The following is a 55,794-nucleotide window of genomic DNA, read 5'->3' on the forward strand; positions in this document are numbered from 1 at the left end:
AGCACGGTGTGTACGTACGCCTCGTCGGAGCCGGAGCCGGAGCCGGAGCTGTCCAGCGGTCGCACCTCGGTGACGTCCATGCCGCCCTCGGTGAGCGTGCCCGTCTTGTCGAGGCAGACCACGTCGACCCGCGCGAGGCCTTCGATCGCGGGCAGCTCCTGCACGAGGCACTGCTTGCGGCCGAGCCGGATCACACCGACCGCGAAGGCGACCGAGGTGAGCAAAACCAGGCCCTCGGGGATCATCGGGACAATGCCGCCGACCGTGCGCGCGACGGAGTTCCTGAGCTCGTTCTCCTTGACGACCAGCTGGCTGATGATCAGGCCGATCGACGTCGGGACCATCAGCCAGGTCACGAACTTGAGGATCTGGTTGATGCCGCTGCGCAGCTCGGAGTGGACGAGCGTGAACCGGGACGCCTCCTCGGCGAGCTGGGTCGCGTACGCCTCGCGGCCGACCTTGGTGGCGGTGAACGCGCCGCCGCCCGCGACGACGAAGCTGCCGGACATCACCTGCTCGCCGCGCTGCTTGAGCACCGGGTCGGCTTCACCGGTGAGGAGTGACTCGTCGACCTCCAGGCTGTCGGTCTCGACGACCTCGCCGTCGACGACGACCTTGTCGCCGGGCCCGAGCTCCACCAGGTCGCCGAGGACGATCTCGGAGGTCGACACCTCGGCGGACACACCGTCGCGGCGGACCTTGGGCCTGGCCTCGCCGATGACGGCGAGGCTGTCGAGCGTCTTCTTGGCGCGCAGCTCCTGGACGATGCCGATCGCGGTGTTGGCGACGATGACGAAGCCGAAGAGGCTGTCCTGGATCGGCGCGACGAAGAGCATGATCACCCACAGCACGCCGATGATCGCGTTGAAGCGGGTGAAGACGTTGGACCGGATGATCTCGACGGCGGAGCGCGAGCTGCGCACCGGTACGTCGTTGACCTCGCCCCGGGCGACCCGCTCGGCGACCTCGGCAGTGGTGAGCCCGGTGGGCCGGGGCCCCACGACGGTCCCGTCGGTATTGATCTCTGCCCGCTGCGTCATGAATTCGACGGTACGACCGGATGTGCTGATTGACCCGTCGAGTGGCGGAAGATCGGACCGGAGTATGACGGGGATGGGCCTGTGGTTGTACGGGCCGTTCCCCTCGGGGGGTTTACGCGTCCGGGTCCGGGGCGGGGGTTCCGGTGCCGTCGCCAGAGGTCGTCCGTGTCGTCCGGTCCGCCGCCTTCGAGGCCTCCGCACGCTTGATCGCCCGGTCGCGCCCGCGCACGTACCAAATGCCGATGAGCCCGAGTCCGGCGCCGGCCAGGCAGGTCCACACCCACCACGTCGCGTCCCGGTCGTCGAACCAGCCGTAGAAGGGGAGCTGCACCAGGAAGAGGACGAACCAGAGGATCGTGCCGCCGACGATGGTGGCGACGACGGGCCCCTCAAGGGGCTCGGGTGCCTCGTGCTTGGGGGTCCACTTCGCCATGGGGACAGTGTAGGCGGCACATACATGGGTGCGGTCGGGCCAGGCGCCCCATGGCTCTACGCGCGGAGATACCGATCTTCCCCTTATGTATTCATACTGAAACGGCTCTGGTGTGACCGCTTTTGTTCATCTGAACATCCAAGAATGTCCAAGGTCGACCACTTCCCTTCTCTCGCATGAGGTCACGCATGTCTCCCTCGGCCACGGCTACGGTCGACGCCCAGCAGCCGCCGTCTCCCTCGGAGTCGCAGAACGGTCTCGACCGCTTCTTCAAGATCTCCGAGCGGGGCTCCACCGTCGCCCGCGAAATCCGGGGCGGTCTCGCGACCTTCTTCGCGATGGCCTACATCATCGTGCTGAACCCGATCATCCTCGGCAGCGCGAAGGACATGTACGGGCACCAGCTCGACGGTGGCCAGCTGGTCACCGCCACCGTGCTGACCGCCGCGTTCTCCACGCTGCTGATGGGCGTCATCGGCAACGTGCCGATCGCCCTCGCCGCCGGCCTCGGCGTCAACACCGTCGTCGCGCTCCAGCTCGCGCCCCGCATGAGCTGGGCCGACGCGATGGGCATGGTCGTACTCGCCGGATTCGTGGTGATGCTGCTCGTCGCGACCGGCCTGCGGGAGCGCGTGATGAGCGCGGTGCCGATCAGCCTGCGCAAGGGCATCGCCATCGGCATCGGCCTCTTCATCATGCTGATCGGCCTGGTCGACTCGGGCTTCGTCTCCCGCATCCCGGACGCCGCGCACACCACCGTCCCGCTCCAGCTCGGCGCCGACGGTCACCTCAACGGCTGGCCGGTGCTGGTCTTCATCGTCGGTGTGCTGCTGACGCTCGCGCTGATCGTCCGCAAGGTGCCGGGCGCGATCCTCATCTCGATCGTCGTAATGACCGTCGTCGCCGTCGTCATCAACGCCGTCGCGGACGTCCAGTCCTGGGGTCTGACGACCCCGGAGTGGCCCGGCAACCCCGTAGCCTCGCCGGACTTCGGCCTGGTCGGCCAGGTGAGCCTGTTCGGCGGCTTCGAGAAGGTCGGTCTGCTGACCGGCGTCCTCTTCGTCTTCACCGTGCTGCTGTCCTGCTTCTTCGACGCGATGGGCACGATCCTCGGCGTCAGCGACGAGGCCAAGCTGCTGGACGAGAAGGGCAACCTGCCCGGCGTCAACAAGGTGCTGCTCATCGACGGCATCGCCGTCGCCGCCGGTGGCGCCACCTCCAGCTCCGCCACCACCTGCTTCGTGGAGTCCACCGCGGGTGTCGGCGAGGGCGCGCGCACGGGCCTGGCGAACGTCGTCACCGGCGGCCTCTTCGCCGTAGGACTGTTCCTGACGCCGCTGGTCACCATGGTGCCGTCGCAGGCCGCCACGCCGGCCCTGCTGGCGGTCGGCTTCCTGATCCTGTCGGGTTCGGTCAAGGACATCGACTGGAGCGACTACACGCTCGCGATCCCGGCGTTCCTGACGATGGTGATGATGCCGTTCACGTACTCGATCACGAACGGCATCGGCATCGGCTTCGTCGCCTTCTGCGTGCTGCGGCTGGCGGCCGGGCGCGGGCGCGAGGTGCCGGTGGCGATGTACGCGGTGTCGGCGGTCTTCGCCTTCTACTACCTGATGCCGGCGCTGCAACTCACGTAAGCGGCCTCACGCAATGCCGTAGAACTTCTCTGTTTCGTCGACCGCCGTCTGGAAGCGCTCGTCGAAGTCGTCGCGAATGAGCGTCCGGATCACATAGTCCTGGACGCTCATTCCGCGTTTGGCGGCATGGTCCCGGAGACGGTCGTGAAGCTCACCGTCTATTCGCAGGCTGAGCACTGTCGATCCCATGGGGGACAGCGTCGCGGCCCGGCCCCTGGCGGCGCGTCACTTTCCGGAGCGATCTCACTCGTACGGGTGAGGGGCCGTTTCGGCTGGTCTTTAGTGTGGGTAATGAGTTACGCTAAATACATGCCTGACCTGTCGCACGCCGGCAACGCTGCCGCTGTGAACTCCCTGCGCTCGGCCGTCATGCGGCTGGGCCGGCGCCTGAAGCATCAGCGCGTCGACGAATCGCTGAGCCCGACCGAGATGTCGGTGCTCGGCACTCTCGCCCGCTGCGGCTCGGCCACCCCCGGTGAGCTGGCCCGCAAGGAGCATGTGCAGCCGCCCTCGATGACCCGCATCGTGGCGCTGCTCGAAGCCAAGGGACTGGTCAGGCTGGAGCCGCATCCCGGCGACCGCCGGCAGAAGGTGGTCAGCCAGACCGAGACCGCCGAGGCGATGCTCGAAGAGAGCCGCCGCAAGCGGAACGCCTGGCTGGCCGGGCTCGCCGAAGGTCTGGACGAGGACGAATGGGCGAAGCTGCGCGCTGCCGCCCCCGTTCTGGAGAAGCTCGCACACCTCTGACCCCGCGCGCCGCCAAGGAGGCGAACCCACTTTGAGTACGGGATCCGGAGCAGACTCCGCCCCCGCACCGAACACCCACCACAACAAGAACAACAAGAACAACAAGAACAACAAGAACAACAAGAACAACAAGCACAGCAAGAACGGGGCGGGCATGTTCTCGTCCCTGAAGATCCGCAATTACCGGCTCTTCGCCACCGGCGCCGTCGTGTCCAACACGGGCACGTGGATGTCGCGCATCACCCAGGACTGGCTGGTCCTCGACCTCACCGGGTCGGCGGCGGCCGTCGGCATCACGACGGCCCTCCAGTTCCTGCCGATGCTGCTCTTCGGCCTGTACGGCGGTGTCATCGCCGACCGGTACCCCAAGCGAACCCTGCTGCTCTTCAGTCAGGCCGCCCTGGGCCTCTGCGGCGTAGCCCTCGCGGCGCTCACTCTCTCCGGCCACATCCAGGTCTGGCACGTCTACCTGATCGCCTTCCTGCTCGGCATGGTCACGGTCGTGGACAACCCGGCCCGCCAGTCCTTCGTGTCCGAGATGGTCGGCCCCGACCAGCTGCGCAACGCGGTCAGCCTCAACTCGGCGAACTTCCAGTCCGCCCGCCTGATCGGCCCCGCCGTCGCGGGTGTACTGATCACGACGATCGGCAGCGGATGGGCGTTCATGCTCAACGGCCTGTCCTTCCTCGCCCCGCTCGCCGGCCTGCTGCTGATGCGCCAGAGCGAGATGCACAAGGTCGAGAGAGTCCCGCGCGGCAAGGGCCAGCTGCGGGAGGGCCTGCGGTACGTCAAGGGCTGCCCCGAGCTGATGTGGCCGATAGTCCTCGTCGGCTTCGTCGGCACGTTCGGCTTCAACTTCCCCATCTGGCTGAGTGCCTTCGCCGACGGCGTCTTCCACGGCGGAGCCGGGCTGTACTCCGTCTTCAACATCCTGATGGCGGCCGGCTCGCTGGTCGGAGCCCTGCTCTCCGCCCGCCGCCGCTCGTCGCGGCTGCGGATGCTGGTCGCCGCGGCGATGGCCTTCGGCCTGCTCCAGATCGCGGCGTCGTTCTCGCCCGCGCTGTGGCTGTTCGCGATCCTGCTGGTGCCGATCGGCATGCTCGGCCTGACGGTCAACATCACCGCCAATACGAGCGTTCAGATGGCGACCGACCCGGCGATGCGGGGCCGCGTGATGAGCCTCTACATGATGGTCTTCGCCGGCGGTACGCCGGTGGGTGCGCCCCTCCTCGGCTGGGTCACCGACACCTACGGCGCACGCGTCGGCTTCGCGACAGGCGGCGCGATCTCGCTGCTGGCGGGCGTGGGCGTGGCGGTCGTACTGGCGCGCCTGGGGGGCCTGCGCCTGAAGCTGGACCTGCGCCGGGGCCACCAGCACGTGGCGTTCGTCGCGAAGGTCCCGGTCCAGCGGGAGGACGACAACGCCGTACGCGCGAAGGAGCTCGCGACGGTGGCGTAGGCGGGTCTGACGCCCTGACGACGCGGCCCCGGACACAGACAGTGTCCGGGGCCGCGTCGTCTGTGCGGGCAGCTATTGCTGGGCCCAGCGGTGCAGGTGCTCACTCAGGGCGCGAACCCCGGCGGCGCCTGGCCGGATGGACGCCAGGACCTTCCGCAGTTCGTCCGGCGGCGGCTGGAGGCGCAAGCCGTTGGCACGCATGAACGCGCGGGCCGCAGCAAAGGCGAAGGTCTTGTTGCTGCGCTCCAAGGGGGCGAGCAAGGCAAGCGTCTGCATGAGCGCAGCTGCCTTCAGCGGCACTGAGCCGTACACCTCATGGTCAAAGGCCTTGGCCTGGGTTCGGGCCGACCCTGCGATCAGTACGCCGAGGTCGTCCGCCTGAGGGTCGCCGGGGACTTGCTCCGCAGTCCACAACAGCTGGCTCAGGTCGAGGTGATGAGTCATGCGGCCTTGGTCTCTGTGTGGGGCGGAGCGTCGTCTGCGAGATCGGCTTCGGCGAGCACGTCGCCGTACAGCTCGAACGTCTCAAGCACCGCTTCTTTGTACCGCTCAGTGAACTCGTCCCGCTGGAGCGTGGTGACGACGTACTCCTGGACGGTCATGTCGCGCGCTGCGGCTCGCTCCTTGATCGACTCAAGAGCTTTGCTGTCTATGCGCACGCTGAGCATCCTGGTAGCCATGCGGCCATGTTTGCATGCTGTCTGCGCAGGTGAAAGTGGAAGAGCACCTTCGGGTGGCCAGCGACCGCAGTCGATCAGCGCGTGCCGGAAAATGGTCGTATGAGACTCTTCGCCGCCGTACTGCCACCCGCAAAGGCCCTCGACGAGCTAGGCCTCGCCGTCGACCGACTGCACACTCTCCCCGGTACGGACGGACTCCGCTGGACGGGCCGTGACGGCTGGCACTTCACGCTCGCCTTCCTCGGGGAGGTGGACGAAGAGCTCCTCCCCGTCGTCGAGGAACGCTTCGGCCGCGCCGCCGCCCGCCAGGCCCCCTTCCCCCTCCGCGTCCACGGCGGCGGCCACTTCGGCCGGCGCGCCCTGTGGGCCGGCGCGGCGGGCGGCATCGACGAGATGCGGCTGCTCGCCGACCGCGCGGACGCGGCGGCGCGGCGGGCCGGGGTGGCGATGGAGGAGCACCGGGCGTACAAGGCGCACCTGACGATCGCCCGCGGCCGCACCGGCTTCGACACCGACCTGCGGCCGTACGTCGAGGTGCTGGCCACGTTCGAGGGCGAGCCGTGGACGGTGGGTGAGCTTGCTCTCATGCGCAGCAACCCGCCGGTCGCCGGCGTGCCGGGCGCGCAGCCGCGGTACGAGGCGGTGCGGATCTGGCCGCTGGGGGGCTGACGCGGGGCGGCGGAGGAGTGGGCGCGGTGTCCGGTTACGCTCGATGCGTGGACCCGAAAAGCAGAAACCAGATCATGGCCGGTGTACTCGTGCTGTTGCTCGTCGTCGTCGCCGTGGCGGCCGCGATCGGCGGCTAGCCGCGCCGGCTGAGGCGCCACGGCGACACGAATACCTCTGCCTGATACCTCCGGCTGGTACCGCTGCCGGACTGCTACCAGGCGAACGCCTCAGGAGACGGTCCCGGCCCCGGGAAGATCTCGTCCAGCGACGCCAGCACCTCCTCCGTCAGCTCCAGCTCGACGGCGCGCAGCGCCGACTCCAGCTGCTCCGCCGTACGCGGCCCGACGATCGGCCCCGTGATCCCCGGCCGGGTGAGCAGCCAGGCCAGGGCCGCCTCGCCGGGCTCCAGACCGTGCTTGGCCAGCAGGTCCTCGTACGCCTGCACCTGCGCGCGCACGGTCGTGTTCGCGAGCGCGTCCGCCGACCGCCCGGACGCGGAGCGGGCCGCCCCGCCCTCGCGCTCCTTGCGCAGTACGCCGCCGAGCAGCCCGCCGTGCAGCGGCGACCACGGGACGACCCCGAGGCCGTACTCCTGCGCGGCCGGAATGACCTCCATCTCGGCGCGCCGCTCGGCCAGGTTGTACAGACACTGCTCGCTGACCAGGCCGTACGACCCGAGCCGCCGCGCGGTCTCGTTGGCGCGGGCGATGTGCCAGCCGGCGAAGTTCGACGAACCGGCGTAAAGGATCTTGCCCTGCTGGATCAGTACGTCGACGGCCTGCCAGATCTCCTCGAACGGCGTGTGCCGGTCGACGTGGTGGAACTGGTAGATGTCGATGTAGTCGGTCTTCAGCCGCTTCAGGCTGGCGTCGACGGACCGGCGGATGTTGAGGGCGGAGAGGCGGTCGTGGTTGGGCCAGGGCGGCGTGTCGTCCAGTGACATGTTGGCGTAGCACTTGGTGGCGAGGACGGTCTTGTCCCGCCGCTCGCCGCCCTTCGCGAACCAGGAGCCGATGATCTCCTCGGTACGCCCCTTGTTGGCGCCCCAACCGTAGGCATTGGCGGTGTCGAAGTAGTTGACGCCTGCCGCGAGGGCGGCGTCCATGATGGCGTGGCTGTCGGCCTCGCTGGTCTGGGGCCCGAAGTTCATCGTGCCGAGGACGAGGCGGCTGACCTTGAGTCCTGTGCGTCCGAGCTGCGTGTACTTCATGGGTGACAAGCCAACGCCTTCGAGCACGCTCGAAGCAAGGGCACCCAGAGGGCGTGTACGGGTCGTGTACGGGTCGTATACGGGTCGTATACTTGGTCGGCCTCCAGCACGAGTGACGGTGAGAAACTCCGCTCGGGGCGGCTCGAATTGGCCCCGTGGCGCCGTTCGGTGGGGTGGTGGGCGGTCTGCGACGGACTGCGGGCAGAGGGAGGTCTTCCTTCGTTCGCGGGGCACTCAGACGGCTGGCTGCAGCATCCGGACATGCCGTCTGACCTGGGATTTTGTGTCGCGCAGGCCTACGATTTCCCCATCGGGAAAGGGGAGCCGGATGGACCGGAACATACGCACTGTGGACGACGTACTGACCCTCCTGGACGGCCTGTTCGCGCGGGATGCAGACCGCTGGACGGCCGATGCGGCCGAGTGGTGGGACGGCTTCTACGCGGACCGCGACAAGCCGGTTCCGTTCTTCGTGGCGAAGCCGGACGAGAATTTGGTTACGTACGCCGAGCGGGGCCTGATCACCCCGGGCCGCGCACTGGACCTGGGCTGCGGGCCGGGCCGCAACGCGCTTCACCTGGCCTCGCTGGGCTGGGAGGTGGACGCGATCGACCTGTCCCCGGCGGCCATCGCCTGGGCCGAGGACCGCGCCCGCGAGGCGGAGGCCAAGGTCCGGTTCCGGTGCGCTGACGCCTTCGCGCTCACGGACGGCGACCTGGCCGAACTGGGCGGCCCGTACGACCTCATCTACGATTCCGGCTGTTTCCACCACCTGTCGCCGCACCGCCGCATCAGCTATCTGGCCTTTCTCGACCGGGCGCTGGCGCCGGGCGGGCATTTCGCCCTCACCTGCTTCGCGGCGGGCGAGGCGGGCAAGGTGGGCATGGGCTCCGAAGTCCCCGATGCGGAGTTGTACCGCCAGTCCCGGCTGCATGGCGGCCTCGCGTACACGGCGGAGTCGTTGCGGTGGATCTTCTCCGACGACGGTCTGACGGAAATCGAACTGCGCCGCATGCGCGACGAACCGGCGGAGTCGTCGGCCTTCGGCGAGCCCTTCCTCTGGACGGCGCTGTTTCGCCGGGAGGCCCAGAGCTCGTGACCCGCGATGCCCCGTACGGAAATCCGTCCGGGGCATCGCAGTTATGAGGGCAGGGAGTGTCAGCGTGCGGCGGGCGGGGCCAGTCGCTGCAGGTAGTAGACGCCGCTGCCGAAGGTCACGTAACCGCTGTTGACGTACAGCGAACCGTCCGCCGTGGTGGTCAGTGCCCTGACGCCGGTGATGGGTGAGTTCAGGCCGCCGACCTGCTCCCAGGCGGAACCGGTCCAGCGGACCAGCTTCGGGTCGGTGTTGCCGAGCCCGCCGAGCCCGGCGTAGAGCTGTCCGCCGTAGTTGGCGAAGGAGCTGACTTCGGCCCACTTGGTGACCGGAATGTCCCGACGGGTCCAGCTCTTCCCATCCCAGTGGGTGACGTACGCGCCCGTCTTGGCGCCCGTAACCTGCCCGTCGTTGGTTGTCCCGGACACCCAGACATCGTTCGGCCCGTTGTTGATGACGCCGCCGAGTTCCGTACCCACCTTCGGTATCGAAGGCACCGGCACCTCGGTCCACTTGGTGCCGTCGTAATGCAGGGCGAGCGCCTGGTAACGCTCGTTGGCCGGCTTGCCGGAGTCGCGGGAACCCACGGCCCAGATATCGTTCGCCGACTTTACGTCGAGAGCCTCAAGACTCCCTTCGACCTCGGGGAACTTGATGCTGTTCCAGTTCGTGCCGTTCCAGTGGGTCACCGTCGGGTACTTCTTCCCGGGCGCGTCGCTGCGCTGGGTGCTGCCGACGGCCCAGAGGCTGGTGCGGCTCACGGCCTTGGCGTCCCGTATCGCTAAGTTCTCGGCGTCGGGGCTCAGATTGGGCGACCACTTGGTGCCGTCGTAGTGGTTGACCGAGAAGGTGTACGTGCGGCCGATGGCCCACAGATCGTCAGGGGCCGTACCGGTCAATGTGTCGAGGCCGACCCCGGTGGGTCGCGCCAACTGCTTCCAGGTCTCCCCGGTCTCTCCGGCCTCCCCGGTCTTCTGCCACAGCTTGTGCGTGGGAGTCGTGCAGTCGCTGCAGTACTCCGTGGTCGTGGCAAAGGCGTTTTTCGTGTCGAAGGGGAGGAAGGCCGAGGTTGCCTTGGCAATGGGCTGCGAGAGGGTCTCCCAGGCGGGGGTCGCCGCGGCGTTCGCAGGCGAGGCCGCAAAGGCCATACCTACAGCGGCCGTGGACAACAGGAGCGATACTGTGCGCAGCTTGCGGGAAGTGTTCTTGAACATGGGTTATGTGCTCTCCGTTTGAAGGCGTGAATGCCAACCGGAAGGCTATGCAGAGGGTGTGGATTTCGGGATGTTGATCGCTGTACGGAAAACCGGTCGCCTCGACGTCTTGTACGGAGTATCAAGGCCTTGAAAACCGGACTGCGGAATTCCCGAAAACACCGCTGCCCCGCCAGATCCCGGCGGGGCAGCAGTGGTGAATCAGGATGTCGGGATCAGGTGTCGGATCAGCCGCAGGAGCCGCTGATCCAGCGGTGTGACTTGAGCATGTACGTTCCGGTCAGGTTGCCTCGCTGGCCTTGAGGCGTACAGCCCATGCGGGTGTTGTAGTTGCGCCACTGGTAGTAGGCGACACCGCTGGCTGAGCTGGTGCCCCGGTTCCACACCGACTTCACGTTCGTGGTCTGTGACCAGGAGCAACGGATGGAGCCTTGCGTCCAGTCCTCGTCGGCGACACTCCAGGAACACTTGGAACCGGTGCCGCTGGCCCCCGTGTAGAAGCAGACGTTCCCGCTGGCGCAGGCCCCCCACGCCTGCTCGTCGGCCGGCGCGGCGGATGCCACGGGGACGGCTACGGTGGCGAGGAGGGCGGCTGTGCCGAGGCCGGCGAGCGCCGTACGGATTTTGGGCATGATGTAGTACTTCCTCTCCCTCAAGGGACTTCCCCCGTCGCCCGGGTCAATGAGCGACGCGCCCACGCTAAGGAGGCGGGCGCGGGAGGCCAAGAGCGCCAATCGGCCACAATGCCCCTGCAATTAACGGACGTCGCGGTACGTCGCCACGAAGGCCGACCAGCAACACCGCCGGTCCGTAGGCGAGGCCACGGCGGGGCAGTCCTTTAGAGCCGGAATGGCGGGGGAACCCCTTCGCGGTTCCGGGCGTCTGATCACGAGAAGGCGATCACTGGGCGTACACGGGGGTAGGGCTATGGCGATCACACTGGCCGAGGAAATCATGCTGCTGTCCCTGGACGATGAGTCCGGGTCGGCGAAGCAGCGGCAAGCCGCTGGGTGGGCAGTGTCAGGAGGGATCCTGCTCGAACTGGTCCTGGCCGGACGGGTGTCCGTTGCAGACAAGCACCTCGAACTGACGGACACGACGCCGACCGGGGACCAACTGCTCGACAGCCGGACGGCACTGATCGAGGCCTGGCTGCGCGGCCGCAAGAAGCGACGGGTGACGGAGTGGCTCACGAAGGACCAAACCAAGGCCGTCGGTGCGGCTCTGGAGAGCCTGTGCAAGCGCGGAGTGGTCGTGGAGGAGAAGCACAAGGCACTCGGTGTGTTCCCGATACGCCGCTATCCCGAGGCCGATGGCGCCGTCGAGGCTGAGTTGCGGGAACGGCTCCGCGCCGTCGTGCTGGGCGGCGCCGAGCCCGCCACACGGACGGCGGGCCTGATCGCGCTGATCCACTCCGCCAAGCTGCACCGCCTGGCCTTTCCCGACAGCCCGCGCAAGCAGGTCACCACGCGGATGGCGGAGGTCGCCGCCGGGCAATGGGCGGCCGAGAGCGTCCGCGCCGCCATCCGCGACATGCAGGCGGCGATGGTCGCGGTCACCGTGGTCACGGCCGCCACGGCCGGGAGTTAGACCACGGACCAGATGGTCAGTTGAGTACGAGCCCGCGTAGAGATGAGCATCCGTGCCCATGCGGTGGCGGTGACCGCGCTGTGAGGATCGTGCGTACCCTCACGGAAGGAACCGACGGTGAACCCCCACACATACGCGACCCTGTACGGGCCATGGCAGCCGGCGCGGCAACTTCGCAAGGGGCGAACCGCCGTCCGCGTGCTGGCAGGCATCCTGTGGGCGGTGACCTTTGCGTCGCTGGCCTGGCTGATGTGTCTCGTGAGCCTGACGGCGGTGTGGGGCCTGGCCGCCGGGGCACCTGTCGGGAGCTTCCTTCTGCGATGTGCCCTGACCGTCACCGGCTCTGCTGCCGCACTTGCAGCTCTGTATTTCGCACCCGGCATCCGCCGCCTGGCTACGGCGAGCCGTCTGCTTCTCGTGGGCGCGGTGGCATGCCCGGTCCCCACAGGGCTCGCGATCTGGACATGGTTCCAGACCGGCTGACCCCGTCAGCTCCGCATGCTGATGAGCGCGCACGATTGTGGAATCCGCCGGGACTGCCCAGCATCAGCGCGGAGAAGACGCGCTCCCAGGTGACGAAAGCCGTTTCAACTGGGCTCGCTTGCGGATCAACCAACGAACCCGGACACGCAAGGCCACCGCCTTACGCCCGGCTGGGGCTGAACAAACCACTCGGCGCGCAGGCGTACCGCGCTCCCAAGCCCCACTCCTCGTACATCGCGTCCGCGAAAGCCGCCGCCAGTTTGTGTTCGCCCGTCGGGCCCGGGTGCGTTCCGTCGTACGTGTCCACATGGATGTCGTACGTCGCATGAGGCGCCGCCAGCAGCAGCGGGGACGTGCCGGGCACGTCCAGGTTCGCTACCGCCTTCGTCAGAAGCTCGTTGAAGCGGTCGCACTCCGCCGCGAACGGGGCGTCGGACTCCGCCCGGACGTTGGGAATCACCGGGTGGATCACCATCCGCACCCCCGGATTCGCCGCCCGCGCCTCCGCTATGAAGCGTTCCGCGTTGTCGGCGGTCTGGGCCGCGTCCGTGTAGAAGCCGAGGTCTATCAAGCCCAGCGAGACCAGCAGGACGTCCGCCTTCGTCGACGCGACCGTCTCCCCTATCAGCGGCGCCATGTGCAGCCAGCCCTCCCCCCACCCCGACAGGTGGCGGCGGGCGTGCGCCGGAAAGGCCGGGTCGGCGTACTCGTACGACAGCGGTGCGTTCGCGAAAGTGTCGTACAGCTCGGTGCGGGGGCCGACGATCTGGAAGGGGCCGCCGTACGACGTCACCAGGTGCTGCCACATGCGATAGCGCCACGTGAAGTCGCCGGCGCGCCCGATGGTCATGGAGTCGCCGACGAACAGGAAGCGCATTGCGCCATCATCCCGGATCACCGCCGTGGCCTGCGACGTGATGATGAACACTTGGGCCATGCGCCTGCTCCTGCTCTCGTACGTCGTCGCCCCCAGTGCCGCCGCTGCCCTTCTCCTCCTCGCGGCGGCCGGTACCGCCACCGCCACCGCCACCACCGCCTCCGCCGACGACGGCTTCACGATCAAGGACCCACGGATCGCCGAGTCCAGTGGCCTGGCCGCCAGTCGCATCCACCCCGGCATCTACTGGACGCACAACGACAGCGACGACGGCGCGTTCATCTACGCCGTGGACTCCAAGAGCGGCGATACGGTCGCGACCCTCACCATGCGCGGGATCGGCGCGCCGCGCGACGTCGAAGCGATCTCCATCGGGCCCGACGGGAACGTGTACGTCGGTGACATCGGCGACAACCTCGACGGCAGTTGGACCCACGTGTGGATCTACCGCTTTCCCGAGCCCAAGCAACTCACCAACGCGACGGTCGACGCTACCCAGTTCACCGTCAAGTACGCCGACGGGCCCCGCAACGCCGAAGCGCTGATGGTGCATCCCAAGACCGGCCGCGTCTACATCGCCAGCAAGAACGAGGACGGCGGCGGGTTGTACGAGGGGCCCGCCCGGCTGTCGGCCGGCGGCACGAACGTCTTCCGGCGGGTGGGCAAGGTGCCGTGGGTGACGGACGGGGCGTTCTCGCCGGACGGGAAGGAGCTGGTGCTGCGCTCCTACTTCAGCGCCCGTGCGTACGACTGGAAGGACAGCGGGCGGCTCGGGGCCGACCGGGGGGTGGGCGCGCCGTTCCAGGGACAGGCCGAGTCGGTGACGTACACGGCCGACGGGACGGCCATGATGTTCGGCTCGGAGGGCGTCGGTAGTGACGTAGAGCGGGTGGAGGTCAAGGGGAAGCGGGACTCCGGAGCCGAGTCGCCGTCGGGAGAGGGGAGTTCCGGTGACGGCGAAAAGGGGTCTGGCGGTGGTGGCGGTGATGGGGGCGATGGCGCCGGCGGCAGTGGGGATGACGGTGGCGGCGACGTCACTCTTGGGGTCGTTGTGCTCGGGGGCGTGATCGCCGCGTTTGTCGGGCTGAGGCGGCTGCTGCGGCGGCGGTCATAGGTGGTGGCGTAACGCAGCGTGACCCTTCGACGTGCGACGGTGACTATGGCCTGGTTCGCTGAAGGGGACCCGCTCTTCCTACCGTCAAGGAGTGACGATGAGCGTTACAGGCGATTCCCGTGGTCGTGCGGAGCAGATGCGCCAGAAGGCCGACCAGCTGAGGGAGGCCGCGGACCGCGCAACCGATCCGCAGGAACGGCAGAAGCTGATGGAAAAGGCCGACCGGCTGCGGGAGCAGAGCCAGCAGGAGGGCAAGATGAGCGGCGGCGGCCAGCAGGGGTACCTGCCTGAGTAGTCGTACGGTCGTATGACCTCAGCATCATCACGAGCCGATGGCCTTCCGTCCCGCGAAAGCGGGCGGGGGGCCATCGGTTTTTTACGCTACCTACGGATCGTCTGACTTCCCGCCCTGGATTGTGCACAGTGGCGCAGGACCCGTCGCACCGTCGCCCCTAGCCTCACCGGAACAGCACCAGCACCTACGAGGGGCGGTATCGGTGAACTGGCTCATCCACGACTACCGCGAGAGCGATCTCGCGGCAGTGGTCCACCTGATCGACACCACGGCCGAGCTCGGGCAGGAGTCCGTCTTCTCGCTCGCCGAGTGCATCGGTGCGCTCACCTCACGGCAGCCCGCCGTCGTCGCCGTGCACCAGGGCGTTCCCATCGGCGCGGCGCTCGCGTGCGTGGCCGGCGAGCGTGCCTGGGTGATGCGTATCGCGATCTCCTCGGCGTGGCGCGGCCGGGGCCTGGCCAGCGCGCTCCTGGTGGAGCTTGAGCGGCGGCTCGTCGCCGCCCGGGTGGGGCGCATCGCGTACGTACTGCCCGAGGAGGATCTGCTCGGCGAGGGGCTGCTCAACGCGGGATACACGCGCCGGCCCGCCGTCGCGTACTTCGAGAAGGTCGAGCCGCTCCACGGGCCGTCCGCCAGCCTCCTGGAGGATCTCGGCGGGCGCTTCCTGCCCAGCGACCTCTGGGCCAAGGTGGCCGGCATGGAGGCGGAGAAGGACCTGATCGAGCGGCGCGTCGTACTGCCGCTCGCGCAGCCGGAGCTTGCCGCCCGGCACGGGGTCCGGCCGCCGCGCGCGGTGGCTCTTTTCGGGCCTCCCGGGACCGGCAAAACGACGTTCGCGAGAGGCATCGCTTCCAAGCTCGGGTGGCCGTTCGTCGAGCTGCTGCCGTCGAGGCTGGCCGACGAGGGCAACCTGGCTGCGGCGCTGCGCGACGCGTTCGCCCGTATCGCTGAGCTTGAACGCGTGCTCGTGTTCATCGACGAGGTCGAGGAGATCGCTCCCGTAAGGACCGAGCCCGCCCAGCCCGGCGGGATGCACGGAGTCACCAATGAGCTGCTCAAGCTCATACCGGGCTTCCGGGAGGGCGACGAGCGGCTGCTGGTGTGCGCCACCAACTCCATTCGGTCGCTGGACCCGGCGTTCCTGCGGCCCGGCAGGTTCGACTATCTGATCCCGATCGGTACGCCGGACGCGGCGGCGCGGGCCGCGATCTGGGCCCGTTACACAGACGGCCGGGCGGATGTGGACGTGGCACGGCTGGTGGAGGCGACTGAGCTCTTCACGCCCGCCGACATCGAGCACGCTGCCCGTATCGCCGCGCAGGCCGCGTTCGAGCGCGATCTGGAGGAGATCGGAGCCGGTACGGGCGATCCGCTCGCACTCGGCGCGAGTACGGACGACTATCTGGCGGCCATCGCGCAGTGCCGGCCGACTGTGACGCCCGCGATGATCGACCAGTTCGACGCGGACATCACGGCTCACGCACGGTTTTGACGGTGCGCGGGCCGGCGCTCGCGCGCGGGTGTGCGGTCCGCGCGCGTGTGCGGTCCCACGGGCATCTGTGGTCCCACGGGCATCTGCGGTCCCGCGTGCGTCAGTGGCCCGTGGTGACAAAATGGGACAGACGGCTCGGGGATGCTCACGTCACGTGGGAGGCCACGATCATGGCGTCGCAGAGCGTACAAAGCCCATCCCCTTTCGCTTCTCATCCGGAACCTGCCCCTCACCGAGACCTGTGGCCAGGGATCGCCGCGCTGGTCGCCGCAGGGCTGCTGATCGCCGGACACATCCTGTGGACGCGTACACCTGACACGACCAAGCGGGACGCGATCGAGGAAGTCGTGTCCTTCTACGGGAAGGACAGCAATCAGGCGCTGGCGCAAACGTCGGCCCCGATGCTGCTGGCCGCGGGCCTGCTGTTCATGGTCTTCCTGGTAGCCCTGTCACGCCTGGCAGGCAACCGCTCGCACCTTGTACTGGTGGGTGGCACCGTGTTCACCGTGTTCCTCCTTGTCGCGGCCATCGCCGGGAACATCTTTGCGATCACGGCGGACGCCTCCGATGTGTTCCCCGTCCGGCCCGAGACGGCGCTCATCGCGATCCTGCTCCTGGACGTGGCGTACGGCGCGACGATCGCGGCGATGGTCGGCGCGGCGGTGCTGCTGTTCGCCGTCTGGCGCGTGTCGCGCGAGTCGCGGGCCGTGCCGGGGTGGCTCGGGTGGTTCGGATTCGTGGTGGCGGTGCTGTCGCTGGGCGGGCCGTTCAGTGCCTGGGCGACGCCATTGCTGATGGCGCTGTGGATGCTGGCTGCGGGCGTGGTGCTGATCATGAACGCGCGGGTGGCGCAGCGGGACGAGGGGCAGGAGCCGGCCGTGGCGCCCGGCACGCCTTGACGGCGGGGGTCCGTCACTTCCCGTTCGCGCGTTCCGCGCGTTCCGCCCGTTCCGTAACCAAGGCTTCGAAGCCGGCGATCAGTCGGCGCAGGCCGAAGTCGAAGTGGTCGAAGTCGGTGGAGAACGAGTCCTCGGCGAGTGCGGCCATCAGCGGGTACTCGCCGCTCGCCATGGCCCTTTCGAGGTACGGCCGCTGGCCCTCCCAGAAGTCTTCGTGACTCAGGCCCGTCTCCTTGGCCGCCTCCGCGGACTGGGCCTCCATGCGGGCGATTCCGATGACGAAGCTCTGCACCGTGATGATCACCGAGATCAGTTCGGCGTCCCGTAGCCCCATGCCCTTGAGCGCGGCCAGCGACACTTCGAGGCCGCGCACGGCGCTCGGGCCGAGGATCGTACGCGCCTGGTTGATCTTGAGCAGCCATGGGTGGCGCCGCAGGAGATCGAGATGCGTGCGGGCCATGGACTCGACGGCCGTCTGCCAGTCCACCGGCTCTCGGGCGTCGATGGAGTCGAGCGGCTCGCCCTGTACGCGGTCGAGCATCAGGTCGAGCAGCTCGGCTTTCCCCGGTACGTAGCGGTACAGCGACATGGTGCCGGTCCCGAGGTCGGTGGACAGGCGGCGCATCGATACGGCGTCCATGCCCTCGGCGTCCGCGATCGCTACGGCAGCCGCGACGATGCGATCCAGCGTCAGGCCGGGCTTGGGGCCGCGGCTGGGGCGGTCGCCCGTACCCCAGAGGAGTTCGAGGCTGCGGCCGATGTCGCCGCTGCCGCTGCTCGTTTCGCCGGTCCCGGTCGTCTTCTTCATGGCACCCTAATCTCCTGGACAGAAACTGAGTACGGCATACTCTCATCAGAGTACGCCGTACTCAGTTACGTTGTGAACGGGAAGGGGAGCCCCTTGTGAGTGCCACCGAATACGCCGTTCGGGCGGAAGGAATCCGGAAGAGGTACGCCGAAAAGGGAGCGAGGGGAGCGAAGGGAGCGAGGGGAGCGAAGGGAGCCAAGAGCGGCGCCCACAAGCTCGCCCTCGACGGCTTCGATCTCGCCGTCCGCGCCGGCACCGTCCACGGCCTGCTCGGCCCCAACGGCGCGGGCAAGACGACCGCCGTGCGCGTTTTCGCCACCCTGCTCAAGTTCGACGGCGGCCGAGCGGAGGTCGCGGGCGTGGACGTGACCCGCGATCCCCGGCTCGTACGCCGCCGGATCGGCCTCACCGGCCAGTACGCCGCCGTCGACGAGGTGCTGACCGGGCGGCAGAATCTCGAAATGTTCGGCCGCCTCTTTCACCTGGGCGGGAAGCACGCGAGGGTGCGTGCCGGTGAACTGCTGGAGCAGTTCGACCTGGTCGAGGCGGCGGACAAGGGCGTGGGCGCGTACAGCGGCGGGATGCGGCGCCGGCTCGACCTCGCCGCGTCGATGATCCTCGCCCCGCAGGTGCTCTTCCTCGACGAGCCGACGACCGGGCTCGATCCGCGCGGGCGGGGCGAAGTGTGGGATGCGGTACGGGCCTTGGTGGCCGGCGGTACGACCGTACTGCTGACGACCCAGTACCTGGACGAGGCCGACAAGCTCGCCTCGCACATCACCGTCATCGACCGCGGGCGGGCCATCGCCGACGACACCCCGGACGGCCTGAAGAACCGGGTCGGCGGCGACCGTATCGAAGTCGTCGTCGCACAGGCGGCGGACCTCGCGGTCGCCGCGAAGGTGATCGCGCGGGTCTCGGAGACCGAACCGGAGACGGACGGCGCGGCGCTGCGGGTGCACGCTCAGGTCGGCGACCGGGTGGCGGCTCTGACGGAGGTGGCGCGGACCCTTCAGGACGAGGGGATCGCGGTGGAGGACATCGGACTGCGCAGGCCGAGCCTCGACGACGTGTTCATGCGCTTGACCGGACACCGTGCGGAACTGGAGGCAGCAGCGGCATGAGTGGCACTGCTGGAACTGCGATTACCGCAAGTACTGCGGATGTGTCCCTGACGGGACCCGAGCGACGGCTGTACTGGGCGCTGGCCGACTGCTGGAACGTAACCAGGCGCAGCCTCACCCACTATCAGCGCCAGCCCGTCGCCATCATCTGGCAGCTCGGCTTCCCCATCATCTCCGTGCTGCTGTACGGGTTCGTCTTCGGCGAGGCGATGGCGGTGCCCGGCGGCGGGGACTACCGGGAGTTCCTGATGCCCGGCATGTTCGCCTCCACCATGGCCTTCGGGTTCATGGGTACGACGATGGCCGTGGTCAACGATGCCTCGAAGGGCGTCATCGACCGGTTCCGCTCCATGCCGATGGCGCCGTCGGCGGTGGCGTCGGGGCGAGGCGTGTCCGATCTGCTCGTCGCCTGTGCCGAGTTGACGATCCTGGCGGTGACGGCGCTGCTCATCGGCTGGGAGGCGGAGGGCGGCGTACTCGCCGCCGTGGGGGCCTTCGCGCTGCTTCTGCTGCTGCGCCTCAGCCTGATCTGGGTGGGGGTCTGGCTGGGGCTGCTCCTCCCCAACGCGGAGGCGGCCGGCGGGCTCTACGCGGTGGCCTTCCCGCTGACGATGATCTCCAGCATCTTCGTGGCGCCGTCCCTGATGCCGAGCTGGCTGGGGCCGGTCGCGGCCTGGAATCCCGTCTCGTCGACGGTCACGGCGACGCGCGAGCTGTTCGGGCAGCCGGTGAGCGGTGGCACGTGGATCGAGGAGAACGCGGTGCTGATGGCGGTGGTCTGGCCGGTCGTGATCACGGCGGTGTTCCTGCCGCTGGCTGTGCGGCGGTTCCAGGCGTTGAGTCGCTGAGGCGCTGCTTCGCTTAGGCATGCGGGAAGTGGGGGTGGGCCCGGGAGGGGGGCGGGCCCACCCCGCCGTGGCTACGCCGGGCACTCCTTCCAGGCGAGCCGGTAGATGGTCTTGATCTCGCCGTCCGTCGAGTCCATGGCGATGAAGCTGTTCGTCTTCGTCGGGTCGGAGGTGCCCGCGCTGACGCGCAGCTCGGTGTTGATGTTGAAGTTTCGCTTCACCCCGCAGGGCGCCCAGACCAGCTGGCCCCAGTCGGTTTCGTCGGTCGCCTGCCAGTTGTTGTCGTACGGCCCGGTGTACGGGTGGGTCCTGGACGCCGTGTCGGGCGAGCCCTGGAAGTAGTACGACGCTTTCTGGACGGCGGTGGCGCCCGCCTGGAGGCGGGCGTAGCCGCGGTAGTCGGCGCTGGCGACGGCGTAGGTGAAGCCGTGCGGGACGTGCACGATGAGGTTGAGCTGGCAGTTCTTGCGGAAGTCGGTCGGCTTCGCGCCCACGCCCACTTGGGCGAGGTAGTCGCTGTACGTAACGGTGAAGGCCGTGTTGTCCGGGGAGACGGCGACGGCGGCCGTTCCCTGGCGGCAGCCCGATCCGTTGACGGTCGCGACCTCTATGACGATTTTGTCGGGCGGAGCGACGATCCCGCCGTCCGTGGCCGCGGAGGCGCTGTGTGCGAACAGGGTGGAGGCGAGCAGCGCGGCGGCCGCACCGCCGACGAGTAACGCTCGGTGTGAAGGTGTGTGTCTGGGCATGGTGCTCCGATCGGTCGTCGGGCGAACTTGGGGGGTCCAACCGAAGGAACTGTCGCGTGTGGCATGTGGCGTGCACATGTCAAACATTCAAGCGGTGCCGGCCGGTGTTCAAAGCGCCGGAACCCTTCGGACTGTAGGCAGCGGGGCGGAACCTGGATAGGGCGGTTATCGGCCGAGCGCGGAAACCGGAAAGCGAGGGTATGGAAGCGCACGTGTGAGGGGCCCGTCCGACGGTGTCGCGACGGTGTCGGACGGGCCCCTCACACGTGCCTGCGTGTCACACAGCGAACTGCTACAGCTTCTCGATCACGTAGTCGATGCAGGCCGTCAGGGCCTGGACGTCGGCGGGGTCGATCGCCGGGAACATCGCCACGCGCAGCTGGTTGCGGCCCAGCTTGCGGTACGGCTCGGTGTCGACGATGCCGTTCGCGCGCAGCGCCTTGGCGACCGCCGTGGCGTCGATCTCGTCGGAGAAGTCGATCGTGCCGATGACCTGCGAGCGCTTCGCCGGGTCCGTGACGAACGGCGTCGCGTACTTCGACTCGTCGGCCCAGCCGTACAGGTTGCCCGCGGAGGTCGCGGTGCGGCGGGTCGACCAGTCGAGGCCGCCCTGCGTGTTGATCCACTCAAGCTGGTTGTTCAGCAGGAAGAGGGTCGCGAGCGCCGGGGTGTTGTACGTCTGGTTCTTGAGGGAGTTGTCGATAGCCGTGGGCAGGCTGAAGAACTCCGGGATGTGGCGGCCGGACGCGTGGACGCGCGCGGCGCGCTCCAGGGCGGCGGGGGAGAAGACCGCGATCCACAGGCCGCCGTCGGAGGCGAAGGACTTCTGCGGGGCGAAGTAGTAGACGTCGGTCTCGGCGATGTCGACCGGGAGGCCGCCCGCGCCGGACGTGGCGTCGACCACGACGAGGGAGCCGGCGTCGGCGCCCTCGACTCGCTTGACCGGGGCCGCGACACCGGTCGAGGTCTCGTTGTGCGTGAACGCGTACACGTCGACGCCCGCCTCGGCCTGCGGGTCCGGGTGTGTGCCGGGGTCGGAGGCGATGACGGTCGGGTCGTCCAGCCAGGGCGCCAGTTTGGCGGCCTTCGCGAACTTCGACGAGAACTCGCCGAAGTTCAGGTGCTGGGACTTCTGCTCGATCAGGCCGTGGGTCGCGATGTCCCAGAAGGCGGTGGAACCGCCGTTGCCCAGGATCACCTCGTAGCCCTCGGGGAGCTGGAAGAGGTCGCGTACGCCGTCACGCACCGAGCCGACCAGGTTCTTGACCGGGGCCTGGCGGTGGGACGTACCGAGGAGGGAGGTGCCGGTCGCGGCCAGGGCGTCCAGCGCCTCCGTACGCACCTTGGAGGGGCCCGCGCCGAAACGGCCGTCGGCGGGCTTCATGTCAGCGGGAATCTGGATCTCAGCCACGCTCCGGAGCGTATCCGGTCCGTGGAGGTCCTGGAGGTGCGCGTCCGGCGAGTGAGACGCGCGCTCCGGCACGTGAGATGCGAAACCTCCCTGCCTGGGGCGCTGCACGTCATGCTGCACCTTCACGCCATGCCGCACCTTCGCACCATGCCGCACCTTTCAGCCCCTCCGGCGTTTGAGGAGCGGGGTCTGGGGCGGAGCCCCGGTTCGGGAAGGGGCGGGTAGGGGAAATGCGCCGCAGGCAACCCCCGGCCCTGTTGCTGCTGCGCCGAGCTTCACCCGTTCGGCGTACCGAGCCCGAGCGCGCGTCTGCGCCCTCGCCGGGAGTAGTGAGTCATCGGCATCCTTGAGCGCATGGCTGAGCAGCGGAACGGGCGGGACAGGCACGGCAAAGCGCGGCCCAGGAATGACACAGCGGCGCTGGCGCGCGGCCTGCGCGGTGCCGTGCGCGGGGAGGTCGCCTTCGACGCGGCGGCGCGCGCCCTGATGACGATGGACGCCTCCAATTACCGGCGCGTGCCGCTCGGCGTCGTCGCCCCCTACGACGCCGCCGACGTGGCCGCCGCGCTCGCCGTCTGCCGGGCACACGGCGTGCCCGTCGTGCCGCGCGGCGGCGGCACGTCGATCGCCGGCCAGGCGACCGGCACGGGCGTCGTCCTCGACTTCACCCGCCACATGCGCGCCATCACCGACCTGGATCCCGACGTCCGTACGGCCGTGGTTCAGCCGGGCGTCGTCCTCGACGACCTGCGGGCCGCGGCGGGGGCGTACGGGCTGACCTTCGGGCCCGACCCGTCCACGCACAGCCGCTGCACGCTCGGCGGCATGATCGGGAACAACTCGTGCGGCTCCCACTCGGTGGCGTGGGGAACGACGGCCGACAACATTTACGACCTGTCGGTCGTCCGTTACGGCGGCGACGTGCTGCGCCTCGGACAGGGCTGGCAGAGCGACGCACCCGAAGGACTGCGCGCACTCGTGAACGGCAACCTGGCGCTCCTGCGCACCGGATTCCCCGAACTGCCGCGCCGCATCTCGGGATACGCACTCGACGCGCTGCTTCCCGAGAACGGCGTGAATCTCGCCCGTGCTTTCTGCGGAAGCGAGGGCACGCTCGGGGTGGTGAGCGAGGCGACCGTACGCCTGGTGGAAGCGCCCCGTGCACGCGCACTCGCCGTTCTCGGGTACGCCGGTGAGAGCGCCGCTGCCGAGGCCGCTCCCGCACTCCTTCCTTACGGCCCTCTCACCGTGGAAGGGATGGCCGAAGACCTCGTTCCCGAGAAGGAACGGACGCTGCTCCCGCGCGGCTCCGGCTGGCTGTTCGTGGAGATGGGCGGGGATACGCCGGCCGAAGCCCTCTCCCGCGCGGAGCGCCTGTTGAAGGCCGCCCAGGCGCTCGACGGAACGGTCGTCACGGACGCGGCCGGACAGCGCGCCCTGTGGCGCATCCGCGAGGACGCCAGCGGTACGGCGACCCGGATGCCCGACGGGAGCGAGGCCTGGCCGGGCTGGGAGGACTGCGCCGTACCGCCCGCCCGGCTCGGCGCTTACCTGCGGGACTTCAGGTCCCTGCTCGCCGAGCACGGCCTGCGCGGCACGCCCTACGGCCACTTCGGCGACGGCTGCATTCATGTCCGTATCGACTTCGACCTGCTCAGCGAGACGGGCGTACGCCGCTTTCGTGCGTTCTCCGAGGAACAGGCGGAACTCGTCGTCGCGCACGGCGGCTCGCTGTCCGGCGAACACGGCGACGGACAGGCGCGCGCCGAACTGCTTCCGAAGATGTACGGGAACGAACTCGTCGCACTCTTCGGCCGCTTCAAGGACGTGTGGGACCCTGCCGGCGGAATGAACCCCGGCATGCTCGCCCGCCCCGCCCGGCTGGACGAGAACCTCCGCTTCGCGGTGCTCCCCAAGCAGCCTGTCGACGTCACCTTCGCCTACCCGCAGGACGGGGGCGATTTCTCGGCCGCGGTACGCCGCTGTGTGGGCGTCGCGAAGTGCCGCACCGAGGCGGCGTCGGGAGCCGGCGTCATGTGCCCCTCTTTCCGCGCCACCGGAGACGAACAGCACTCCACGCGCGGGCGCGCGCGTCTGCTGCACGAAATGCTCGCCGGAGAGGTCGTCACGGACGGCTGGCGTTCCGGGGAAGTGAGGGACGCCCTCGACCTGTGCCTGTCGTGCAAGGGATGCAGGAGCGACTGTCCGGTGGGCGTCGACATGGCGACGTACAAGGCGGAATTCCTGCACCACTACTACAAGGGCCGCGTGCGCCCCGCGGCGCACTACGCGATGGGCTGGCTTCCCGTGTGGCTGCGTGCGGCGGCTCCGTTCTCGCGTGTGCTCGGGCTCGCTTCCCGGGTACGCCCGTTGGCCGCTCTCGTGAAGCGCCTGGGCGGCATCGCACCGGAACGCGACCTGCCCACCCCCGCACCGAGCACCTTCAGGAGCTGGTGGCGAGCGCGGAACAGGGGAGGGCGTGAACGACCGCCGCGGTCCGGGGCCCCGACCGTCGTCCTGTGGCCCGACACGTTCACCAACCACCTCTGCCCGGACGTCGGCCGAGCGGCGGTGCGCGTACTGGAAGCGGCCGGTCTGCGGGTCGCGATGCCACCCGGGCAGCTGTGCTGCGGCCTGACGTACGTCTCGACAGGACAGCTCGACAGGGCCCGCGCGGTTATGCGCCACACCCTGGACGGCATGGAACGCGCCGCCGGACTGCCCGTCGTAGTCCTGGAACCGAGCTGCGCGGCCGCGCTCAAAGCGGACCTCCCCGAGCTCCTGCCGGACGACCCGAGAGCGGCCACTCTCGCTTCCTCGGTACGCACCTTCGCGCAGGTACTGGAGGAGTACGCCCCGCACTGGCAGCCACCCCGGATCGACCGTCAGGTCGTGGGCCAGACGCACTGCCACCAGCACGCCGTACTGGGCGACGCGGCGGAACGGCGGCTACGGGAGAAGGCCGGCCTCACCGGCGCACTGAGCGGCGGCTGCTGCGGCCTCGCCGGAAACTTCGGTTTCGAGCGCGGCCACTACGACGTATCGGTCGCCTGCGCGGAGGAACAGCTGCTCCCGTCGGTGCGCGACGCCACCCCGGGAACGGAGCTCCTGGCCGACGGCTTCTCCTGCCGTACGCAGCTGGAACAACTGGCGGGCCGCCGAGCGAGGCACCTGGCGGAGGTACTGGCGGACGGGCTGGCGCAGGAGCCGGCGCAGGAGCCGGCGGAGGGAGATCGGAAGGCTGTGTAATCCCCGCCACCTCCGTAAGGGGCGTGGGCAGGAAACGGTACTGGTCCACTTACCGTGGAGCGTATGGATCAGCCCACCTCCGCCGCCCCCGGCCACGCGCCCGCCCCTGACGCCGCTCCGTCGATATCCGGCGCCCTCCCCGCGCCCGCCCCCACTGAGGGCACCGGAGGGCGTCTGGGGGCCCGGCTCGGGCCGGTGGCGATGGTGGTGGCCGGTGGGCTGTCCGTGCAGTTCGGGTCCGCTGTCGCGGTCACGATCATGCCGAGCACGGGAGCGGCCGGTGTCGTCGCCCTGCGCCTCGCCGTCGCGGCCGTGATCCTGCTGGTCGTGTGCCGGCCGCGGGTGCGCGGGTACGCACGCGCCGACTGGGGGACCATCGCCGTCTTCGGTCTCGCCATGGCGGGCATGAACGGCCTTTTCTACCAGGCGCTGGAACGTATCCCGCTCGGCGTGGCGGTGACCCTTGAGGTGCTCGGCCCGCTCGCGCTCTCCGTGTTCGCGTCCCGCCGCGCCATGAGCGTCGTATGGGCCGCGCTCGCGCTCGGCGGGGTGGCGCTGCTCAGTGGGGGCGGTTTCGACCGGCTGGATCCGGTCGGCGCGGCGTACGCGGTCGCCGCCGGCGGCTGCTGGGCGGCGTACATCCTCTTCAGCGCGCGGACCGGGCGCAGGTTCCCGCAGGCTGATGGGCTGGCGCTCGCGATGGCGGTCGCGGCGCTGATCAGCATGCCGGTCGGGTTCGCGGAGGCGGGCAGCGGGCTGCTGGAGCCGCGCACGGTGGCGCTGGGTGTGGCGGTCGCGCTCATGTCGTCCGTACTGCCGTACACGCTGGAGCTGCTGGCGCTTCGCCGGCTGCCGGCCGCTACCTTCGCCGTACTGATGAGTCTGGAGCCGGCCATTGCGGCGGTGGCCGGGTTCCTGGTGCTGCACCAAGCGCTGTCCACGAGCGACGCGTTGGCGATCGCGCTGGTCATCGGGGCGAGCATGGGCGCGGTACGGAGTCAGTCGCGGCAGGGGCGTCGGGAGCGGTCGGAGTCGGTCGCTTGATTCCGAGGTAACTCCGTCCGGCAAATAATGCAAGCATGCTTGCTTGTTTCTGGAGGGGCTGCCATGCTCCGGGACACACCGCCCTACCCCGAGGGGAGCGCACCGTGTCCGATCAGGCAGCCGTGCTCGACGATCTCCGTGCCGAAGGGGACGAACTCGACCAGCTGGTCGGGGCCATGAGCGAGAAGCAATGGTCGCTCGCCACGCCCGCGCCACGCTGGACCGTCGCCCACCAGATCGCCCACCTCGCCTGGACGGACACGGCGGCGCTGCTGTCCGTCACCGACCCCGAGGGCTTCGCGGCGGAGGCGCGGGAGGCGCTGGCCGCCCCCGAGCGCTTCGTCGACGACGGCGCCGAGGCGGGGGCCGCGCTGCCCGTCGACGAGCTGCTGGCGTGGTGGCGGGACGGGCGCGAACAGCTTCAGCGCGCGCTGCGAGCGGCGCCGGACGGGGTGAAGTTCCCCTGGTACGGGCCGCCGATGAGCGCCGCTTCGATGGCGACCGGGCGGCTGATGGAGACCTGGGCGCACGGGCAGGACATCGCGGACGCGGTGGGCGTACGACGCGAACCGACGGCGCGGCTGCGGCACGTGGCGCGGATCGGAGTGCGGGCACGCGACTACGCCTTCGCGGTACGGGGGCTGACGCCGCCCGCCGAGGAGTTCCGGGTGGAGCTGACCCCGCCGGACGGGCCCGGGCACGGGTATGGCGGCGAGTCCGGACTGTGGGCGTACGGGCCCGAGGACGCCCGGCAGCGGGTGACCGGGCCGGCGCTCGACTTCTGCCTGCTGGTGACGCAGCGGGCCCACCGTGACGATCTCGCCGTACGCGCAGAGGGCGCCGACGCCGACCGCTGGCTGGACATCGCGCAGGCGTTCGCCGGGCCGGCGGGGGCGGGGCGCGAGCCGAAGCTCGACGGGGGAGAGAGGTGACTTCGCCGCACGGACGCCGGCCATTGCGCATTGGGAACGCTTCGGGCTTCTACGGCGACCGCTTCGACGCCATGAGGGAGATGCTCACCGGCGGCGAACTCGACGTACTCACCGGGGACTATCTCGCCGAACTGACCATGCTGATCCTCGGACGCGACCGCCTGAAGGACCCACGGCTCGGGTACGCGAAGACCTTCCTGCGGCAACTGGAGGAGAACCTCGGCCACGCGCAGGAGCGCGGGGTGCGGATCGTCGCGAACGCGGGCGGACTGAACCCCGGAGCGCTCGCCGACGCCGTACGGGAACTCGCCGGCCGGGTCGGCGTACCCGTGCGCGTCGCGCACGTGGAGGGCGACAGCCTGCCGCTGCCGCAGGGAGCGCTCACCGCGAACGCCTACCTGGGCGGCGGCGGGATCGCGCAGTGCCTGGGAGCGGGCGCGGACGTGGTGGTGACGGGGCGCGTCACGGACGCGGCACTCGTCACGGGACCGGCGGCGTGGTGGTTCGGGTGGGGTCCCGAGGAGTACGACCGGTTGGCGGGGGCGGTGGCGGCGGGGCATGTGCTGGAGTGCGGAACGCAGGCGACGGCCGGCAACTACGCGTTCCTCGACGAACGACGCGACGTAAGGCACCCCGGTTTCCCCCTCGCAGAGATCCATTCCGACGGCTCTTCGGTCATAACGAAGCACCAGGGAACGGGCGGTTACGTCGACACGGGAACGGTCACCGCGCAGCTCCTCTACGAAACGGGCGCGCCCCGGTACGCCGGTCCTGACGTCACAGCACGCCTGGACACCGTCCGCCTCACGCAGGAAGGCCCTGACAGGGTGCGGATCTCGGGCGTACGCGGAGAGGCCCCACCACCCACCCTCAAGGCGGGGCTGACCCGGGTCGGCGGGTGGCGCAACGAGATCGGGTTCGTACTGACCGGCCTGGACATCGAGGCGAAGGCCGCGCTGGTGCGCGCCCAGGTGGAGGAAGCGCTGTCGGCGGCCAAGCGCCGCCCGGCGGAGGTCCGCTGGGAACTCGTGCGCACGGACCGGCCGGACGCGGACACACAGGAACGCGCCAGCGCGCTGTTGCGGCTGGTCGTGCGGGACCCCGATCCGGCGAACGTCGGCCGCGTGATCAGCGGAGCGGCGATCGAGCTCGCGCTCGGCAGCTACCCGGGCTTCCACGTGACGGCGCCACCCGGGAAGGGCGCGCCGTACGGAGTCTTCGAGACGGTGTACGTCGACCCGGAGGACGTGGAGCACGTCGCTGTGCTGCCGGGGGGAGAGCGCGTGAAGGTGCGACATCCCGTACGCACGCGAGCACTTGAGCCGGTGAGTTCCGCTGAGCTGCCGCCCGCACTGACGGGTCCGACACGCAGGGCCCCGCTCGGCGCTGTCGCGGGCGCGCGCAGCGGGGACAAGGGCGGGGACGCGAACGTGGGCGTATGGGTGCGGTCGGACGAGGAGTGGCGGTGGCTCGCCCACGCACTCACGGTGGACCGCTTCCGAGCCCTCCTCCCGGAGACCGCACCGCTCCCGGTGACGCGCCACGTCCTGCCGAACCTGCGCGCGCTGAATTTCGTCGTCGAGGGCCTGCTGGGCGAGGGCGTCGCGTCCCAGTCCCGCTTCGACCCCCAGGCGAAGGCCTTGGGCGAGTGGCTGCGCTCCCGGCACATAGACATCCCGGAGGTACTCCTGTGAAGCCTGCCCACCACTTCCAGCCCGTCCGGCGTTTGAGGACCGGGGTCTGGGGCGGAGCCCCAGTTCGGGAAGGGGCGGGTAGGGGAAGAGCGCCGCAGGCACCCGCAGCCGCACCCGCACCCGCACCCGCACCCGCACCCGCACCGGCGACCGCAGCCGCACCCGCACCCGCCCCGGTGCCCGCACCCACAGCCACCACCCCGGCGGTGCCCCAGTGACTGTGCTCCCCACCGCACTGGACCCCCACGCCCCCGACTACGCCGCCAACCGCGCCGCCATGCTCGCCAAACTGGCCGACCTCGACGCCGAGCACGCCAAAGCCCTCGCCGGCGGCGGCGAAAAATACGTAGCCCGCCACCGCAAGCGCGGCAAGCTGCTCGCCCGCGAGCGCATCGAGCTGCTGCTCGACCCCGACACCCCGTTCCTGGAACTGTCACCCCTGGCCGCATGGGGCACCGACTACGCAGTAGGCGCATCCATGGTCACCGGCATCGGCGTCGTAGAGGGCATCGAATGCCTGATCACCGCCACCGACCCCACGGTCCGCGGCGGCGCCTCCAACCCCTGGACCCTCAAAAAGGCCCTGCGGGCGAATGAGATCGCGTACGCGAACCGGCTCCCCTGCATCAGCCTCGTCGAGTCCGGCGGCGCGGACCTCCCCTCCCAAAAAGAGATCTTCATCCCCGGCGGAGCCCTCTTCCGTGACATCACCCGCCTCTCAGCGGCGGGGATCCCCACCATCGCGGTCGTCTTCGGCAACTCCACCGCCGGCGGGGCGTACATCCCCGGAATGTCCGACCACACCATCATGATCAAAAAGCAGTCGAAGGTCTTCCTGGGTGGCCCACCCCTCGTCAAGATGGCCACCGGCGAGGAGTCGGACGACGAATCCCTGGGCGGCGCCGAAATGCACGCCCGTACCTCCGGCCTCGCCGACTACTTCGCCCTCGACGAGCACGACGCCCTGCGCCAGGCCCGCCGCGTCGTGGCCCGCCTCAACTGGCGCAAGGCGCAGGCCGACCCAGCCACTCCCGCCGAACCGCCCAAGTACGACGAGGACGAGCTCGCCGGCATAGTCCCCGGCGACCTCAAGGTCCCCTTCGACCCGCGCGAAGTGATCGCCCGCATAGTCGACGCCTCGGACTTCGACGAGTTCAAGCCGCTGTACGGCCCCAGCCTGGTCACCGGATGGGCCCGCCTCCACGGCCACCCCGTAGGCATCCTCGCCAACGCACAGGGCGTGCTGTTCAGCGCGGAGTCCCAGAAGGCCGCCCAGTTCATCCAGCTGGCGAACCAACGCGACATCCCGCTCCTCTTCCTCCACAACACCACCGGCTACATGGTCGGCAAGGAGTACGAGCAGGGCGGCATCATCAAGCACGGCGCGATGATGATCAACGCGGTCTCGAACTCCAAAGTCCCGCACCTCTCCATCCTCATGGGCGCGTCATACGGAGCCGGTCACTACGGCATGTGCGGCCGCGCCTACGACCCCCGCTTCCTCTTCGCCTGGCCGAGCTCCAAGTCCGCCGTAATGGGCCCGCAGCAACTGGCCGGCGTGCTCTCGATCGTCGCCCGCGCATCCGCTGCCGTGAAGGGACAGCCGTATGACGACGAGGCCGACGCCGCCCTGCGCGCCATGGTCGAGCAGCAGATCGAGTCGGAGTCCCTGCCGACGTTCCTGTCGGGGCGGCTGTACGACGACGGGGTCATCGACCCGCGCGACACCAGGACCGTGCTGGGTCTGTGCCTGTCCGCGATCCACACGGCACCGGTCGAGGGCGCGCGTGGCGGCTTCGGCGTCTTCCGGATGTGAAGGGCCTCCCGATGAGTTCGACGATTTCCTCAGTCCTCGTGGCCAACCGTGGCGAGATCGCCTGCCGCGTCTTCCGTACGTGCGCACACCTGGGCATCACCACGGTGGCCGTGTACTCCGACGCGGACGCGGGTGCGCTTCACGCGCGTTCCGCGGACGCTGCGGTACGCCTCCCGGGAACGGCCCCGGCCGACACGTACCTGCGCGGCGATCTCGTTGTGAAGGCCGCCCTGGCGGCCGGCGCCGACGCGGTGCATCCCGGGTACGGATTCCTCTCCGAGAACGCCGAGTTCGCCCGCGCCGTACTGGACGCCGGTCTGGTGTGGATCGGCCCGCCGCCGGCGGCGATCGACGCCATGGCCTCCAAGACGCGCGCCAAGGAACTCATGGCGGCCTCCGGCGTGCCCCTCCTGGCCCCCGTGGGCCCCGACAGGGCCACCGACGCAGACCTCCCCCTCCTGCTCAAGGCGGCGGCGGGCGGCGGCGGCAGGGGCATGCGTGTCGTACGCGATCTCGCGGCGCTCCCCGGTGAGCTGACAGCGGCCACCGCGGAAGCGCGGTCCGCCTTCGGCGACGGGGAGGTCTTCGCCGAGCCGTACGTCGAACGCGGCCGCCACGTCGAGGTCCAGGTGATGGCCGACGCACACGGCACGGTGTGGGCGCTCGGCACCCGTGACTGCTCGCTCCAGCGCCGGCACCAGAAGGTCATGGAAGAGGCCCCCGCACCCGGCTTGGACGACACCCTTCGTACGACGCTGCACGATGCCGCGGTGGCGGCGGCAAAGGCGGTGGACTACCGGGGCGCGGGAACGGTCGAGTTCCTGGTCTCGGCCGAGGGACGCCCGTACTTCCTGGAGATGAACACCCGCCTCCAGGTCGAGCATCCCGTGACGGAAGCGGTGTTCGGCATCGACCTGGTGGCGCTCCAGCTGCGCGTCGCCGAGGGCGAGGCCCTGCCGCCGGAACCACCAGCCCCTTCAGGCCACGCGGTGGAAGCCCGCCTCTACGCCGAGGACCCGTCCCGTGACTGGCAGCCCCAGACAGGCACCCTGCACGCCCTGAGCGTCGCGGAGAGCCCCGGTCTGCGGCTCGACAGCGGGTACGCCGCCGGGGACGCCGTAGGAGTGCACTACGACCCGATGCTGGCCAAAGTGATCGCCCACGCGCCCACCCGCGCCGAAGCCGTACGCAAGCTCGCCCACGCCCTTGAGCGGGCCCGTATCCACGGACCGGTGACCAACAGGGACCTGCTCGTACGCTCGCTGCGGCACCCGGACTTCGCGGCCGGGCGGCTCGACACAGGGTTCTACGACCGGCACCTGGACGCGCTCACAGCGGCTTTCGTGGACTCGTCGGAAGGGACGCTCGCCGCGCTCGCCGCGGCCCTCGCCGACGCCGCCGCGCGGCAGGACACGGGAACGACGACGACGGCCCGCCTCGGCGGCTGGCGCAACGTGGCGTCCCAGCCGCAGGTGAAGACCTACCGGGCCGAGCCCGACGGGACGGAGCACGAGATCCGCTACCGGGCCACCCGAAACGGCTTCACCCCGGAAGGCACTCCGGGCGTTCGCGTGCACGACGTACGGGCCGATCACGTGACCCTCGAAATCGACGGTGTACTACGGCACTTCCAGATCGCCGCGCACACCTCCGGCCGTACGTACGTCGACACGTTCACCGGCGGCTCGTACACCCTCACCGCCCTTCCCCGCTTCCGTGACCCCACAACCAGTGCCGTGCCGGGGTCCCTGCTCGCACCCATGCCCGGGACCGTTGTCCGCGTCGGCGAAGGGCTCGTGGAGGGTGCGCACGTCACCGCCGGGCAGCCCCTGCTCTGGCTGGAGGCCATGAAGATGGAGCACCGTATCTCCTCTCCCGCCTCCGGCACGCTCACCGCGCTCCACGCCGCCCCCGGCCGCCAGGTCGAGGTCGGCGCCCTGCTCGCCGTCGTACAGGCCGAAGGGTCTGGCGAAGAGTCTCAGGAGGAACAGCAGTCATGAGCACCGCCGTTGCAGAGACCGAAGAACACCAGGCGCTCCGAGCGGCCGTCGCCGCTCTCGGCAAGCGCTACGGACGCGACTACATGACCACCGTCGTACGCGAAGGACGGCACCCCGACACGCTCTGGGCGGAGGCTGCCAAGCTCGGCTACCTGGGTGTGAACCTGCCCAAGGAGTACGGCGGAGGGGGTGGCGGGATGGCGGAGCTGTCCATTGTGCTGGAGGAGCTGGGCGCGGCCGGCTGTCCGCTCCTCATGATGGTCGTCTCGCCCGCCATCTGCGGCACCGTCATCGCGCGCTTCGGTACGGACGGACAGAAGGCCGCCTGGCTGCCGGGCCTCGCCGACGGAAGCCTCACCATGGCCTTCGGCATCACCGAGCCCGACGCCGGATCGAACTCCCACCGGATCACCACCACAGCCCGCCGCGACGGCGCGGACTGGCTGCTCACAGGACGCAAGGTCTTCATCTCCGGCGTCGACATCGCCGACGCGACCCTCATCGTCGGCCGCACGGAGGACGCCAGGACGGGCAGCCTCAAGCCGTGCCTGTTCATCGTCCCCCGCGATGCCCCTGGCTTCCGGCGCTCACAGATCGACATGGAACTCCAGGCGCCGGAGAAGCAGTTCGAGCTGGTCCTGGACGACGTGCGGCTGCCCGCCGAAGCCCTCGTCGGCGACGAGGACGCGGGCCTCCTCCAGCTCTTCGCCGGCCTCAACCCCGAGCGCGTCATGACTGCCGCCTTCGCCCTCGGCATGGGTCGCTACGCCATCAACAGGGCCGTCGAGTACGCCAAGGACCGCACCGTCTGGAAGGCCCCCATCGGCGCCCACCAGGCCATCGCCCATCCCCTGGCCCAAGCCCACATCGAAATCGAACTGGCCCGCCTGATGATGCAGAAGGCGGCCAGCCTCTACGACGAGGGCGACGACCTCGGTGCGGGGGAGGCCGCCAACATGGCGAAGTACGCCGCCGCCGAGGCATGCGTGAAGGCCGTCGACCAGGCCGTCCACACCCTCGGCGGCAACGGACTCACCCGCGAATACGGCCTCGCGTCACTCATCACCGCCGCCCGGGTGGCCCGTATCGCGCCCGTCAGCCGCGAAATGATTCTGAACTTCGTCTCTCACCAGTCCCTGGGTCTCCCCAAGTCGTACTAGGACGCGCGATTCTGGCCACCACTCATACCGTGGAGGGGACCGTCATGGCGTTCCAGAGCGAGTACACACCCATAGAGCCCGTCGAACTGCCCATCCACGAGGCCGTGCTGGGGAGGGCCGCCGAGTACGGCGAGACGCCCGCCCTGATCGACGGGACGAACGGCGACACGATCACGTACAGCCAACTGGACGTCTTCCACCGGCGCATCGCCGCCGCACTCGCCGACGCGGGCCTGCGGCAGGGCGACGTACTCGCCCTGCACAGCCCCAACACCATCGCCTACCCGGTGGTCTTTTACGCCGCCACGCGCGCCGGAGCCTCCGTCACGACCATCCACCCGCTGTCCACGGCGGAGGAGTTCGCCAAGCAGCTCGCCGACTCCTCCGCCCGCTGGATCGTGACGATCTCGCCGCTCCTGGGCGTCGCGCGCAGGGCCGCCGAACTCGTCGGCGGAATCGAGGAAATCTTCGTCTGCGACAGCGCCGAGGGACACCGCTCCATCCTCGACATGCTCGCCTCGACCGCACCGGAACCGCAGCTCACCATCGACCCGTGCGAGGACATCGCGGCGCTCCCGTATTCGTCGGGCACCACAGGCGTTCCCAAGGGCGTGATGCTGACGCACCGCAGCATCGCCACCAACCTGGCGCAGCTGGACCCCTTCATCCCCATGGGCCCCGGCGACCGCATCTTGGCGGTCCTTCCGTTCTTTCACATCTACGGTTTGACCGCTCTCATGAACGCACCCCTGCGCAATGGTGCGACGGTCGTCGTACTTCCGCGCTTCGACCTCGACCAGTTCCTCGGCGCGATCGAGAAACACCGCATCAACGGCTTGTACGTCGCCCCGCCGATCGTCCTGGCCCTCGCCAAGCACCCCGCCGTCGCGAAGTACGACCTGTCCGGCCTGGAGTACATCGTCAGCGCCGCCGCCCCGCTCGACGCCGCTCTCGCGCAGGCCTGCTCGCACCGCCTCGGTCTGCCACCCGTCCTCCAGGCGTACGGCATGACGGAACTGTCGCCCGGCACACACGTCGTTCCCCGGAACGCACCGAACCCGCCCCCGGGAACGGTCGGAAAGCTGCTCCCGGGAACGGAAATGCGCATCCTCTGCCTCGACGACCCCAGCAGCGACGTCGGCGTCGGAGAGGAGGGCGAAATCGCGATCCGCGGCCCCCAGGTGATGAAGGGCTACCTCGGCCGTCCCGACGCCACCGCCGAGATGATCGACGCCGACGGATGGGTGCACACCGGTGACATCGGAAGGGCCGACGCGGACGGCTGGCTGTTCGTCGTGGACCGGGTGAAGGAACTCATCAAGTACAAGGGCTTCCAGGTCGCACCGGCCGAACTCGAAGCGCTCCTGCTCACCCACGAAGCCATCGCGGACGCGGCGGTCATCGGCGTGTACGACGAGGACCGCAACGAAGTACCCATGGCGTACGTCGTCCCGCAACCATCCGCGCGCCTCACCGAGGACGACGTGATGGCGTACGTCGCCGAACGCGTCGCCCCGTACAAGAAGGTCCGCAGCGTCGTCTTCATCGCAAGCGTCCCCAGGGCGGCCTCCGGAAAGATCCTCCGGCGCGAACTGCGCGCACTGCGCGAACGTGAAGGGGAGCGTGCATGACCCTGGTACCGGCCGCACACGAACGCGGGATCACCACCCTGACCCTCGACTCACCGGCGAACCGCAACGCGCTGTCCGCGCGGCTCGTCGGTGAGCTGGGCGACGCCCTGTCCGCGTGCGCGAAGGACCCCTCCGTACGGGCCGTACAACTCACCCACACAGGGACCACCTTCTGCGCGGGAGCCGACCTCAAGTCGCCGCCGGACCCGGCGGCCTTCGTCGCCCTCCTGCGATCCGTCGTCGAACTGCCCAAGCCGGTCGTGGCGCGGGTGCGGGGACACGTGCGGGCGGGCGGCCTCGGTCTGCTCGGCGCCTGCGACATCTCGGCGGCGGGGCCCGGCGCGAGCTTCGCGTTCACCGAGTCCCGCCTCGGGCTGGCCCCCGCCGTCATCTCGATGCCACTGCTGCCGCGCCTGGACCCGCGCGCCGCCGCCCGCTACTACCTCACCGGGGAACGGTTCGACGCGGCCGAGGCCGCCCGTATCGGGCTGATCACCGTCGCGTCCGGCCACCGTGACGTGGACGAGGCACTCGCGCCGGTGCTGGACGGGCTGCGCAGAGCCTCCCCGCAAGGCCTGGCCGAGTCCAAGCGCCTGGTCACGGCTACAGTGCTGGCAGCTTTCGACCGGGACACGGACACGCTCGTCGAGCGGTCCGCGCACCTCTTCGCCTCACGGGAGGCGGCCGAAGGCGTGACGGCATTCCTCGAACGACGGGACCCCGCATGGGTGCTGTGACCCCGACCCCGACACCAGCCGCAGGCTCGGCACCGGCCACCGGCAAAGCCCCCAAGCAGGACCGCTCCCGGGCCACCAGGCAGCGCCTGCTGGAGGCCGCCGTGTCCTGCCTGGCCGACCGCGGCTGGGCGGGCTCCACGGTGTCTGTCGTCGCGGAACGGGCCGGCGTCTCACGGGGCGCCGCCCAGCACCACTTCCCGACCCGGGAAGACCTCTTCACAGCGGCCGTCGAGTACGTCGCCGAGGAACGTTCCACGGCACTGCGCGCACTGTTCCCACACGGCGCCACCAACCGAGCGGCTGTCGTCAGCGCACTCGTCGACCTCTACACGGGACCGCTTTTCCGGGCCGCCCTGCACCTGTGGGTCGCCGCCTCCAACGAGGACCAGCTGGGCGCCCGCGTCACCGAACTCGAAGCCCGCGTCGGCCGTGAGACCCACCGCATCGCCGTGGAACTCCTCGGCGCCGACGAATCGGTACCCGGCGTACGCGAGACCGTCCAGGGCGTCCTCGACATGGCCCGTGGCCTCGGCCTCGCCAACCTCCTCACCGACGACGCGTCGCGCCGCGACCGCGTCGTCGCCCAGTGGGCAGCGCTGCTCGACGACGCACTGGACTGACGCACGGGACTGAGGGGCCGGCGGACTGAGGGGCCGGCGGACCCGGCCCCTCAACAGACCTCAGCGCGCGATGTCGTCGAAGCCGGTGACCTCGTGCGGATTGCGCGACGCGGGACCGACGTACCGCGCGGAAGGCCGCACCAGGCGCCCGGTGCGCTTCTGCTCCAGGATGTGGGCGCTCCAGCCCGCCGTACGCGCACACGTGAACATCGACGTGAACATGTGCGCCGGGACCTCCGCGAAGTCCAGCACGATCGCTGCCCAGAACTCGACGTTCGTCGCGAGCACCCGGTCGGGACGCCGCGCGTGCAGCTCCTCCAGCGCGGCCTTCTCCAGGGCCTCGGCGACCTCGAAGCGCGGCGCCGCGAGCTCCTTCGCCGTACGCCGCAGAACGCGCGCCCGCGGGTCCTCGGCGCGGTACACGCGGTGGCCGAAGCCCATCAGACGCTCGCCCTTGTCGAGAGCCTGCTTCACGTACGCGGTCGCGTCACCGGTGCGCTCGATTTCCTCGATCATGCCGAGGACGCGCGAGGGCGCGCCACCGTGGAGCGGTCCGGACATGGCACCGACCGCGCCCGACAGGGCGGCGGCCACATCCGCGCCGGTCGACGCGATCACGCGCGCCGTGAACGTGGAGGCGTTCATGCCGTGCTCGGCGGCCGACGTCCAGTACGCGTCGACGGCCTTGACGTGCTTGGGGTCGGGCTCGCCGCGCCAGCGCTTCATGAAGCGCTCGACAACGGTCTCCGCCTTGTCGATCTCCTTCTGCGGAACCATCGGCAGACCCTGCCCGCGCGCCGACTGGGCGACGTACGACAGTGCCATCACGGCGGCGCGCGCCAGGTCGTCGCGCGCGGTCTGCTCGTCGATGTCGAGCAGCGGTTTCAGGCCCCATACGGGGGCGAGCATCGCCAGCGCGGACTGCACGTCGACGCGGATGTCACCGGAGTGGACGGGGATCGGAAACGGTTCGGCGGCCGGCAGTCCGGGGTTGAACGCGCCGTCGACCAGCAGGCCCCACACGTTCCCGAAGGACACGTGCCCGACGAGGTCTTCGATGTCGACACCCCGGTAACGGAGCGCACCGCCCTCCTTGTCCGGTTCTGCGATCTCCGTTTCGAACGCGACGACTCCTTCGAGTCCGGGTACGAAGTCGGACATCAGGCGGCTCCTCATGACGTGTTCGAAAGGCGGAAAGCGGCTCGTGACCAGGGGGTATGCGGCCAGGTTTTAAGTGCCATGGGTCACCCCGGTGATTCCCCGCGCGGCCGGTGGTCACCCAACCGCTTCGGAAGCAGGCACGATAGCCCCTGCTGTATGGAGGCCACAGTGCCCGGCGCCCACATTTTGGCGGGTTCCGCCGATGCGGGGAAGCGTGATTACCGGCACACTGCCCCATTTCCCGCACAGAGGGTTGATGGCACCGGGTGCCGGGCACAATGGGCCGCTGCGGCAGGATGGCACCGTGCCGAACCGAGATTTCGATCCCGCCGCCATGCGTGAGCACTACCGCAGCGAAGCCTTCACCGAGGCCCAGCTCGCCGACGAGCCGATGGGTCAGTTCGACCGCTGGTTCAGGGAGATCGCCACAGGAGGCCTCCACGAGCCGAACGCCATGATCGTCTCCACGGCCACCCCCGACGGCCGGCCCTCGTCCCGCACGGTGCTGCTCAAGCAGTACGACAGCCGGGGCTTCGTCTTCTTCACGAACTACGCCTCCCGCAAGGGCCAGGAGATCGCTTCCAATCCGTACGTCTCGCTGCTCTTCCCGTGGCACCAGGTGGCGCGCCAGGTGACAGTCACCGGTACGGCTGAGCGGATCGGCCGCGACGAGACAGCGGCGTACTTCAGAACGCGCCCGCACGGCTCACAGCTGGGAGCCTGGGCGAGCGCGCAGTCGTCCGTCGTCGCGTCCCGCGAAGAGCTGCTCTCCCGCTACGACGACCTGGCGACGCGCTACCCGGAGACCGAGCGCGTACCGGTGCCGCCGGACTGGGGCGGCTATCGGGTCGTTCCCGAGACGGTCGAGTTCTGGCAGGGCCACGCGAACCGCCTGCACGACCGTCTGCGGTACGTCGCCGAGGGTGGCACCTGGCGCGTGGAACGCCTCTGCCCGTAAGGCGTGCCCCAAGGGCCTGCGGAACGCAGAAACCCGCGGGCTCTGGTCCCTCCGAAGAGGAGCCGGCCGGACTTACCGGCGAGCCCGCGGGTCAGTGACTGCTGGGATTTCGGCCGACGATCTGTCGGCCTGCACTAAGTGCGACGACGGGCCGTCAGCCCGCAGTCACCTCACGAGTCCGAAATGACATCACTTCCGAACCACCTCCCTTCACGTGTGCCGCAAGCCTAAGAACCGCTCCCGCTCGCCACAAGTGAATTAAGGAGGGTATCTATTTCGCCGAACCAGGTGTGTGCTGCGTCACGTTCCAGTTGAATGATCCCGAGTTCAGCAGTGCGGCAGACAGCAGTGCAGCAAAGGCGAACACCTGCAGGGGGTGCCAGGTGAGTGCTTCCCGGATCGGCGAGACCACCGACGCGTTCGGTCCCGACGAGCCAGGACCCGGTTCCGACGATCTTCTTGCCGCGCTTCTCGACGGCATGGACGCGGCGCTCTGTGCCTTCGACGCGGACGGGGTGATCACCCACTGGAACCGCGAGGCGGAGCGGATCCTCGGGTGGACGGCGGAGGAGGCCGTCGGGCGGGTCGGTTTCGCGGGCTGGGCGGCGAGAGCGGCGGACGCCGACGAGGTGCAGGGACGGCTGATGTCGGCGATGCACGCCCCCGGCCGTCAGGTGCACGAATTCGCGCTTCTGCGGAAGGACGGTGGGCGCGTTCTCGTACGTACACAGTCGGCGGGAGTGCGCGGTGCGGAGGGCAAGCCCGCCGGGGTGTACTGCGCGTTCAGTGAAGTGCACGCGCAGATCGACCTGGAACGGGCGATCGCGCTGAGCGAGGCGCTCTTCGACGACGCCTCCTGGGGCGTCGTCCTGGTGGACGTGGACCTGCGTCCCACCGTCGTCAACGCGCACGCGGCGCGCGCGCTCGGAGTGGGGCGTACGGCGCTCCTGGGCCGCCCCCTGGGGGAGCTCGTCGTCCAGGGCGTGGAAGAGCTGGAGGGCGCTCTCCAGCACGTACTGGCGGAGGGGGCGCCCCCGGCCCCCGCCGAGCTTTGGGTGACGCTGCGCAGGGCGGAGGCGGGCGGGAGGGGCGAGAGGCGGCGGTGCTGGCGCAGCGGCTTCCTGCGGCTGGCCTCGCCGCTCGCGGAGGAACCGGTCCCGCTGGGCGTCGGCTGGCTGTTCCAGGACATCACCGAGGCGAAGGCCGCGGAACAGGAAGCCGCGCAACTGCGGTTCCGCGGCAACCAGCTGCACCGCGCCGGGCGCGCGGCCGCCGAGTGCGAGGACCCGATGGAAGCGGCGCTGTCGTACCTGGACTTCGCCCTCGCCGGATTCGCCGACCACGCGCTGGTGGACCTGACGGTGGGGGATCACCCGGCCCGCCTGGTCCGGGCCGCGGCCACGCCTTCGGGCGCCCCGGGCCCGTGCCTGCCGGTGACCGGCGGAGCCGGGATCCCCGTCCCGTATCCGTCCGGTCATCCGGCGCTCCAGTGCCTCGACCGTCTCGGCTCGGTACGGGCCAGCGGGGGGGCGCAGGACTGGGCGGTGCAGCGCCAGTGGCCGAAGGACACCGTGCACGCCTTGTGCACGGTGCTGCGCAGCCGCGGCCGGACGCTCGGAGTGGCCACCTTCCTGCGCGGTCCGAGCCGCAGTGCCTTCGAGCGCCCGGACGCGACGTACGCGGAGAACATCGCCGTGCGGGTGGCGGCGGCGATCGACTTGGCGCAGGTGCTGAAACCGGCGTAAAAGACGAACCCGGGAACGGGCCGTTCTGGGGAACGGTCCTTCTTACGCCGCGTGCAGGGCCAGCGTCGGGGAGAGCCGTGCCGCCCGTACGGCCGGGTACAGGCCGGCGATCGTGCCGATCACCAGCGTCGCCCCGAACCCGCCGCCGACCGCCCATGGGGGCACGACCCACGGCAGGCCGCCGGAGTACGCGAACCGGGCACCCCCGTCGACCTCGGCCCGGGGGTGGCGGCGGAGTATGCGGCGACCCGGCGGATCAGCAACGCGGCCGAGGACGCCGCACTGGAAAGCCTGCTGACGGTGTCCGGCGTGGCGCTCGCCCTCTTCTCGGCCGCCTCCGTGGCACTGGCCTGGTGGATGGCGGGCAGGGTGCTGCGCCCGGTCGGGGTGATCACCGCGCGGGCGCGCAGGCTGTCGGGCGAGAACCTCCACGAACGGCTCGCCCTCAAGGCGCCGCCCGGCGAACTCAAGGAGCTCGCCGACACGTTCGACGGAATGCTCGACCGGATAGAACAACTCGTCTCCGCGCAGCAGCGCTTCGCCGCCAACGCCGCCCACGAACTGCGGATGTCCCTCGGCGTGCAGCGGGCAGCCGCAGAGATCGGACTGGCCGGCGAACCGTCGCCGGAGAAGGTCGCCCGTATCCGCGAGAAGCTGATCGAAACGGCGGGGGAGTGCGAGCAGCTCATCGAGGGCCTGCTGCTTCTCGCGGTCTCCGACCAGGGGCTCCAGCGCCGCGAACCCGCCGCGCTGGACGCGATCGCCCGCACGGTGGCGAACGGGCTGACCGAGGACGCCCGGCGCCTGGGCGTCACGGTGGAGGCTTCGGGGCAGCCGCTGACGGTACGGGGAGACGCGGTCCTGCTGGAACACCTCGTCCACAACCTCGCCGCCAACGCGATCCGCCACAACCACCCCGGGGGCCGGCTGCGGCTCCGTGTGTCCCCTGACGGCCTGGAGGTCTCCAACACGGGCCCCGTCGTCCTGCCCGCTACGGTGCCCCGCCTGTTCGAGCCGTTCCGCCGGGCGCGGGAGCGCCACCATGCGCCAGGTGAGGGGGCCGGACTGGGGCTGTCCATCGTGGCGTCCATAGCGCGCGCCCACGGCGCACTGGCGGCAGCCGTCGCCAACCAGGGTGGCGGGCTGACCGTACGGGTGACGTTCCCGGGAACGTAGGCCGTACGTTCCCGGGAGCGCACGGCGAGGACGTGATCAGTGCCGGTAGAAGATCCGGTCGCGGTACTCCGTCATCACGCGGCCGTTCCATTCGTGACCGCCATCGACGTTGCCCGAGCGCAGCAACGGCGGTTCGATTCCGCGCTCCGCCAGGTCGCCCGCAGCGGTCGCCATGACGGCCTGCACCAGAGCGCTCGTGACGACAGTCGACGCGGGCGCGAAGGGGGCCTCGATGCCCGGCGCCGTGAGTTCCGCGTCGCCGACCGCGATCTTGCTGTCGAGGACGATGTCGCAATGGTCCTTCAAATACGTTCCAGAGACGTGCCGGGACTTCGTCTCTCGCGTGTACGCCACCGAGGTCACGCCGATGACCTTCAGGCCGAGCGCCCGCGCGTTCATCGCCATCTCCACCGGCAGCGCGTTGCGCCCCGACAGCGAGATGATCACCAGTACGTCGCCCGGCTTGGCGGGGCTGCTGTCCAGCACGGCTGCCGCGAGCCCGTCGACGCGTTCCAGGGCGGAGCCCAGTGTGGCGGGCATGACGTCCACGCCGACGGTCCCGGGAACGACGAGCAGGTTCATCAGGGCGAGGCCGCCGGCCCGGTAGACGACGTCCTGGGCTGCCAGCGAGGAGTGGCCGGCGCCGAAGGCGAAGAGCCGCCCTCCCGCCGCCACCGTGTCGGCGATGGCGGCGCCGGCGGCTGTGATGTTCTGGGCCTCCTCGTCGCGGACGCGGTGCAGCAGCCCGATCGCGGCGTCGAAGAACTGACCGGCCAGTTTGCTTTCGCTCATCGCGCAGGGCCCTTTCCAGCGGTACATCGTGCGAGTGTCGTGCGACGGTGGCGCGGATCACGTTGCGGTCTGGACCAGTGCCGTGTCAATACGGCTTCCGGTCGGCGCGGCACGGTTGTCAGCGCTATGCGTCAGAATTGGGTCAGGGCCAGCGCACGAGTAATCGAGGGGCACGTATGTCCGGACTGATCGACACAACGGAGATGTATCTCCGCACCATCCTCGAGCTCGAGGAAGAAGGCGTGGTCCCCATGCGCGCCCGTATCGCCGAGCGGCTCGACCAGAGCGGACCGACGGTGAGCCAGACCGTGGCGCGTATGGAGCGCGACGGTCTGGTGACAGTGGCGGGCGACCGTCACCTGGAGCTGACCGACGAGGGCCGCAAGCTCGCCACCCGCGTGATGCGCAAGCACCGGCTCGCCGAGTGTCTGCTCGTCGACGTGATCGGCCTGGAGTGGGAGCAGGTCCACGCGGAGGCATGCCGCTGGGAGCACGTGATGAGTGAGGCGGTGGAGCGGCGCGTACTGGAGCTGCTGCGTCACCCGACGGAGTCTCCGTACGGCAACCCGATCCCCGGCCTGGAGGAGCTTGGCGAGAAGGCCGAGGCGGACCCGTTCCTGGACGACAACATGGTCAGCCTGAATGACCTGGCACCCGGCCCGGAGGGCAAGACCGTGGTCGTACGCCGGATCGGGGAGCCGATCCAGACGGATGCCCAGCTGATGTACACGCTGCGACGCGCGGGCGTTCAGCCCGGGTCGGTCGTGAGTGTGACGGAGTCGCCCGGCGGGGTACTTGTCGGAAGCAGTGGCGAGGCCGCGGAGCTCGATGCCGAGGTGGCCTCGCACGTTTTCGTCGCCAAGCGCTGACGCCGGCGCTCCGGCAGCAACGGCCCCCGGCCCCAAGGTCGTTGGGGCCGGTCCGGCGATCCTCCGGAATCCCAGCGACCGGACGGATCCCGTGCCAGGCTGTGACCGAAGCACTTGACGTGAGGGCCGCCGACCGGTCTGCCGGTTCGGTCGGGGAGGGGGCAGGGGATGCGCCCGTCGCACTGGTACGGCCTGGGGGGTCGTCCCGTTCGTCTTACTTGTTCCGTTCGTTCCGTACGTTCTGTTCGTTGTGAAGGGGATGGCTCCGGCGCCCTGAGGCGCCGGAGCCTGTCCTCCCCTGCACTGACCCGGAGCCCCGAGCTCCCAGGGTCAGCCCCCGCGGTCCGTCTTCCCCGAGCGGCCCGCCTCCCGCTGAAGATCTCCCCTCGGCGGCGGGAGTCAATCCTTGAGCGTGGTCACTCGAAAGGGGGGTGTTGCGCGCCGCAAGCGCATTTTCGAATACGGGTTCGATAGTCTGACTGGACTCGACCACTCATGGACGGACCGCCCGGGGGACGAAGGGGGTGCCAGGACATATGGTGCGGCGCATTGACGTGACCGGAGCCGGCGGCGTACGCCTCGCGGCCTGGGAGTTCGCCGACCCGCCCAAGGGGAGCGGGGAAACCGACCGCGCCCCCGGCGTCTTACTGCTCCACGGCCTGATGGGCCGGGCCTCGCACTGGGCCGGCACGGCGCGCTGGCTCTCCGAGCGCTACCACGCGGTCGCCCTCGATCAGCGCGGCCACGGCCGCAGCGACAAGCCGGCCGACGGGCCGTACACCCGCGAGGCGTACGTCGCCGACGCCGAAGCCGCGGTCGAGCAACTGGGGCTCGCGCCCGTCACGCTCATCGGCCACTCCATGGGCGCCCTCACCGCCTGGCAGCTCGCCGCCAAGCGCCCCGATCTCGTCCGTGCGGTCGTCATCTGCGACATGCGGGCGGGTGCTCTCGGCGTTGCGTCTCAGCGTGAGTGGGACGACTGGTTCAAGTCGTGGCCCGTCCCGTTCGCGACGCTCGCCGACGTGCGTAAGTGGTTCGGCGAGGACGACCCCTGGGTGGAGCGGCCGAGCCCGGCCCGCGGCGAGTTCTTCGCCGAGGTCATGGCCGAACGGGCCGACGGCTGGCGCCCGCTCTTCTCCCGCCGCCAGATGCTCACTTCGCGCGAGACGTGGGTGTTCGACGCCCACTGGGAGGAGCTGGCACTGGTCCAGTGCCCGGCCCTGGTGGTGCGCGGCCTCGACGGCGAACTGGGGCGGGCGGAGGCGCAGGAGATGGTCAGAGTGCTGCCGCGCGGGCGGTACGCGGAGGTCGTCGATGCGGGCCACCTTGTCCATTACGACCAGCCGGAGGGCTGGCGCACCGCGATCGAGTCGTTCCTGGAGGAGACGGCCGAGGAGCCGGTCGTTCCGCCCCTGGGCCACCCCTGACCCACCGAGGTGCCGGCGGGGCGGAACGCAAGCGGCGTGGCAGGGTCAGCCCTTGCTTACCGCGGTCAGGATCTCCGGGAGTCGCGCCGCCGCCTGCGGCGCCGACCAGCGCACGCCTGCCCAGGAGAGCAGCGCGCCGTACGCCGTGCCCAGTGGCAGCACCAGCCACAACCAGTCCTGTGCGTCGGCCACATGAAGCCAGATCGTCAGAGCGATCAGCGGCGCGCACAGCAGCGCCGCCGCGATCATGCCGCCGACGATCGAGATCCAGGCGAGACCCGCCTGGCCCGGCGCGACGTTCTTGTGTGTGCTGCCCTGCGGGATCGAGTACGGGAAGCGGACCGAAGCCACCGCCCCCGTCGCCAGCATCGCGCCGAGCAGCGCGAACGACAGGCCGAGCGCCTCCGGAAGGGCCCGCCAGTCGCCCACCAGCGCCGCCGTGACCCCGGTGACCAGCGCCGAGTACGGGAGCGTGACCACCAGCAGCGCCAGGGCCCGGGCCCGCAACTCCTCGTACGCGTCCCGCGGAGTGGAGATGGTCATGGCGACCATCCAGAAAGCCGAGGTGTCCTGGCCGAACTGGTTGTACATCTGGATGCCGAGCATCCCGGCCGCGAAACACGCGAAGTAGATCGTTCCCGTTCCCTGGAGCGCGTTGAACACCGGCACGATGAAGCCGATCACCAGCGAAGTCACCCAGGCGGCCTTGGTCTTGGGATCCCGCCACACGTACCGCAGACTGCGCTCGATCACCGTTCCCGTACGCCCGCCGGGGAGCCACCGCCCGCCGAGTCCCGGCGACGACTCCTTGCGGGCCGGCTCCGCGGCCTGGAGTGTCGAGCCGTCCGGTGACGTCATCAGCTTCACCAGACTGCGCTCCCAGGACCACAGCAGCGCGGCCAGCGCCACCCCGGCCAGCAGCAGCTGCGCCGCTCCACGGCCGTACGCCCCGTCGCTCACCGCGTCCACCGCGCCTATCGCCGACGCGGGTGGCACCCAGCTCAGTACGTCCGCGACCGGGTCGAGCCGCGAGAGGCCGCCGGCGGTGCTGAGCCGCTGGGCGCCGAAGTTGACCACCTGGAAGCCGACGGCGATCACCAGACCGCTCAGCACGGCCAGATCGCGGCCCTTACGGCTCGTCAGCAGCCGGATGTTCGCCGCCGCCACGGTCCGCGCCAGCGCAAGGCACAGCAGCAGCGTCAGTGCAACGGCGAGGACGCCGACCGCGGCGGCCGCCGCACCGTGCGCCACGGCGATCACCGACCCCAGCGCGAGGCAGAACGTGAACAGCGGCCCGATCCCGACGAGCGACGCCGTCAGCAGCGCCCGGACGAGCGGGCGCGGCCGCAACGGCAGCATGACCAGGCGAGTCGGGTCGAGCGTCTCGTCGCCGCTGGGGAAGAACAGCGGCATCACCGCCCAGCCGAGCCCGAGAATGGCCGTCAGCAGCACCACCACGGTCGTCGCGTGTTCGTTCCCGCGAAGCACGACGAGACCGATCAGCTGAAGCGCCGAGAAGAGCAGCGCGAGCACACCGGAGAGGATGTACACCGTCCTGCGGCCGGACGACTGCCGCAGCCCGTTGCGCAGCAGTGACAGCTTGAGCCGTACGAAGACGGACGTGATCCCGGGAACAGCGGACGCGTCGTTCCCGGGAACGGTCGTTACGCCCGCGCTCATCGGGCGCCGCCGCCGAGCCAGTCCAGACTCTCCCCGCTGTCCCGGCCGTTCGCGCCGACCAGTTCGAGGAAGGCGTTCTGGAGAGTGGGCGCGTCGCCGCGTACCTCCGCGAGCGTTCCCTGGGCGCGAATACGGCCCGCCGCCATCACCGCGACCCAGTCGCACAGCGACTCGACGAGCTCCATCACATGGCTGGAGAAGACGACAGTCGCGCCGGACAGTGTGTACCGCTCCAGCACGCCACGGATCGTCTGCGCGGACACGGGATCGACACCCTCGAAGGGCTCGTCCAGGAAGAGCACTTCCGGGTTGTGCAGCAGGGCGGCGGCGAGGCCGATCTTCTTGCGCATGCCGGTCGAGTAGTCGACGACCAGTTTGTGCTGAGCGCCCGCCAGATCGAGTACGTCGAGGAGCTGCGTCGCCCGCTTGTCGACCTCGGCGCCTGGCAGCCCCCGCAACCGCCCGGAGTACGCGAGGAGTTCACGCCCCGACAGCCGCTCGAAGAGCCGCAGTCCTTCCGGCAGTACGCCGATCCTGGCCTTGACCGCCACCGGGTCCTGCCACACGTCGTGCCCGCCGACCAGGACCGTTCCCGCGTCGGGGCGCAGCAGCCCCGTGACCATGGAAAGGGTGGTGGTCTTCCCGGCGCCGTTCGGCCCGACCAGGCCGATGAACTTGCCTGCGGGCAGCTCCAGATCGATGCCCCCGACGGCGATCTGTTCACCGAAGCGCTTCCACAGGCCCTCTACACGTACGGCGGCGGGCGGCGCCAGGTGCGCTCCGCCCGCCTCTTCTGATCCCAGTGCCTCGTCAGGCATGTCGCACAACCTCTCGGTGTCCCCGTGCCGCTACGGGGAACACACTACGGTCGGCGTGTGCGCGCTGCCGCTGCCTCTCGCCCGCAGGAATACGCCAGCGGACTGATGAGCTCCTCCACGTCGGGCAGCCACCGGTTCGCCGGCGTGGGGCGGCGCGCCCACTGCACCGCGCCCATCCCGCCGAGCCGGGTCGGCGGCGCCGCGACGTAGTCACCCTCGCCCCGGGTGACCAGGTCGATCGCAGTAGGCGTCCAGCCCAACTTCCGTACCAGATCGGGAACCTTGGCTCCGGCGCCGGGAAGTACGAAGAACAGCATCCGGCGGTCGGGCGTGCAGGTCACCGGCCCGAGCGTCAGGTCCATGCGCTCCATGCGCGCCAGCGCCAGGAAGCCGGCCGACTCGGGAACGTCCAGGGCGTCGAAGGAGCGGCCCGTCGGGAGCAGGATCGACGCTCTCGGCTGTTTCGACCACATGCGGCGCGCCGCGGTCGCGCTGCCCGTCGCCTGCGATGCCCAGTCGGCGGTGGCGGGGTGCGCGCCGGGAGAGGCGCAGGAGGGGACGCCGCACGAGCAGCGCTCGACACCCTCGTCCGCCTCCAGCCAGGTACCGGGGAACACGTCCCAGTGCCGTTCTTCCGCGTACCGCACGGCGCTATCCAGCAGTTGATCGCCGCGCTGCTTGGGGATCTGGGCGGCATCCGTGACTCCGATGGTCTCTTCCACGAACAACTCAACTCCCGCCGTCACCTTGGGTTACGGGCGTAGGGGTGCCTTGCCGAGGAGCATCGATCCTGCACGCGGGGCGCATCGGTGCACGGGCGGGGGCGCGCATGCGGCTGTGCGTCGGCGGGCGGGTAGCCAGTGGTGTGGAAGCCCGGGAATGACGGTCAAAAGACCGTCAATACCGTCTCTTCCGGCATGTTCCGCATTCTCTGCATATTTGCCGGGCAGTGATCAACGTGACCGGCGTGATCAGTTCACGACTCGCGACTCACGACCAACGGACCACGAATCACGGACCACTGCGGCACCAGGGGGTAGTCAATGGCAGCCAGGCCTCTCGTCGCCCGCCAGCCGAACGAACGGTTGCAGGCGCTCATTCAGGAAGCCGGGTGCTCCAATGCCGGGCTCGCCCGTCGCGTCAACATGTGCGGCGCCGAACACGGCCTCGACCTGCGGTACGACAAGACATCGGTGGCCCGCTGGCTGCGCGGACAGCAGCCGCGCGGGCGGGCTCCCGGCATCATCGCGGAAGCGATCGGGCGCAAACTCGGCCGTACGGTCACGATCGACGAGATCGGCATGGCCAACGGCAAGAACCTGGCCTCCGGGATCGGCCTGCAGTTCTCGCCGACCGTGCTCGGCGCGATCGAGCAGGTCTGCGAGCTGTGGCGCAGCGACGTGGGGCGCCGCGACTTCCTGTCGGGTTCGACGGTCGCCGCCTCGGCGCTCGTGGAGCCGAGCCGCGACTGGCTGATCACGGGAGCGGACACCCAGGTCGCCAGGACGTCGGGCGGCGGGCGGGTCGGCGCGTCGGACGTGGAGGCGGTACGGGCGACGACGGACGCCCTCGTGGAACTCGACCACCGCTTCGGCAGCGGGCACGTCAGGCCGATCGTCGTCCACTACCTCAACAGCGTCGTGTCCGGGCTGCTCTCCGGCTCGTACCGCGAATCGGTCGGTCGGGACCTCTTCGCCGCGGTGGCGCGGCTGACAGAACTGGGCGGCTACATGGCGGTCGACACGGGCCAGCCGGGGCTCGCCCAGCGCTACTACATCCAGGCGCTGCGGCTCGCCCAGGCGGCGGGCGACCGCGGCTACGGCGGGTACGTACTGGCCGCGTCCATGAGCCACCTGGCCGCCCAGCTCGGGAACCCGCGCGAGATCGCGCAGCTGGCGCGGGCCGCCCAGGAGGGAGCGCGGGGCCAGGTGACGCCCCGCGCGGAGGCGATGTTCTGCGCGGCGGAGGCGCGCGGGCACGCGCTCATGGGAGACGCGCGGGCGTGCAACCAGATGGCGGCGAAGGCGCTGGCCGCGCTGGAGCGTACCGGGGAAGACACGGGCGACGATCCCGTGTGGATCGCGCACTTCGATCACGCGTATCTGTCGGACGAGCTCGCACACTGCCACCGCGATCTGGGACAGGGGGAAGCGGCGGCCCGGCGGGCCCAGGACGCACTGGACGGCCATCCGGACACGCGGGCACGGCGGCGGGCGATCGGTCTTGTCCTGCTGGCGACGGCGCAGGTCCAGCAGTGCGAGGTCGAGCAGGCCTGCAACACGGGCACGCGCGCGGTGGAGCTGCTGAGTACCTTGCGGTCGAACCGGGGAGCGGAGTATCTGGAGGACTTCCAGCAGCGCCTGGCGCCGTACCTCGACGAACCAGCGGTACGGGAATTCGGCGCCCGGATGGAGATGCAGGCGGCGTAGGGGGCGGGGTGTACGGAGTGGCGTACGTGGGGTGGCCCTGAACAGCGTCTTAAGGGTGCTTCTTGTCACAGGGCTGCCCGCCGGGCCTCCGGCGGTATGTGTGGGGACCGTGGGCGCGTGGCAGAGGCGTGTAGTCACCCGGTAGCGTGAACCGACGGTTCCGTAGGTCCACACATACGTCCACACGTAGGAGTCCCGGTGACGCAGAGCGGACAGGGTGACGAGTCGCGGCTTCCCGCCGCGCGGCCGCCCGCGCACGAAGGTGTCGTGCTGCCCGCGGACGGCAGCGGTCCCTGGATACCCGGGGCGCCCGAGGAGTACGTGGCTCCGGCGGGTGGACAGCCGTGGGGCCAGCCGTGGGGGCCGCAGCAGTCCGCCGCTCCGCAGCCGCCTCAGCAGCAGTACGGCGCTCCGCAGCCGCCGCAGGCTCCGCAGTACGGCGCTCCGCAGCCGCCGCAGGCTCCGCAGTACGGGACGCAGCAGTACGGCGCCCCGCAGCCGCAGCCGCAGCCGCAGCCGCAGCCGCAGCCGCAGCAGCAGCCCGGCGCCCTGCCGCCGTCGCAGCCACAGCCGGGGGCGCAGCAGCAGTACGGCGCGCAGCAGCCGCCGCAGGCCCCGCAGTACGGCGCGCAGCCGCCCGTACAGCAGCCGCAGCAGCAGTACGGCTCTCAGCCCGCGCCTCAGCAGCCCGGCCAGCAGCAGTACGGCGCTCCCCAGCCCCAGCCCCAGCCGCAGCCGCAGGCACAGCCCCGGCCGCAGGCACAGCCCCTGCCCTTGCCCGCGGAGGCCCCTGCCGGAGCCCCGGCGGCCGACGCGGACGCCACTCAGTACATCCCGTACGTGCCGCCGACAGGCCCCGGGGCCCTCCCGCCCGAAAACCCGGCGGACTCCACGCAGTTCCTCGGCCGGCACCAGAACGCGCCCGCAGGAGCCCCGGCGGGCGACGCGGACGCCACGCAGTACCTCCCGCCCGTCCCGAACGCGCAGGGCGCGCCTGAGGCGCCCTCCGGTGCGCCCTACGGCATCCGCCCGGGCGCCCCGGAAGACCGGCAGCCGCCCGCGGAGTTCGACAACCTCTTCCGGGCCGACGCCGCGCCGCCGGCGGACCCCACGCAGCAGATGCCGCCCCTGAACGCGCAGCCCCCGCACCAGCAGTACCAGCAGCCCCAGTTCGCAGCCGCGCCGCAGGGCCGCGCCGCACGCCGTAACGCGTCCCAGGCCGGGCCCCCGGCGCCCACTGGTCCCGTGACGTCCGCGGCTCCCTCGGGGGCCGCCCCGCGGCGGCGCAATTCGCCGCTGGTCCTGATCGCGGCCGTCGTCGTCGGATGCTCCGTACTGGGCCTCGGCGCGGGCGCGCTGCTCAGCAGTGGCGTCGACGAGAAGACGGATGACAAGAAGCCGGTCGCAGCGGCGTCTTCGCCGGGAGGCGACGCATCGCCGCAGGCGGCCGCGGATCCAGCCAAGCCGCAGGCCGAGTCGCTCGACGCGCTGCTCGCGGACAGCAACGACAGCCGCGCTTCCGTGATCAGCGCGGTCCAGGCCATCGGGACCTGCAAGAACCTGCCGAAGGCGGCGAGCGATCTGCGAGCCGCCGCCAAGCAGCGCAACGAACTGGTGACCCGCCTCAAGGGCCTGACCGTCGACAAGCTGCCGAAGCACACGGAGCTGTCGGCGTCCCTCACCACCGCGTGGAAGGCGTCGGCAGCGGCCGACAACCACTACGCGGCCTGGGCCGACCAGGTCGCGGGCAAGAAGGGCTGCAAGAAGGGCCACGCACGGTCGACGCCCCAGCAGCAGGCGGGCAACCGCGAGAGCGGCAAGGCGTCACAGGCGAAGAAGGAAGCCGTCGGCATGTGGAACGACATCGCGAAGCGCTACGGCCTGACGGAGCGCGACGCGACGCAGCTCTGACAGCAGTGGACGGGAGAGGGGCGGGCACCGAATCGGAGCCCGCCCCTCTCCCGTCCCCGCGAGATCAGCCCGGTCAGCCGATCACTCCGATCAGCCCGCAGAAGGCGTCTGTACCAGCGTGTCGCCCACGTCCACGAAGCCCTTTTTCACGGACACCAGCCGTCCCCGGCGCACCACTTGGAACGTCACGTCCCTGTTGATGATCCGCGGGAAGTCCCGTGTAGCCAGCATGTGCTCCAGGCGCCAGCTGAGGGTGGGTGTGAGGCCGCCCGTGTCGATTCCCTCAACACGGTTGAGCGCCCCCACCACGTCGGACGCCGAAACGCTGTCCGTGTCGCCGTCCCCGCCGCCCTTCGCGAGCGACTCGATGATCGCCTTGAGCACCGTGTACGCGATCCACGTCGTCTGCACCCCGGGCTCGGCCGGGTCGATGCGGTTGTCCGCGAAGGCGTGTTCCTTGATGACCTCGCGCATCGGGTTCCAGCGCTCGTCGCTCGCCACCGGGTACCAGCCCGTGACGTACGCGCCCTCGAAGGGCCCGTCCTTGCCGCCCGTACGGTCGAGGAGCGGCTGTCCGACGCTTCCGAGGACCGACGCGACACCGACTTCCCTGGGGGCCTCGCTCTCCAGTCTCCGGAACGAGTCGAAGAAGGTCTCCGTATGGTCGCCGAGAACCGCCGTGACGCAGCCCATTCCGTCCCGGTACGCGTCGAACGCCCCTGCGCTGGTGAGTGCCTGCCGAGCCGACGCGGTGTAGTCGTTCGCGTCCTCCGCCGCCCGGATGTCGGTGGGCGCTTTACGGTCGCCCTCCGCGAGGCCGGAACCGAGGAGCATCGGCAGGTCGTCACCGGCGACCGTGTCGGGGCGTACCAGGGACACGCGGTCGCAGTCGCGGGCGAGCTGCCTGCCGTTGCCCGCGAGGAGAGCCGCCTGGCCGCCGTTGACGGGATACGACAGCGGGCTGGTGAACTCCTGGTCGGAAGCGCCGTAGCCGCCGAGGAACGGAATGCCGGCGACCTCCAGCGGCGCCATGAAGGCCCGGCCGTGCTGGCTGTACGAGCCGACGACCGCGATGGCGTTCTCCCGTACGGCCTGCTTCGCGCACTTGGCCGCGCCGACGGTGTTGTTCCGCTCGTTGCAGGTGAGGACCTTGAGTTCGTGGCCCGCGAGGCCGCCGTTGGCGTTGACCCAGCGGGCGTAGGCCTCCGCCATGGCGGGCATGCCCGGCATGTTCGTGGCCGAGGTGTCCACGGGGGCCCACGTCATGACGGTCACGGGCTCCCTGGAGCCCCCCGTGGCCCCAGGGAGGAGTCCGCATCCGGTCAGCAGCGACGCCCCGACCGCCGTTGCCGTGGCCGCGGCGATCAGCGTCGCGGCCTTTGAAAGGAATGGGCGGGTGGAGAAATGGCTTCGCCGTCCGGTCATGTGCATGCACGCTTCCGCCCTATGGGTAACGGCGGAGTGAGCATGTCTCAACGCGCGGTGACATCGAGGTGAATTACGGGGGGCCGTACGCCCGTGCTGTCAGGGAACGTACGATCTGCAACCGTGCAAGGTTCGGTGAACTCTTCCCGTCGCGGCCGTCGCTCCCCCACCATGGGCGGCATGCCGCTCAATGACATGCCATGGTGGCGCTGGCGCACGAACGTGCGATCGGCGCTGCACATGCTCTCCGACCCCGTCTTCCAGCAGGAGTGCTGGCTGGCAGGTCTCGAGGGCTACGGAGACGTGACAGACGCCGTGTACCGGCTGGTGGAGGACACCTGGCTGGACAACTGGTCGGCCGAGAAATACGTCGGCACGATATTCCGGGACCCGCAGGAGGCGTCGCTCGTCGACGTCGCTGTCCTGCGGGTGCTGAAGATCATGCATCAGGTGGGTGCGGACGCGCCCGTATCGGCGTATCTCGAACACCACGCCTGGCCGGAAGCGGTACGGGCGGCACGTGAGGCGCACGTACGGCTGGCGGCGAACGACGGCGAGGACCCGGACACGGCGCCGCGCACGCTCGAGGTCATCCGGATTCTGACCAGAGCGGCCTGACCCCCGCCGGATATGGAATCCTCGGGGGCATGAGCGACCCGCACCCCGCCCCTTCGTCCGACCGGTCCTCCCCGGACCAGTACGTCCTCACCCTCTCCTGCCCGGACAAAAAGGGCATCGTGCACGCCGTGTCGAGTTACCTCTTCATGACCGGCTGCAACATCGAGGACAGCCAGCAGTTCGGCGACCACGACACGGGTCTGTTCTTCATGCGGGTCCACTTCACGGCGGACGCCCCGGTGACCGTGGAGAAGCTGCGCGCCAGCTTCGCCGCGATCGGTGACTCCTTCCGGATGGACTGGCAGATCCACCGCCCGGAGCAGCGGATGCGGGTCGTGCTGATGGTCAGCAAGTTCGGGCACTGCCTGAACGACCTGCTCTTCAGGGCGCGCACCGGCGCCCTGCCGGTGGAGATCGCGGCGGTCGTCTCGAACCACACGGACTTCGCCGAGCTGGTCGGCTCGTATGACATTCCCTTCCACCACATTCCGGTGACGCGGGACAACAAGGCGGAGGCGGAGGCGCAGCTCCTTGAGCTCGTACGCTCCGAGAACGTCGAGCTGGTCGTCCTCGCCCGCTACATGCAGGTCCTCTCGGACGACCTGTGCAAGCAGCTGAGCGGCCGGATCATCAACATCCACCACTCCTTCCTGCCGAGCTTCAAGGGCGCGAAGCCGTACCACCAGGCGCACGCGCGCGGTGTGAAGCTCATCGGGGCGACGGCGCACTACGTGACGGCCGACCTCGACGAGGGGCCGATCATCGAGCAGGAGGTCGAGCGGGTTGGCCACGACGTGACGCCGGAGCAGCTGGTCGCGATCGGGCGGGACGTGGAGTGCCAGGCGCTGGCGCGGGCGGTGAAGTGGCACAGCGAGTACCGCGTGCTGCTCAACGGCCGCCGCACGGTGGTCTTCGCTTAGGTGTCGGGCGCCTGCGCGACGCGGGTCGGGTCGGGGCGCTTCTACAGGCGGCTCAGTGACGCCGCCGCGAAAAGTACGTCGCGGATGGCCTCCCGGTCGCCGTTCTGGCCCGCCGCCGCTTCCTCGGGCGGTACGTGGCCGGATGCCAGCTGGCAGAATTCGACGCCGTCCAGAGCGACGTGGGCCACCTGGTGGGCGGGGGAGCCGACCGCCGCCGGGGAGTCCAGCGCGATGTACCAGTCGCCGCCGCCCGCCCCCTCGATCTCCAGGTGGAGCGAGCGGCCGGGCGAGCCCGCGGTCACCAGACTCTGGGACGGGGCCGCGAGACCTGCCCTGCGGCGGGCCGCGAGGGTCGCCGGGATCAGCCGCGCGGCCAGGTCGATCATGCTGTTGAGGTGCGCGGCGGCCGGCGGCTCGTACGGATAGTCCACAGCGTCCGCGATGTCCCCCGCGTGCACCCAGCACTCGAACGCCCGGTCCAGCAGCGCGTCGCGCAGGGGCAGGGAGAAGTCGCCGTACGACACGGAGAGCTCCGCCACGCCGCGGCCCGCGAAGGACACCGTGCGGATCAGGTCGTGGCTCTGCCCGCGCCAGGGTTCGCGGACGGTGCGGGTCGGCGGGAAGTGTGAGCCGCGCCAGTACGACTCGGTGCGCTCCTCGGGCGATACGGGTCCTTCCGAGCCGAGCGGATCGTCGAGGCCCAGCGCCTTCGCGACCAGGCCGTCCACGCTCATCAGGTGGCCGATGACCCCGGCGACGGTTGCTTTCCGGTACGTCGCCTCCTCGCCCGTGAACCACTTGAGGCGGACCGGGGCGTGCCATTCCGCGTCGCCGATGTCCCGCAGCAGGGCGTCCAGGCGCGCGGTCTCGGCGTCGTACGGCGTGGCCCAGCCGGGGACGGGGATGCGGGCGGGCCTGCGGCCGAGGCAGCCGTCGAGCACGCGGTTGCGCAGCAGCGGGTCGAGGTCGAGGCTGCGCTCGGCGTGGAGCAGGCCGACCGCGTCCCGCAGCCGCAGCGCCTCGTCCGCGCAGGGGGCGCACTCGGTGAGGTGGTCCTCGACCGCCTTGGTCTCGTCGGACGAGCACGCGGCCAGGGCCCAGGCG

51 protein-coding genes and 1 pseudogene (2 of these 52 only partly in view) are annotated in these 55,794 nt (G+C 70.0%); 32 read left to right on the forward strand and 20 right to left on the reverse strand.

Annotation, left to right across the window (positions count from 1 at the left end):
- On the reverse strand, positions 1 to 1,040 hold the 5' end (the start) of the coding sequence (locus tag J7E89_RS21815; RefSeq protein ID WP_214976036.1) for an HAD-IC family P-type ATPase. Its footprint begins 1,375 nt before the window's first position; the window shows 1,040 of its 2,415 coding nt (coding positions 1–1,040); its start codon is at positions 1,038 to 1,040; its stop codon lies off the left edge, out of view.
- A 112-nt stretch (positions 1,041 to 1,152) separates the two neighbouring features.
- A complete protein-coding gene (locus tag J7E89_RS21820) occupies positions 1,153 to 1,473 on the reverse strand; it encodes a DUF2530 domain-containing protein (protein ID WP_214976037.1) in 321 nt (106 codons plus the stop codon).
- 188 nt (positions 1,474 to 1,661) lie between these two features.
- Here J7E89_RS21820 and J7E89_RS21825 point away from each other — a divergent pair, with 188 nt between their 5' ends.
- Positions 1,662 to 3,113, forward strand: a complete 1,452-nt coding sequence (locus J7E89_RS21825; RefSeq protein WP_214976038.1) for an NCS2 family permease — start codon at positions 1,662 to 1,664, stop codon at positions 3,111 to 3,113.
- Positions 3,114 to 3,119: 6 nt separating this feature from the next.
- Here J7E89_RS21825 and J7E89_RS21830 read toward each other — a convergent pair whose 3' ends face one another.
- Entirely contained in the window at positions 3,120 to 3,302 is a 183-nt protein-coding gene (locus J7E89_RS21830; RefSeq protein WP_214976039.1) for a toxin-antitoxin system HicB family antitoxin, read from the reverse strand.
- Positions 3,303 to 3,422: 120 nt separating this feature from the next.
- On the opposite strand from J7E89_RS21830, the gene J7E89_RS21835 reads away from it, so the two are divergent.
- Positions 3,423 to 3,860 (forward strand): MarR family winged helix-turn-helix transcriptional regulator, encoded by a 438-nt coding sequence (locus J7E89_RS21835; RefSeq protein WP_214976040.1) that lies wholly within the window; start codon positions 3,423 to 3,425, stop codon positions 3,858 to 3,860.
- A 31-nt stretch (positions 3,861 to 3,891) separates the two neighbouring features.
- A complete protein-coding gene (locus tag J7E89_RS21840; protein WP_214976041.1) occupies positions 3,892 to 5,319 on the forward strand; it encodes an MFS transporter in 1,428 nt (475 codons plus the stop codon).
- A gap of 72 nt (positions 5,320 to 5,391) precedes the next feature.
- Here J7E89_RS21840 and J7E89_RS21845 read toward each other — a convergent pair whose 3' ends face one another.
- Positions 5,392 to 5,763, reverse strand: coding sequence for a fic family toxin-antitoxin system, toxin component (locus tag J7E89_RS21845; protein ID WP_214976042.1), 372 nt, complete (start codon positions 5,761 to 5,763; stop codon positions 5,392 to 5,394).
- A complete protein-coding gene (locus J7E89_RS21850; protein ID WP_214976043.1) occupies positions 5,760 to 5,999 on the reverse strand; it encodes a BrnA antitoxin family protein in 240 nt (79 codons plus the stop codon). Before J7E89_RS21850 ends, J7E89_RS21845 begins: the two co-directional genes overlap by 4 nt.
- Positions 6,000 to 6,098: 99 nt before the next feature.
- Here J7E89_RS21850 and thpR point away from each other — a divergent pair, with 99 nt between their 5' ends.
- Entirely contained in the window at positions 6,099 to 6,668 is a 570-nt protein-coding gene (gene thpR / locus J7E89_RS21855) for an RNA 2',3'-cyclic phosphodiesterase (RefSeq protein WP_214976044.1), read from the forward strand.
- A gap of 211 nt (positions 6,669 to 6,879) precedes the next feature.
- Here thpR and J7E89_RS21860 read toward each other — a convergent pair whose 3' ends face one another.
- Positions 6,880 to 7,878 (reverse strand): aldo/keto reductase, encoded by a 999-nt coding sequence (locus J7E89_RS21860; RefSeq protein ID WP_214976045.1) that lies wholly within the window; start codon positions 7,876 to 7,878, stop codon positions 6,880 to 6,882.
- A 328-nt stretch (positions 7,879 to 8,206) separates the two neighbouring features.
- On the opposite strand from J7E89_RS21860, the gene J7E89_RS21865 reads away from it, so the two are divergent.
- Positions 8,207 to 8,977, forward strand: a complete 771-nt coding sequence (locus tag J7E89_RS21865; RefSeq protein ID WP_214976046.1) for a class I SAM-dependent methyltransferase — start codon at positions 8,207 to 8,209, stop codon at positions 8,975 to 8,977.
- Positions 8,978 to 9,036: 59 nt separating this feature from the next.
- Here J7E89_RS21865 and J7E89_RS21870 read toward each other — a convergent pair whose 3' ends face one another.
- Together J7E89_RS21870 and J7E89_RS21875 are read right to left on the reverse strand one after the other, a co-directional pair.
- A complete protein-coding gene (locus J7E89_RS21870; RefSeq protein WP_214976047.1) occupies positions 9,037 to 10,188 on the reverse strand; it encodes a hypothetical protein in 1,152 nt (383 codons plus the stop codon).
- A gap of 227 nt (positions 10,189 to 10,415) precedes the next feature.
- The gene (locus J7E89_RS21875) at positions 10,416 to 10,820 is read right to left on the reverse strand and encodes a peptidase inhibitor family I36 protein (protein ID WP_214976048.1); all 405 of its coding nucleotides are present in this window, start codon (positions 10,818 to 10,820) and stop codon (positions 10,416 to 10,418) included.
- A gap of 295 nt (positions 10,821 to 11,115) precedes the next feature.
- Here J7E89_RS21875 and J7E89_RS21880 point away from each other — a divergent pair, with 295 nt between their 5' ends.
- Together J7E89_RS21880 and J7E89_RS21885 are read left to right on the forward strand one after the other, a co-directional pair.
- A complete protein-coding gene (locus J7E89_RS21880; RefSeq protein WP_214976049.1) occupies positions 11,116 to 11,778 on the forward strand; it encodes a GPP34 family phosphoprotein in 663 nt (220 codons plus the stop codon).
- A gap of 117 nt (positions 11,779 to 11,895) precedes the next feature.
- Positions 11,896 to 12,261, forward strand: a complete 366-nt coding sequence (locus J7E89_RS21885) for a hypothetical protein (protein WP_214976050.1) — start codon at positions 11,896 to 11,898, stop codon at positions 12,259 to 12,261.
- Between the two features lie 160 nt (positions 12,262 to 12,421).
- Here J7E89_RS21885 and J7E89_RS21890 read toward each other — a convergent pair whose 3' ends face one another.
- A complete protein-coding gene (locus J7E89_RS21890) occupies positions 12,422 to 13,198 on the reverse strand; it encodes a GDSL-type esterase/lipase family protein (RefSeq protein WP_251060886.1) in 777 nt (258 codons plus the stop codon).
- Between J7E89_RS21890 and J7E89_RS21895 the strand changes: the two genes are divergently transcribed.
- The 4 genes from J7E89_RS21895 to J7E89_RS21910 all read left to right on the forward strand — a co-directional run bounded on the left by J7E89_RS21895 (position 13,197) and on the right by J7E89_RS21910 (position 16,938).
- Entirely contained in the window at positions 13,197 to 14,252 is a 1,056-nt protein-coding gene (locus tag J7E89_RS21895) for an esterase-like activity of phytase family protein (RefSeq protein ID WP_214976051.1), read from the forward strand. The genes J7E89_RS21890 and J7E89_RS21895 overlap by 2 nt on opposite strands.
- Before the next feature lie 97 nt (positions 14,253 to 14,349).
- Positions 14,350 to 14,547 (forward strand): DUF6381 family protein, encoded by a 198-nt coding sequence (locus tag J7E89_RS21900; RefSeq protein WP_214976052.1) that lies wholly within the window; start codon positions 14,350 to 14,352, stop codon positions 14,545 to 14,547.
- Between the two features lie 202 nt (positions 14,548 to 14,749).
- The gene (locus J7E89_RS21905; protein ID WP_214976053.1) at positions 14,750 to 16,039 is read left to right on the forward strand and encodes an ATP-binding protein; all 1,290 of its coding nucleotides are present in this window, start codon (positions 14,750 to 14,752) and stop codon (positions 16,037 to 16,039) included.
- A gap of 347 nt (positions 16,040 to 16,386) precedes the next feature.
- On the forward strand, positions 16,387 to 16,938 hold the full coding sequence (locus tag J7E89_RS21910; protein ID WP_214976054.1) for a hypothetical protein: 552 nt from the start codon (positions 16,387 to 16,389) through the stop codon (positions 16,936 to 16,938).
- 13 nt (positions 16,939 to 16,951) lie between these two features.
- Here the strand turns inward: J7E89_RS21910 and J7E89_RS21915 are convergent, their stop codons facing one another.
- Positions 16,952 to 17,746, reverse strand: a complete 795-nt coding sequence (locus J7E89_RS21915; protein ID WP_214976055.1) for a TetR/AcrR family transcriptional regulator C-terminal domain-containing protein — start codon at positions 17,744 to 17,746, stop codon at positions 16,952 to 16,954.
- Positions 17,747 to 17,841: 95 nt separating this feature from the next.
- Between J7E89_RS21915 and J7E89_RS21920 the strand changes: the two genes are divergently transcribed.
- Both J7E89_RS21920 and J7E89_RS21925 read left to right on the forward strand, forming a co-directional pair.
- On the forward strand, positions 17,842 to 18,870 hold the full coding sequence (locus J7E89_RS21920; protein WP_214976056.1) for an ATP-binding cassette domain-containing protein: 1,029 nt from the start codon (positions 17,842 to 17,844) through the stop codon (positions 18,868 to 18,870).
- Positions 18,867 to 19,718, forward strand: a complete 852-nt coding sequence (locus tag J7E89_RS21925) for an ABC transporter permease (RefSeq protein ID WP_214976057.1) — start codon at positions 18,867 to 18,869, stop codon at positions 19,716 to 19,718. Before J7E89_RS21920 ends, J7E89_RS21925 begins: the two co-directional genes overlap by 4 nt.
- 71 nt (positions 19,719 to 19,789) lie before the next feature.
- On the opposite strand, the gene J7E89_RS21930 is transcribed toward J7E89_RS21925, so the two are convergent.
- Positions 19,790 to 20,467, reverse strand: a complete 678-nt coding sequence (locus J7E89_RS21930) for a DUF4360 domain-containing protein (protein WP_214976058.1) — start codon at positions 20,465 to 20,467, stop codon at positions 19,790 to 19,792.
- 292 nt (positions 20,468 to 20,759) lie between these two features.
- Positions 20,760 to 21,878 carry a phosphoserine transaminase gene (gene serC, locus J7E89_RS21935; RefSeq protein WP_214976059.1) on the reverse strand — a complete coding sequence of 373 codons (1,119 nt, stop codon included), beginning with the start codon at positions 21,876 to 21,878 and terminating at the stop codon, positions 20,760 to 20,762.
- Positions 21,879 to 22,232: 354 nt separating this feature from the next.
- Between serC and J7E89_RS21940 the strand changes: the two genes are divergently transcribed.
- The 10 genes from J7E89_RS21940 to J7E89_RS21985 all read left to right on the forward strand — a co-directional run bounded on the left by J7E89_RS21940 (position 22,233) and on the right by J7E89_RS21985 (position 36,761).
- Complete coding sequence (locus J7E89_RS21940) at positions 22,233 to 25,127, forward strand: FAD-binding and (Fe-S)-binding domain-containing protein (protein WP_214976060.1); 2,895 nt, start codon at positions 22,233 to 22,235, stop codon at positions 25,125 to 25,127.
- Positions 25,128 to 25,190: 63 nt separating this feature from the next.
- On the forward strand, positions 25,191 to 26,171 hold the full coding sequence (locus J7E89_RS21945) for a DMT family transporter (RefSeq protein ID WP_214976061.1): 981 nt from the start codon (positions 25,191 to 25,193) through the stop codon (positions 26,169 to 26,171).
- A gap of 104 nt (positions 26,172 to 26,275) precedes the next feature.
- Positions 26,276 to 27,103: a TIGR03084 family metal-binding protein gene (locus J7E89_RS21950; protein ID WP_214976062.1), complete on the forward strand. Its 828-nt coding sequence runs from the start codon at positions 26,276 to 26,278 to the stop codon at positions 27,101 to 27,103.
- 71 nt (positions 27,104 to 27,174) lie between these two features.
- Positions 27,175 to 28,797 (forward strand): acyclic terpene utilization AtuA family protein, encoded by a 1,623-nt coding sequence (locus J7E89_RS21955; protein WP_214976113.1) that lies wholly within the window; start codon positions 27,175 to 27,177, stop codon positions 28,795 to 28,797.
- A 214-nt stretch (positions 28,798 to 29,011) separates the two neighbouring features.
- Entirely contained in the window at positions 29,012 to 30,613 is a 1,602-nt protein-coding gene (locus J7E89_RS21960; protein ID WP_214976063.1) for an acyl-CoA carboxylase subunit beta, read from the forward strand.
- An 11-nt stretch (positions 30,614 to 30,624) separates the two neighbouring features.
- On the forward strand, positions 30,625 to 32,613 hold the full coding sequence (locus J7E89_RS21965) for a biotin carboxylase N-terminal domain-containing protein (RefSeq protein WP_214976064.1): 1,989 nt from the start codon (positions 30,625 to 30,627) through the stop codon (positions 32,611 to 32,613).
- Entirely contained in the window at positions 32,610 to 33,773 is a 1,164-nt protein-coding gene (locus tag J7E89_RS21970) for an acyl-CoA dehydrogenase family protein (RefSeq protein WP_214976065.1), read from the forward strand. The genes J7E89_RS21965 and J7E89_RS21970 overlap by 4 nt, the downstream gene beginning before the upstream one ends.
- A gap of 44 nt (positions 33,774 to 33,817) precedes the next feature.
- Positions 33,818 to 35,404, forward strand: a complete 1,587-nt coding sequence (locus J7E89_RS21975) for a 4-coumarate--CoA ligase family protein (protein WP_214976066.1) — start codon at positions 33,818 to 33,820, stop codon at positions 35,402 to 35,404.
- Positions 35,401 to 36,141 carry an enoyl-CoA hydratase family protein gene (locus J7E89_RS21980; RefSeq protein WP_214976067.1) on the forward strand — a complete coding sequence of 247 codons (741 nt, stop codon included), beginning with the start codon at positions 35,401 to 35,403 and terminating at the stop codon, positions 36,139 to 36,141. Before J7E89_RS21975 ends, J7E89_RS21980 begins: the two co-directional genes overlap by 4 nt.
- The gene (locus J7E89_RS21985) at positions 36,129 to 36,761 is read left to right on the forward strand and encodes a TetR/AcrR family transcriptional regulator (protein WP_251060887.1); all 633 of its coding nucleotides are present in this window, start codon (positions 36,129 to 36,131) and stop codon (positions 36,759 to 36,761) included. Before J7E89_RS21980 ends, J7E89_RS21985 begins: the two co-directional genes overlap by 13 nt.
- A gap of 60 nt (positions 36,762 to 36,821) precedes the next feature.
- Here the strand turns inward: J7E89_RS21985 and J7E89_RS21990 are convergent, their stop codons facing one another.
- A complete protein-coding gene (locus J7E89_RS21990; protein ID WP_214976068.1) occupies positions 36,822 to 37,922 on the reverse strand; it encodes a citrate synthase 2 in 1,101 nt (366 codons plus the stop codon).
- 334 nt (positions 37,923 to 38,256) lie between these two features.
- On the opposite strand from J7E89_RS21990, the gene pdxH reads away from it, so the two are divergent.
- Together pdxH and J7E89_RS22000 are read left to right on the forward strand one after the other, a co-directional pair.
- Positions 38,257 to 38,880: a pyridoxamine 5'-phosphate oxidase gene (gene pdxH / locus J7E89_RS21995; protein ID WP_214976115.1), complete on the forward strand. Its 624-nt coding sequence runs from the start codon at positions 38,257 to 38,259 to the stop codon at positions 38,878 to 38,880.
- A 383-nt stretch (positions 38,881 to 39,263) separates the two neighbouring features.
- The gene (locus tag J7E89_RS22000) at positions 39,264 to 40,625 is read left to right on the forward strand and encodes a PAS domain-containing protein (protein WP_214976069.1); all 1,362 of its coding nucleotides are present in this window, start codon (positions 39,264 to 39,266) and stop codon (positions 40,623 to 40,625) included.
- Positions 40,626 to 40,667: 42 nt separating this feature from the next.
- On the opposite strand, the pseudogene J7E89_RS42425 reads toward J7E89_RS22000, so the two are convergent.
- Positions 40,668 to 40,820, reverse strand: a pseudogene (locus tag J7E89_RS42425) (ABC transporter permease); the annotation flags it as partial.
- Between the two features lie 162 nt (positions 40,821 to 40,982).
- Here J7E89_RS42425 and J7E89_RS22005 point away from each other — a divergent pair.
- Positions 40,983 to 41,801, forward strand: a complete 819-nt coding sequence (locus tag J7E89_RS22005; protein ID WP_374196852.1) for a sensor histidine kinase — start codon at positions 40,983 to 40,985, stop codon at positions 41,799 to 41,801.
- 36 nt (positions 41,802 to 41,837) lie between these two features.
- On the opposite strand, the gene J7E89_RS22010 is transcribed toward J7E89_RS22005, so the two are convergent.
- Positions 41,838 to 42,593: an SIS domain-containing protein gene (locus J7E89_RS22010; RefSeq protein WP_214976071.1), complete on the reverse strand. Its 756-nt coding sequence runs from the start codon at positions 42,591 to 42,593 to the stop codon at positions 41,838 to 41,840.
- A 176-nt stretch (positions 42,594 to 42,769) separates the two neighbouring features.
- Here J7E89_RS22010 and J7E89_RS22015 point away from each other — a divergent pair, with 176 nt between their 5' ends.
- Both J7E89_RS22015 and J7E89_RS22020 read left to right on the forward strand, forming a co-directional pair.
- Positions 42,770 to 43,462, forward strand: a complete 693-nt coding sequence (locus tag J7E89_RS22015) for a metal-dependent transcriptional regulator (protein ID WP_214900225.1) — start codon at positions 42,770 to 42,772, stop codon at positions 43,460 to 43,462.
- A gap of 536 nt (positions 43,463 to 43,998) precedes the next feature.
- Positions 43,999 to 44,889, forward strand: a complete 891-nt coding sequence (locus J7E89_RS22020; protein ID WP_214976072.1) for an alpha/beta fold hydrolase — start codon at positions 43,999 to 44,001, stop codon at positions 44,887 to 44,889.
- 45 nt (positions 44,890 to 44,934) lie between these two features.
- On the opposite strand, the gene J7E89_RS22025 is transcribed toward J7E89_RS22020, so the two are convergent.
- Genes J7E89_RS22025 through J7E89_RS22035 form a run of 3 tightly spaced genes read right to left on the reverse strand, consistent with a single transcriptional unit; the run spans position 44,935 to position 48,109 of the window.
- Positions 44,935 to 46,569, reverse strand: a complete 1,635-nt coding sequence (locus tag J7E89_RS22025) for a transporter (protein ID WP_214976073.1) — start codon at positions 46,567 to 46,569, stop codon at positions 44,935 to 44,937.
- Positions 46,566 to 47,387 carry an ABC transporter ATP-binding protein gene (locus tag J7E89_RS22030; RefSeq protein ID WP_214976074.1) on the reverse strand — a complete coding sequence of 274 codons (822 nt, stop codon included), beginning with the start codon at positions 47,385 to 47,387 and terminating at the stop codon, positions 46,566 to 46,568. The genes J7E89_RS22025 and J7E89_RS22030 overlap by 4 nt, the downstream gene beginning before the upstream one ends.
- A gap of 44 nt (positions 47,388 to 47,431) precedes the next feature.
- A complete protein-coding gene (locus J7E89_RS22035) occupies positions 47,432 to 48,109 on the reverse strand; it encodes a bifunctional DNA primase/polymerase (RefSeq protein ID WP_214976075.1) in 678 nt (225 codons plus the stop codon).
- 321 nt (positions 48,110 to 48,430) lie between these two features.
- Here J7E89_RS22035 and J7E89_RS22040 point away from each other — a divergent pair, with 321 nt between their 5' ends.
- Positions 48,431 to 49,816 carry a transcriptional regulator gene (locus J7E89_RS22040; protein ID WP_214976076.1) on the forward strand — a complete coding sequence of 462 codons (1,386 nt, stop codon included), beginning with the start codon at positions 48,431 to 48,433 and terminating at the stop codon, positions 49,814 to 49,816.
- 198 nt (positions 49,817 to 50,014) lie between these two features.
- The gene (locus tag J7E89_RS22045; protein ID WP_214976077.1) at positions 50,015 to 51,727 is read left to right on the forward strand and encodes a hypothetical protein; all 1,713 of its coding nucleotides are present in this window, start codon (positions 50,015 to 50,017) and stop codon (positions 51,725 to 51,727) included.
- Positions 51,728 to 51,817: 90 nt separating this feature from the next.
- On the opposite strand, the gene J7E89_RS22050 is transcribed toward J7E89_RS22045, so the two are convergent.
- Positions 51,818 to 53,152, reverse strand: coding sequence for an ABC transporter substrate-binding protein (locus tag J7E89_RS22050; protein ID WP_214976078.1), 1,335 nt, complete (start codon positions 53,150 to 53,152; stop codon positions 51,818 to 51,820).
- A 171-nt stretch (positions 53,153 to 53,323) separates the two neighbouring features.
- On the opposite strand from J7E89_RS22050, the gene J7E89_RS22055 reads away from it, so the two are divergent.
- Complete coding sequence (locus J7E89_RS22055; protein ID WP_214976116.1) at positions 53,324 to 53,770, forward strand: hypothetical protein; 447 nt, start codon at positions 53,324 to 53,326, stop codon at positions 53,768 to 53,770.
- Between the two features lie 29 nt (positions 53,771 to 53,799).
- The gene (gene purU / locus J7E89_RS22060) at positions 53,800 to 54,690 is read left to right on the forward strand and encodes a formyltetrahydrofolate deformylase (RefSeq protein WP_214976079.1); all 891 of its coding nucleotides are present in this window, start codon (positions 53,800 to 53,802) and stop codon (positions 54,688 to 54,690) included.
- 41 nt (positions 54,691 to 54,731) lie between these two features.
- Here the strand turns inward: purU and J7E89_RS22065 are convergent, their stop codons facing one another.
- Positions 54,732 to 55,794 carry the 3' portion of a maleylpyruvate isomerase N-terminal domain-containing protein gene (locus tag J7E89_RS22065; RefSeq protein ID WP_214976117.1) on the reverse strand. The gene runs 149 nt beyond the window's last position, so 1,063 of the gene's 1,212 nt are visible here — the last part of the coding sequence; the start codon falls outside the window, past its right edge — the gene reads right to left on this strand; the stop codon is at positions 54,732 to 54,734.

Origin of the sequence: Streptomyces sp. ISL-100 (assembly GCF_018614615.1) — a bacterium.
Taxonomy (GTDB): Bacteria; Actinomycetota; Actinomycetes; order Streptomycetales; family Streptomycetaceae; genus Streptomyces.

Excerpts from the sequence above, each read along its gene's own strand:
- J7E89_RS21820 (WP_214976037.1), bottom strand. The coding sequence starts at position 1,473 with ATGGCGAAGTGGACCCCCAAGCACGAGGCACCCGAGCCCCTTGAGGGG.
- J7E89_RS21825 (WP_214976038.1), top strand. The coding sequence starts at position 1,662 with ATGTCTCCCTCGGCCACGGCTACGGTCGACGCCCAGCAGCCGCCGTCT.
- J7E89_RS21830 (WP_214976039.1), bottom strand. The coding sequence starts at position 3,302 with ATGGGATCGACAGTGCTCAGCCTGCGAATAGACGGTGAGCTTCACGAC.
- J7E89_RS21835 (WP_214976040.1), top strand. The coding sequence starts at position 3,423 with ATGCCTGACCTGTCGCACGCCGGCAACGCTGCCGCTGTGAACTCCCTG.
- J7E89_RS21845 (WP_214976042.1), bottom strand. The coding sequence starts at position 5,763 with ATGACTCATCACCTCGACCTGAGCCAGCTGTTGTGGACTGCGGAGCAA.
- J7E89_RS21850 (WP_214976043.1), bottom strand. The coding sequence starts at position 5,999 with ATGGCTACCAGGATGCTCAGCGTGCGCATAGACAGCAAAGCTCTTGAG.
- thpR (WP_214976044.1), top strand. The coding sequence starts at position 6,099 with ATGAGACTCTTCGCCGCCGTACTGCCACCCGCAAAGGCCCTCGACGAG.
- J7E89_RS21860 (WP_214976045.1), bottom strand. The coding sequence starts at position 7,878 with ATGAAGTACACGCAGCTCGGACGCACAGGACTCAAGGTCAGCCGCCTC.
- J7E89_RS21865 (WP_214976046.1), top strand. The coding sequence starts at position 8,207 with ATGGACCGGAACATACGCACTGTGGACGACGTACTGACCCTCCTGGAC.
- J7E89_RS21870 (WP_214976047.1), bottom strand. The coding sequence starts at position 10,188 with ATGTTCAAGAACACTTCCCGCAAGCTGCGCACAGTATCGCTCCTGTTG.
- J7E89_RS21875 (WP_214976048.1), bottom strand. The coding sequence starts at position 10,820 with ATGCCCAAAATCCGTACGGCGCTCGCCGGCCTCGGCACAGCCGCCCTC.
- J7E89_RS21880 (WP_214976049.1), top strand. The coding sequence starts at position 11,116 with ATGGCGATCACACTGGCCGAGGAAATCATGCTGCTGTCCCTGGACGAT.
- J7E89_RS21895 (WP_214976051.1), top strand. The coding sequence starts at position 13,197 with ATGCGCCTGCTCCTGCTCTCGTACGTCGTCGCCCCCAGTGCCGCCGCT.
- J7E89_RS21890 (WP_251060886.1), bottom strand. The coding sequence starts at position 13,198 with ATGGCCCAAGTGTTCATCATCACGTCGCAGGCCACGGCGGTGATCCGG.
- J7E89_RS21900 (WP_214976052.1), top strand. The coding sequence starts at position 14,350 with ATGAGCGTTACAGGCGATTCCCGTGGTCGTGCGGAGCAGATGCGCCAG.
- J7E89_RS21915 (WP_214976055.1), bottom strand. The coding sequence starts at position 17,746 with ATGAAGAAGACGACCGGGACCGGCGAAACGAGCAGCGGCAGCGGCGAC.
- J7E89_RS21925 (WP_214976057.1), top strand. The coding sequence starts at position 18,867 with ATGAGTGGCACTGCTGGAACTGCGATTACCGCAAGTACTGCGGATGTG.
- J7E89_RS21930 (WP_214976058.1), bottom strand. The coding sequence starts at position 20,467 with ATGCCCAGACACACACCTTCACACCGAGCGTTACTCGTCGGCGGTGCG.
- J7E89_RS21940 (WP_214976060.1), top strand. The coding sequence starts at position 22,233 with ATGGCTGAGCAGCGGAACGGGCGGGACAGGCACGGCAAAGCGCGGCCC.
- J7E89_RS21945 (WP_214976061.1), top strand. The coding sequence starts at position 25,191 with ATGGATCAGCCCACCTCCGCCGCCCCCGGCCACGCGCCCGCCCCTGAC.
- J7E89_RS21955 (WP_214976113.1), top strand. The coding sequence starts at position 27,175 with ATGAGGGAGATGCTCACCGGCGGCGAACTCGACGTACTCACCGGGGAC.
- J7E89_RS21965 (WP_214976064.1), top strand. The coding sequence starts at position 30,625 with ATGAGTTCGACGATTTCCTCAGTCCTCGTGGCCAACCGTGGCGAGATC.
- J7E89_RS21970 (WP_214976065.1), top strand. The coding sequence starts at position 32,610 with ATGAGCACCGCCGTTGCAGAGACCGAAGAACACCAGGCGCTCCGAGCG.
- J7E89_RS21975 (WP_214976066.1), top strand. The coding sequence starts at position 33,818 with ATGGCGTTCCAGAGCGAGTACACACCCATAGAGCCCGTCGAACTGCCC.
- J7E89_RS21980 (WP_214976067.1), top strand. The coding sequence starts at position 35,401 with ATGACCCTGGTACCGGCCGCACACGAACGCGGGATCACCACCCTGACC.
- J7E89_RS21985 (WP_251060887.1), top strand. The coding sequence starts at position 36,129 with ATGGGTGCTGTGACCCCGACCCCGACACCAGCCGCAGGCTCGGCACCG.
- J7E89_RS21990 (WP_214976068.1), bottom strand. The coding sequence starts at position 37,922 with ATGTCCGACTTCGTACCCGGACTCGAAGGAGTCGTCGCGTTCGAAACG.
- pdxH (WP_214976115.1), top strand. The coding sequence starts at position 38,257 with ATGCGTGAGCACTACCGCAGCGAAGCCTTCACCGAGGCCCAGCTCGCC.
- J7E89_RS22005 (WP_374196852.1), top strand. The coding sequence starts at position 40,983 with ATGGCGGGCAGGGTGCTGCGCCCGGTCGGGGTGATCACCGCGCGGGCG.
- J7E89_RS22010 (WP_214976071.1), bottom strand. The coding sequence starts at position 42,593 with ATGAGCGAAAGCAAACTGGCCGGTCAGTTCTTCGACGCCGCGATCGGG.
- J7E89_RS22015 (WP_214900225.1), top strand. The coding sequence starts at position 42,770 with ATGTCCGGACTGATCGACACAACGGAGATGTATCTCCGCACCATCCTC.
- J7E89_RS22020 (WP_214976072.1), top strand. The coding sequence starts at position 43,999 with ATGGTGCGGCGCATTGACGTGACCGGAGCCGGCGGCGTACGCCTCGCG.
- J7E89_RS22025 (WP_214976073.1), bottom strand. The coding sequence starts at position 46,569 with ATGAGCGCGGGCGTAACGACCGTTCCCGGGAACGACGCGTCCGCTGTT.
- J7E89_RS22030 (WP_214976074.1), bottom strand. The coding sequence starts at position 47,387 with ATGCCTGACGAGGCACTGGGATCAGAAGAGGCGGGCGGAGCGCACCTG.
- J7E89_RS22040 (WP_214976076.1), top strand. The coding sequence starts at position 48,431 with ATGGCAGCCAGGCCTCTCGTCGCCCGCCAGCCGAACGAACGGTTGCAG.
- J7E89_RS22050 (WP_214976078.1), bottom strand. The coding sequence starts at position 53,152 with ATGACCGGACGGCGAAGCCATTTCTCCACCCGCCCATTCCTTTCAAAG.
- J7E89_RS22055 (WP_214976116.1), top strand. The coding sequence starts at position 53,324 with ATGGGCGGCATGCCGCTCAATGACATGCCATGGTGGCGCTGGCGCACG.
- purU (WP_214976079.1), top strand. The coding sequence starts at position 53,800 with ATGAGCGACCCGCACCCCGCCCCTTCGTCCGACCGGTCCTCCCCGGAC.